Source organism: Acinetobacter sp. AOR01_HL (assembly GCF_027855455.1).
In the GTDB taxonomy this organism is placed as follows: Bacteria; Pseudomonadota; Gammaproteobacteria; order Pseudomonadales; family Moraxellaceae; genus Acinetobacter; species Acinetobacter baumannii.
Window position 1 is genome coordinate 57,672 of record NZ_JAKTIM010000051.1, and the last position, 57,671, is coordinate 115,342.

The following is a 57,671-nucleotide window of genomic DNA, read 5'->3' on the forward strand; positions in this document are numbered from 1 at the left end:
TGGAATTACTGGGTACTCAATGTACTTGTGTGTATGGCGGAGTTAAGTGCAATTGGTCTTTATATTCAATATTGGTGGCCGCAAATCCCAACGTGGGCATCTGCTCTAACGTTCTTTATTCTCATTAATGGTATCAATTTACTGCATGTTAAGTTTTTTGGCGAAATGGAATTTTGGTTTTCCATTGTCAAAATTTTAGCAATTTTAGCCATGATCGGTTTCGGTTCATATTTACTTGCAACCGGCACAGCAGGGCCTCAGGCCAGTATTTCTAACCTTTGGGCATTAGGTGGTTTCTTCCCATTTGGTATTGAAGGCTTGGTTATGGCTATGGCTGTGATTATTTTTGCTTTTGGCGGTATTGAGCTTTTCGGTATTACTGCTGCTGAAGCGCGTGATCCAGACAAAACTTTACCTAAAGCTGTAAACCAGATTATCTATCGTATTTTGATTTTCTATATTGCGACACTTTTTGTTTTATTCTCATTATTTCCGTGGAATCAAATGGCAGAAGGTGGCAGTCCTTTTGTGATGGTCTTTGCTTCTTTAGATAGCCAAGGTGTTGCGACATTATTAAATTTCGTTATTTTGACAGCTGCAGTTTCCGTCTATAACGGAACCAGCTATTGCAGCAGCCGTATGCTTTTAGGTCTTGCCCAACAAGGTAATGCCCCGAAAGCTCTTGCCCGTATTAATAAACGAGGTATTCCAACCAATGCGGTTCTAGTCTCTGCATTTGTGACGGTATTGTGTGTTTTACTCAATTATATATTCCCTGAAAAAGCATTCGGTTTACTCATGATGCTTGTCGTAGCAGCGATTGTGATTAACTGGGTTGTGATTTCATGGACACATTTAAAATTCCGTAAATTTATGCAACGCCAAGGTCAAACGACTAAATTCCCAAGCTTCATGTATCCATTTAGCAACTATCTTTGCATGGCATTCATGCTTGGAATTTTAGTTGTGATGTCTTTAACGCCAGACATGCGTGTGGCAGTTATGATGATTCCAGGATGGATTTTGTGTTTGATGGTGGCTTATCAATTTAAACGCCGTAAATTAAAAGCTGAGCAGCCTGTTCATGCTTTAGAAGCAGATATGTAATCAGGTCGTAGTTAGAAGCTAAAGAGGACGTATAAATACGTCCTTTTTTATTTTTTAAAATTTACAACAGAAAATAAAGGATTTAATAATTGTTATATTATAACATTTCTGAAATTAAATGATTAAAGGCTTCCAGATGTTTAGGGAAGATAGAATATATTTATGAAGCGTTATTTAGGTTTACTCGTATTATCTCTGGCGGCTTGTACTACTCAAACACCCCAGCCGACGATTACTCATCGCTCTCCCTCTTTGCCTCAACCATCTAAAACTGTAGTTAAAATCAAACAACAGCCTGAAGATTATGTCGTTTGGATTGCAACTGCAGATCACAGACAGTCTGTACAAGCTTATAAGCAATTTCTTAAGCAAAAAGGACTTGCCGATTTAGTTCCAGACCACGAGTTATTACGTTCAGCCCGAGACTGGCAAAAATGTGGAGTTGAGCCTTACGCAGTTCCACCACGCGAGATTTGGTCCAATATTGTTCCGACGCTCAATATATTAAAAGCATTGGTTGATGATGGCGTGATTAACGATTTTGAAGTGACTTCGGTCTATCGAGCTTTAGCTTTAAACCGCTGTGCAGGTGGTGCTGATGCTTCTCGACATGTCTTTAATGCAGCACTTGATTTTAGGATTGGGCCAGAACAGCCTAGCGACTTAGACCAGTTCAATATTCAACAAACTAAAACCAAGCTTTGTCAGTTCTGGGCGACTAAAGGCCAAGCGTTTAATATGGGACTGGGTGTTTATGCTTCAGGACAAATCCATATTGATAGTCAAGGTTTTAGAGCATGGGGGCCAGACCATCACTATAGAACCTCAATTTGTCAGGGGCTATAAAAGCAACTTTTTCAAAGACTAAGTGATTTGGCTTAGATAAAACTGGAATAAAAACTTGATCAATGGTTATGTTATAACATAACATAACATTATTGTGGTTTAGAAATAGATTACGCCTGTGATCTGGCCATATTTAAATGGCCAGCCATGATCAGTTTAAATATTATTCAAAGAGATCAAGCCATGCACACTGCAATCGCCAACTCATTTGCCAAGCTTCCCGTCACTGTTTTCTCGGGCTTTTTGGGTGCAGGAAAGACCACATTACTCAACCATATTTTAAATAATCGCGAAGGCCGCCGTATTGCCGTGATTGTTAATGATATGTCTGAGGTGAATATTGATGCGGCATTAGTACGTGAAGGTGGGGCAGAGCTTTCAAGAACAGATGAAAAACTGGTTGAAATGAGTAATGGCTGTATCTGCTGTACGTTACGAGAAGACTTATTGGTTGAAGTGAGACGTTTAGCCGATGAAGGACGCTTTGACCAATTGGTGATTGAGTCAACAGGCATTTCAGAACCTTTACCTGTGGCAGAAACTTTTACTTTTGAAGATGAAGATGGAAACTCACTCAATGAGTTTGCTCGACTCGACACTATGGTTACGGTAGTCGATGCTTTTAACTTTCTTAAAGACTACAGTTCAGTTGACTCCCTACAACAACGCGGCGAATCATTAGGTGAGCAAGATGAGAGAACTGTGGTTGACCTTCTTATCGATCAGATTGAGTTTTGTGATGTGATTATACTGAATAAAATTGATTTGATTGATCAGGCTCAGCAAGACCAGCTTATCGCCATTTTAAAAACGTTAAATCCGCGTGCCCGAATTGAAATTGCTCAATTTGGAAAGGTCGCTTTAGATAAAATCTTAAATACACAGTTATTTGATTTTGATGAAGCCGCGCAAGCACCGGGCTGGTTAAAAGAGTTACGCGGTGAGCATACACCTGAAACTGAAGAATATGGAATAAGTAGCTTTGTTTATCGTGCCCGCCGACCTTTCCATCCAGAGCGTTTTTATGATTTGGTACAGGCTGAATGGCCGGGAGTCGTGCGTTCCAAAGGCTTTTTCTGGCTGGCTGCCGAACCGACATTGGCTTACTCATGGTCGCAAGCGGGTGCAATGGCTCGACACGGTTTAGCTGGTTATTGGTGGGCAGCCGTTGCGGAAGAAGACTGGCCGAGTGACCTAGCCAGCATTGAACAAATTAAGAAAAATTGGGATGCCCGCACAGGTGATGCGCGTCAGGAGCTGGTTTTAATTGGTATGCAAATGGATGAGCAAGCTTTAATACAACGCTTGGATAGCTGCTTGTTAAGCGATGAAGAAATGGCTTTAGGTCCACAAGTTTGGCAGAGCTGGTCTAATCCTTTTAAGCAAGATGATGAAACGATGTTGATCGCTTAATAAAAAAGCCCCTATTTTCAAGGGGCTTATTTTTTATGATTTATCTTTAATAAAAACCTTTCGAATGTAGCTGTTAAGTGGTGTGGAATAATATTTTTCAATTGCTGCGCTAATGATGAAAGTTAGAATCAGATAGCCAATTAAAAGCATAATTTTAATGCTAGAGTCGGTTTGAGCCGGAACAAAAGCAACTTTCATAAGGCCCAGCACAACCAGATGAAACAAATAAGTTTCGTAACTTCTTTGCCCCAACCAGACCATCACTTTGGTAAATAGATTATGTGCTTGTGTTTCGGAAGGATGTTGGAAACACAAAATGAGTAAACCTGTGACAAGAGCAAATAAGCTAATACCCCATGTACTGACTTCTTTAATGGGCGCATATAAATATAGAGCGGTCATACTCAAAATAATTAACCACGAAAGAGGTTTTTTATAGGTCCAATTTGGCTGATATTTATGAGAAAAAATGGCAGTTAAACAGCCCACCGCTATACCATCAAAACTTGAAAAATAATGATATAAATAAGCGCCGCTTTCTTCTCCAAAATGGAGAGACCTAAAATAAGGGCCATATAAAATCACTCCAACAAGTACAGCAATAAAGACCTTATTACTACGCGTAAGTAGACATAATAATGGAAAAACAAAGTAAAAAACTTCTTCTACAGAGAGCGACCACAACACGCCCAAAGCGTAGTTTACCCAACCAAATTTAATAATCAGGATATTCATCCAGAAGGTTAAGGCTGCAAATATGGTTAAAGGATAAGAGACCTCAATGCCATTCGGTGCTTGGTTCATAAAGGGTTTTAAGTCAAATGAACCAAGTATGCTTACACCTAAAATGAGTAATACCAGACACGGTAAAATACGTGCTGCCCGTCGGATATAAAAATGCTTGAGGTTAATTGCAGAAAATTGTTTGTCTCGTTTTAAAGTGTGATGGGTAATTAAAAAACCCGAAATCACAAAAAACATGGTGACGCCATAATTTCCGTTTCTTGCGATGACTGTGCTAAATGCTTCACCTAAGAAATCAAAACCTAACCATGTATCTTTAAGTTTATAGGGAATATTAAAATGATGTAAAAGAACCAAAAGGATAGAAATTCCTCGAAGAATATCTATTTTATAATTACGCATTCGATGTGCTTCCAGTTTTATTAATATACTGTGTGGCAGAAGAATACTATCGATCAGTTATTTTAAATAAAAATTTTAAGCATCATTTCGTAAACCAGAAAAAATGATATTTTTGTTTTCTAGGATGGGGTACTGGCTTAGCAGAAATAACTATTAAATAAATATTGATAAAGCCTTTATATATTTGAATTTCTCTACATAAAACTTTAAATTAGCTCTTGTCGAGCTATGTTTATTTTTTAAACTTTTTAAAATATATTTAATTCATAAATTAACATGTTGTATGTGGTTGTATATACATAGCATGTCAACTAAAATACCTTTTTGCCTGCTGCCTTTTTGAGTATTTGTTATGCCCAGAACATCAAAACAAGAACATACTGAGCTTTCGATTGAAGCTGATAGTCCAGTTCCTTTATATCAGCGCGTAAAACAGCTGATTTCACAAAAGATTTATGAAGGCTCTTGGGCTGTAAATAAAAAAATTCCTTCGGAAAGTGAACTCGTTAATCAACTCGGCTGTAGCCGTATGACGGTAAACCGTGCGCTACGTGAGTTAACAACAGAAGGCTTACTTGTTCGAATTCAGGGTGTTGGTTCTTTCGTTGCTGAAGGGCAAGGCCGAACTGCACTTTTCCAAATTAACAATATTGCCGATGAGATTATTGCACGAAACCATAAGCACCATGCTGAAGTTTTAGTCTTAGAACAAATTTATGCAAATGCAGAGCAAAGCGTGTTAATGCAGACTCGCGAAGGGCAAAAATTATTTCACTCGATTATTGTGCATTATGAAAATGATGTGCCTGTTCAGGTCGAAGATCGTTTAGTTGACGCAGCACTGATTCCAGATTATTTAGAACAAGATTTTAAAACTATTACCTCAAATGCTTACCTCATGGCAAAAGCACCCGTGACAGAAGGTGAACACATTGTTGAGGCCGTTTTAGCATCACCTCAAGAATGTAAGTGGTTAAAGATTACTAAAGCTGAACCATGCTTACTGATTCGCCGCCGTACATGGTCAAACAAACAACTCATTTCAAGTGCGCGTCTGATTTATCCAGGCAGTCGCTATTATCTCGAAGGGAAATTTAACCCATGATTGAATTGATCAGGGCCGATCAATATACAAAAATGCTTTGGAAAAACGGTGCGGGCTTTACTTTAGAGATTGCGCGAAGCCAAGGTGAGGCTGACTTTGAGTGGCGCATTTCGATGGCAGATGTGAGCACTTCTGGACCGTTTTCGTTATTTCCCAATAAGCAGCGTATTATTAGCGTACTCGATGGACAAGGCATGGTATTGCATGTCGATGATCTTCCTGCCAAAACGCTGAAACAGGGCGATATTTTTGCTTTTCATGGTGAAAGTCAGGTCCAAAGTGAACTGGTAGACGGTGCAATTCGGGATTTAAATTTAATTTATGATCCTGCAAAGTTTCATGCCCGTTTTCAGTGGTTGAATGAGGCAGCGGAGCAGGCATTTATAAGCTCGGCAGACCTGATTTTTATTTTTAATCAGGGTGGTGAAACGGAAGTAAACGTTGATGATGATTTTGTTCAGCTTGCTGCTCATGAGACGCTAAAAATTGAGAAAAATGCTAGTGTCACATCAATCAATTTTCCAAAAAAACAGCTCAAAAGTTGCTATATCATTGAGTTAATTCAACGTTAAAAAGATATAATTTACTGATTAAAAAGCACATGTCTTGTTAGAAGATATGTGCTTTTTTTATGTCAACTATAAAAATAAATTAATTTAATTCATAAGCTTATTCAATTTCTTTAAAAAAATACGAGCAAGCCTCTTCACGCCGAAAAATATTTGTGTAGTATATGGATGTATATACAAGTTAATACATTACTATACAAATGCAGAAACAAGTGATGTTCTGCTGATGTAAGCTCAAAGGAAGGAGTCCGACTGTGACAACAACGACAACAAAATTTCGTGATGTAGAAATTCGTGCACCTCGTGGCACTGAATTAACGGCTAAGAGTTGGTTAACTGAAGCCCCATTGCGTATGTTGATGAATAACCTTGATCCGGACGTTGCAGAAAACCCGAAAGAGTTGGTGGTATACGGTGGTATTGGCCGTGCAGCACGAAACTGGGAATGTTTCGACAAAATTGTAGATACGCTAAAAAATCTTGAAACTGACGAAACTTTATTAGTTCAATCAGGCAAACCAGTAGGTGTATTTAAAACTCATAAAGATGCGCCACGCGTTTTAATTGCAAACTCAAACCTTGTACCGCACTGGGCGAACTGGGAACACTTTAACGAATTAGACGCTAAAGCTTTGGCAATGTACGGTCAAATGACAGCGGGTTCGTGGATCTACATTGGTAGCCAAGGTATTGTACAAGGTACTTATGAAACTTTCGTTGAAGCAGGTCGCCAACACTACAACGGTGACTTAAAAGGCCGTTGGGTTCTTACTGCTGGTTTAGGCGGTATGGGTGGTGCTCAGCCTTTAGCTGCAACACTTGCAGGTGCGTGTTCTTTAAACATTGAATGCCAACAAGCAAGTATCGATTTCCGTTTACGTACCCGTTATGTAGATGAACAAGCAACTGATTTAGACGACGCTTTAGCGCGTATTGATCGTTATACAAAAGAAGGTAAAGCAATTTCAATCGCACTTCATGGTAATGCTGCTGAAATTTTACCTGAGCTTGTACGCCGTGGTGTACGTCCAGACATGGTGACTGACCAAACAAGTGCACACGATCCACTTAATGGCTACTTACCAGTAGGCTGGACTTGGGATGAATACCGTGAACGCGCGAAAAAAGAACCGGAAGCTGTTGTAAAAGCTGCAAAACAGTCGATGGCAAAACACGTACAAGCCATGCTTGATTTCCAAAAAATGGGTGTTCCAACATTTGACTATGGTAATAACATCCGTCAAATGGCGAAAGAAGAAGGCGTAGCAAACGCTTTTGATTTCCCAGGCTTCGTACCTGCATACATCCGTCCATTGTTCTGCCGTGGTATTGGTCCATTCCGTTGGGCAGCGCTTTCTGGAGACCCGGAAGATATTTATAAAACAGATGCCAAAGTTAAAGAGTTAATTCCTGATGATGAGCATTTACATCACTGGTTAGACATGGCTCGTGAACGTATTAGTTTCCAAGGCTTACCAGCGCGTATTTGCTGGGTAGGTTTGGGCTTACGTGCAAAACTTGGTTTGGCATTTAACGAAATGGTTCGTAGCGGTGAATTGTCTGCACCGATCGTGATTGGTCGTGACCACTTAGACTCAGGTTCGGTTGCAAGTCCTAACCGTGAAACTGAAGCAATGCAAGACGGATCAGATGCAGTATCAGACTGGCCTTTATTAAATGCATTGTTAAATACAGCAGGCGGCGCAACTTGGGTGTCTCTACATCATGGTGGTGGTGTAGGTATGGGCTTCTCTCAACACTCAGGCGTTGTGATTGTGTGTGACGGTACAGATGAAGCTGCTGCACGTATTGCTCGCGTACTAACCAATGACCCTGCAACAGGTGTTATGCGTCATGCCGATGCAGGTTATGAAATTGCGATTAACTGTGCCAAAGAGCAAGGCCTACACTTGCCAATGATCACGCAATAAAAATACATGGAAGAACTGGCGGTGCTTTTTGCAATTGTGAAAAGCACCGTCTCAGCAGAATATAGTGCAAAAAATTAGGAAGCCAACATGGAATTACTGATCCAACCGGGAAAACTGACCTTAGCCGATTTACGTCAAGCTTACCTCAACCCAATTAAAGTTAAATTAGATGAAAGTGCTTCATCTGCAATTAATGCAAGCGTGGCTTGTGTAGAGCAAATTGTAAATGAAGGACGTACAGCTTACGGTATTAATACAGGTTTTGGTTTACTTGCTTCAACTAAAATTGCGCCTGAAGATTTAGAAAAATTACAGCGTTCATTAGTTCTTTCGCATGCGGCAGGTGTAGGCGAAGCACTTGATGATGCAATGGTTCGTTTAATTATTCTATTGAAAGCAAATAGCTTGGCACGTGGTTTCTCTGGTATTCGTCGTAAAGTCATTGATGCTTTGTTGGCCTTAATTAATGCTGAAGTTTACCCACATATTCCACTTAAAGGTTCAGTAGGGGCTTCTGGTGACTTGGCACCACTTGCACACATGTCTTTAGTTTTACTTGGTGAAAGTAAGGCACGTTATAAAGGTGAATGGTTACCAGCAGTTGAAGCTTTAAAAATTGCAGGTTTAGAACCAATTTCTTTAGCGGCTAAAGAAGGTTTGGCACTTTTAAATGGTACACAGGTTTCAACAGCTTACGCTTTACGCGGCTTATTTGAAGCAGAAGATTTATTTGCTGCCGCGACAGTTTGTGGTGGCTTAAGTGTTGAAGCAATGCTTGGTTCACGTGCACCTTTCGATGCGCGTATTCACGAAGTACGTGGCCAACGTGGTCAAATTGATGTGGCTGCGGCTTATCGCGATTTATTGACTGATTCGAGTGAAATCTCTCGTTCACATGAAGAATGTGGCAAAGTTCAAGACCCATATTCTTTACGTTGTCAACCACAGGTGATGGGTGCATGTTTAACTCAAATCCGTCAGGCTGCTGAAGTATTAGAAATTGAAGCAAATGCTGTATCGGATAACCCGCTTGTATTTGCTGAACAAGGTGACGTGATTTCTGGTGGTAACTTCCATGCAGAACCTGTTGCAATGGCGGCCGACAATTTAGCATTGGCAATTGCAGAAATTGGTTCACTATCTGAACGTCGTATTTCGATGATGATGGACCGTCATATGTCACAGCTTCCACCGTTCTTGGTGGCAAATGGTGGTGTTAACTCGGGCTTTATGATTGCTCAGGTAACCGCTGCTGCTCTTGCAAGTGACAACAAGGCGCTTGCACATCCTGCAAGTGTGGATAGCCTACCGACTTCAGCCAACCAAGAAGACCATGTATCGATGGCTCCAAATGCTGGTAAACGTCTTTGGTATATGGCTGATAACGTTCGCGGCATTTTAGCTGTTGAATGGTTAGGCGCTTGTCAGGGTCTAGACTTCCGTGAAGGTTTAAAAAGCTCGCCTAAACTTGAACAAGCTCGTAAAATCTTGCGCGACCAAGTTCCTTACTACAGTGAAGACCGTTTCTTTGCTCCTGATATCGAACAGGCTAGTGAATTGCTTGCGAGTGGTTGCCTAAACGAGTTACTCATTCCAAAACTACTCCCTAGTTTATCTGAAGTGTGATTGATAAAACGGTCACATGGAGTGGCCGAATCCAACTAAATTTCCTCAAGGATTGGAGATTATAATGTCACAAAACTCCACACTACAGCGGGGCTTAAACACCCGCCACATTCGTTTCTTGGCATTGGGCTCAGCAATTGGAACTGGGCTTTTCTATGGTTCGGCAACTGCTATTAAAATGGCAGGGCCTTCAGTATTACTTGCGTACATCGTTGCAGGGATTGCAATTTATATTGTGATGCGCGCACTGGGTGAAATGGCAGTCCATAACCCTGTCTCTGGCTCATTTAGCCACTATGCTTCTCAATACATTGGTCCTTTGGCCGGCTTTACGACAGGCTGGACTTATGTTTTTGAGATGGTGATTGTTGCAATTGCCGATGTCACTGCGTTTGGTATTTATATGGGGTTCTGGTATCCCGATGTCCCACGGTGGATCTGGATTTTGTCTCTCATCATGTTCTTGGGCGCAATTAACCTCATTCATGTGAAAGTCTTTGGTGAACTCGAATTTTGGCTCTCAATTGTCAAGGTGAGTGCCATTGTTGCCATGATTTTAGGTGGCTTAGGTTTGATGTTCTATGGCTTCCATGCTGACCATAGTAGTGTAGTGCCGGGGATTCAAAACTTATGGATCTATGAAGGCTTTATGCCACATGGCATTGCAGGCTTGGTTGCATGTTTATCTGTAGTGGTATTTGCTTTCGGTGGTATCGAAATTATTGGTATTACAGCAGGTGAATCACAAGATCCGAAAACCACTTTACCGAAAGCAATTAATGCTGTTCCAGTACGTATTTTACTTTTCTATGTACTAACCATCTTTGTACTCATGTCGATTTTCCCATGGAACCAGATTGGTAGCCAAGGCAGTCCGTTTGTACAAATTTTTGAAAACTTAGGCATTAAATCTGCTGCAAATATTTTAAATATTGTAGTGGTAACTGCTGCAATTTCGGCAATTAATAGTGATGTGTTTGGTGCAGGCCGTATGTTGTACGGTATGGCAAATCGTGGTCAAGCACCTCGAATTTTCCAAAAATTATCGCGTAATGGCGTGCCTTGGATGACTGTTGTGGTTATGGCTGGTGTGTTGTTAATTGGTGTGGTGCTGAACTACCTGATTCCTGAAAATGTGTTTGTCATCATTGCATCAATTGCAACGTTTGCAACTGTTTGGGTATGGCTCATGATCTTGCTTTCGCAAGTCGCGATGCGCCGTAAATTATCTACTGCTGAAATTAAGGCACTTGATTTCCCTGTATTTGGCTGGCCATATGCCCCTGCTTTTGCAATCGGTTTTATGGTGTTCATTTTAGTGATGATGGGCTACTTCCCAGACTCGCGTCCTGCAATTTATGTAGGAATCACTTGGCTTGCTCTCTTAACTATTGCTTATCGTATTTGGGTAAAACCAGAGCAAAGCTTGGGAAAGGAAAGTGAGCCTGTCCAGCAAAACATAGAAATGGAAAGCTAACAAATCAGCTGCCCAATAGTTTTACTGTTGGGCAGTTTCGAGGATAGGCTAATGAAAAAACTTTGGCAAAACTGCCATATTGCCACCATGCAAAATGGGCAATATTCCTACATTGAAGATGCTGCAATTATCACAGAAGGGCATCTCATCCACTGGATTGGAAAACAACAACAACTTCCTGCCGACACTTATTCCGAAACAGTTGACTTAAATGGCGCTTGGGTAACCCCGGGGTTCATCGACTGTCATACGCATAGCGTATTTGGTGGTAACCGTAGTGTTGAGTTTGAAAAGCGCTTACAGGGCGTGAGTTATGCTGAAATTGCTGCAAGTGGTGGCGGTATTGCCAGTACTGTTCGTGCAACCCGAGAAGCCAGTGAAGAACAATTACTGAACTCAACCCTTAAGCGTATTCGCTGCATGCAACAAGACGGTGTAACCACCATTGAAATTAAGTCTGGCTACGGACTCAACTACGAAAACGAGCGCAAAATGCTGCGTGTGATCCGTCAAATTGGTGAAAAATTACCGATGACGGTAAAAAGTACGTGTTTAGCTGCACATGCTTTACCGCCAGAGTACAAAGAACAAAGCGACGCTTATATCGAGCATATCTGTACAGAAATGCTGCCTAAACTGCATGCTGAAGGCTTAGTCGATGCAGTTGATGCGTTCTGTGAGCATTTAGCATTTTCACCTGCTCAAGTTGAACGTGTGTTTAAAACAGCACAATCTTTAAACTTACCCGTCAAACTGCATGCTGAGCAGCTTTCATCGTTAGGTGGTTCAAGCTTGGCAGCACGTTATCATGCTTTGTCGGCCGACCATTTAGAATACATGACTGAAGATGACGTCAAAGCAATGGCAGCGTCAGGCACAATTGCAGTGTTATTACCGGGTGCCTTTTATTTATTGCGTGAAACCCAATACCCACCGATTGAAAGTCTGATTAAGCATGGCGTGCGTATTGCGCTATCGAGCGATTTAAACCCCGGCACATCTCCGGCACTTTCTTTGCGTTTAATGCTGAACATGGGTAGTACGCTATTCCGTCTGACACCTGAGCAAGCATTAGCAGGTGTCACTATTCATGCTGCACAAGCGCTCGGTTTAGAGCAAACACACGGTAGTTTGGAGCAGGGTAAAGTCGCTGACTTTGTCGCTTGGGATATTGAGCATCCATCTGAAATTGTTTACTGGCTGGGCGGAGATTTGCCTAAGCGAGTCGTTCAGCATGGACAAGAAGTTATTTTTTAAACGGTGTCACATGAATCACACATTTAAATGGCAAGGCCGACATGATGGCGAGGGTGAGGCACATCAACGTATTCACCATATTGTGAATACCACCCAACATGCTGAATTTGCCCTGATTGGTTTTAGCTCTGATGAAGGCGTGAAACGTAATAAAGGCCGAGTTGGTGCTGCCGACGCACCAGATGCGATTCGTACCCAACTTGCTAACTTACCGATTCATCGTCCAGTCAGTATTGTCGATTTGGGGACGGTGACCTGTGAATATGGCAATTTAGAGCAAGCACAAAGCGAATTAGCTGAACAAGTCGCAAATAGCCTAGAACATGGCTTAAAACCTGTTGTATTGGGCGGTGGACATGAAGTTGCATTTGGCAGCTTTAGCGGTCTGTTCCAATATGTACAAGCCCACGCGCCAGATAAAAAAATCGGCATTATTAATTTCGATGCCCATTTTGATTTGCGTGAAGCTGAGCATGCCACCTCTGGAACACCTTTTTTACAGGCAGCTCGACTTTCAGAACAGCATCAAAAACAATTTAATTATTTATGTATTGGGGTTGCCAACCATGCCAATACTAAAATTTTGTTTGATACTGCCGATGCGCTGAATTGTTCATATTTACGTGATCATGAGGTTAATATTTTTAACCTAAACAACGTGCTTGCAGCGGTTGATGCTTTTATTGAAAAAGTAGACTGTTTGTACGTTACGATTGATCTAGATGTATTCGCGGCTGCGGTTGCACCGGGAGTCAGTGCACCTGCTGTAAAAGGAATTGATTTAGCGACTTTTGAAGCGATTTTTAAGCATATTCAAGAGTCTGGCAAAATCAAACTTCTAGATATTGCTGAGTGCAATCCAAAATTTGATTTAGATAATCGAACAGCAAAACTGGCTGCCTATATTGTTTATCAATATTTGTTTTCTTGAGAAACAATTTTTAATGTAGAAATGAAAAAGTGCACTGAGATCGCTCATGTGCGCTTTTTTTTTTGACTTTCTGGTAAATTAAAGTCAGATACGGAATATAGATAGCAACTATAATTAATTTAATTAAAAAGAAAATTAATTTATAAAATCATTTAGTTAAAAAAATACTCGATTTTTACACTATTTTATATGTTGCTTGGCACGTAATTTGTTTTGTCTTTATTTTAACTTCGTTAAATATGTTTGGATAATTAAATGAAAAACAGAACCTTACATTTTGCTTGTATCAGTGTTTTATTTTGGATGTCTCATTCTTCTGGTGCTGCAAACCCCGAAATTAATACGAATACCATCGAAAAATCACAATCTAAACAAAAGAGTGATGTGTCTGTTCGGGTGAAAGCTTTAAACCAACTTTTACAGGAACAGTGGGAATACGCTTTAAAAAATAGTCCTGAAACTGCAACCGTTTTAGGAGACTTACGCTATAACGATCGATGGACCGAGTTTTCAAAAACTCAGATCGAGAAAGATAAAAAAACTACGCAAAATTTTTTAAAACGTTTTGAAGCAATTGATAGCACAGGGTTTTCAGCAACTGATCAATTAAATAAAGATTTAATGATTTATCAGTTGAAAGAAACACTTAAAAATTATGATTTGAAATTGTATGAAATGCCTTTTAATCAAATGTGGGGGCTACATTTACAATTTCCGGGATTTATTAGTTCGATTCCATTTAATAATGCTAAGCAATATCAAGACTATATTGCTCGTTTAAAACAAATTCCTCTTATTCTTGATCAAGGTATTCAGTTAGCGAAACAAGGACAAAAAGACGGATTGATGCCACCCAAATATTTAATTGAAAAGGTGGCAAAGCAGATTACTAGCATTGCAGCTCCCGCAAGGAAGGTCAGTGTTTTTGCTTCTCCATTAAAGCAATTTCCAAACAACATTTCGAAAGCAGAACAAGAACGTTTAAGCCGTGAAATACTACAGGCCATAGATCAGAATGTTCGGCCTGCCTATCAAAAACTCGGTACGTTTATTCAGAAAGATTACTTACCCTATGGACGACAGCACGAGGGTATATGGAGCTTGCCAAACGGTGACGAGCTCTATCGCTTTTATGTAGAAAATAATACGACAACCTCGGAAAGCCCTGAAAATATTCATCAGCTCGGGTTAAAAGAAGTTGCTCGTATAGAAGCGGAAATGCTGAAAATTGCCAAAGCACAAGGTTTCAACGATTTAAAAAGTTTCCAACAATCCTTAAAAACAAATCCAGCCGTTTTCCCAAAATCTCGTGAAGAAATTTTAGAGATTTATCGAGGATATATTGCCCAAATGCAACCAGAGTTGCCAAAGCTGTTTGGTTTATTACCCAAAAATAAAGTCGAAGTTTTACCTGTAGAGCAATATCGAGAAAAAGAAGCGGCAGGTGCGGAGTATCACCAAGGCACACCTGATGGTTCACGCCCCGGACAGGTATATGTAAATACTGGCGACTTCTCTGAACGTTCAAAAATATCAATGGAAGCGACTGCTTACCATGAGGCGATTCCTGGGCACCATATGCAGATTGATATTGCCCAAAACCTGCCAAATTTGCCGATGTTCCGAAAGCAACCTAACCATACCGCTTATATTGAAGGATGGGCACTTTACGCAGAGCAACTGGGCAAGGACGTTGGTTTCTATAAAGACCCGCTTTCAGACTATGGAAGACTCTCGAGTGAATTGTTCCGCGCTTGTCGCTTAGTGGTGGACACTGGCGTGCATTATAAAAAGTGGACGCGTCAGCAAATGATTGATTTTATGCGTGAACACTCTGCTTTAGATGAACCTGATATTCAGGCAGAGACGGATCGCTATATCGCTATTCCTGCCCAAGCATTAGCATATAAGATGGGCCAACTCAAAATTTTAGAGCTACGGGAACTCGCGAAACATGAGCTTGGAGACCGTTTTGATATCAAAGCATTCCATGACATGGTTTTAAATGCAGGAACCTTGCCTTTAAATATACTCGATGCCCGTATTAAAAATTGGATAAAGGAACAAAAAGCGGCAGCTTAAAACAAAAATCGAAATTTAGGTCAGGTCCTCGTTGGGCCTGATTTAAAAACCGATAGAAAACAGAATATAATAATAAAAAATATATTTTCGAAACTAGAAATGGAAAAAAACCTAAAAGAATATCAGGCTATTATTTTTGATTTAGATGGCACCTTAGCCGACTCCTTTCATTTTTTTCTAAGCGTTTTAAATCAACTTTCCGCAAAGTATAAGTTTAAATCGGTAAGCCTTCACGAAGTCGATTACTACAAACAACTTACGCCTAGAGAAATTATGAAAGAGATGAACGTTTCTCGGTGGAAACTGCCTTGGATTGCGAAAGACTTTATTCGGTTAATGAAAGAAAGAGATGAAGAAATTCATTTGTTTGAGGGTATGCGGGACCACTTAATTGAACTGCATAAGCGGGGTTATACGCTCGCAATTATTACTTCAAACTCTAAAGAAAACTGTCAAAATGTACTGGGTAAAGAACTATGTGAACTTTTTAGCCATATTGATGGTGGCTCGTCTATATTTGGCAAAGCTAAACGAATTAAGCGTGTTCTCAATATTTTGAATTTAAATAAAGAGCAGGCCATTTATGTCGGAGACCAAACGACTGATGGCGAAGCTGCACATAAAGCAGGCATTGATTTTGCTGCGGTAGGTTGGGGTTATACATCGGCTGAAAAATTAAAAACCATTCAGCCCAAAGTCGTGCTCAATGACTTGGCAACCATGAAAGAATTTTTCTAAATATATGAAATACAGGACAAACAATGAATAACAATAACAACCCGATTGGAATGATTGATTCTGGTTTAGGTGGGTTGTCTCTCTTTAAGCATATTCGGGAGGCGCTACCGAATGAAGATATTATCTATTTCGCCGACTCGAAATATGTCCCTTATGGAGACAGAGAAAGCGACTGGATTGTTTCAAGGACCACGCATTTAATTTCAAACCTAGTTGCTCAGGGCAAATGCAAAGCGATCGTGATTGCTTGTAATACCATGACGGCTGTTGCGGTTGAAACGATTAGAGCGCAAATTAATGTGCCACTTATTGCGATTGAACCAGCGGTAAAACCCGCGGTGGCAATGACTGTGAGCAAGCATATTGCGGTTTTGGCAACTGCTACCACGGTGAAGGGCAAAAACTTAAAGAGTTTAATTGAAACGTATGCGCAAGATATTAAAGTGTCTTTAGTGCCGTGTATTGGCTTAGCCGAAAAAATTGAAACGGGCAAAGCACATACCGCGGAAGTTAAAGATTATTTAAAAAATATTTTGGCGCCGTTGGTCGAACAAAAAGTCGATACGATTATTTTGGGATGCACACACTATCCATTTGTTTCAGACACGATTCAGGAAATTGTAGGTTGTGATATTCAAATTATTGAGCCTTCAGAAGCTGTAACAGCGCAATTAATACGGCAGCTCAATCAATATGATTTAAGTTCTGAAAGTCCAAATGAGGGCAATCATATTATTTGGACCAGTTCAGACCCGTTGGAAGTTGCGGACGTGACTTTTTCTTTGTTAGGTACGCGATTACCCGTAAAAGCTATAGAAAAGTAAACTCTAGAAAAGATGATAAGAGGTATATGCTTATCATCTTATATATATAAACTATTAAATTAGAATTAACGATCAATCTATTTTATTAACTAAATATATATAACTCATGTTTATATTTTAAATTTAATTAAAAGTCATAAATATAATAAGAAGGATAATATTATTTAAATATGAATAAAATGATTATATTTAAATTTTTTCATTAAAATAAATTGATGTAATTAAAATCACCGATTATTATCTCGTTGCTGGCCTACATTGCCAGACGGTTTTGACAGACCGTAAATCTATGGCGGATTATAGTTCTACTATAAGACGTTAGACCCTTGCGTCCCCTTTCTTTGCGGTAGGACGGAAGGGGGACGCCCCGTGCGTGCTGGGTCCCATAGATCCCAGTCTGTCAACCCTCTTTCGTTCTGCCACCCTAATCAATTGACGGTGATTTGGTGGTAGGACTCCATTTTTAAGGAGTTGGCCATGCCATTATTCAAACTCATTTTCTCTCTCAATTAATTATTTTATTTATTTAAAATTTGGGTTTTTTTATGAACTTTTTTTAAATTTATAAATTATTTTTATTTTAAAATTTTAATTATTTTATTTTCCTATATTTTTGCGAGGGTTAATTATTATTTAAAAAATATTTTAATATTTAGATGAATTGTATTTTTATTTTATTTAAAGATATAAATAATTATGAGAATAATATGAAACTTCATAAATTTATATTGGTTTTAAACCTTGTGTTCGGTGTTTACAGTATTACAAATGATGATGCCAATGCTCAGCGGGAATTTAAAAGAATTTGTTTGTCAGGTGAACACATGCAAGCCAGTTGTAATTGTGTTTGCCAACAGCTTGCACAGGTGTATTCACCTCAAACCGTACAACGTTTAAAACGCACCAGTTTGCAAAGTCCTGTTCTCCCACAGGACTTTGCTCCTAACTTGTTTAGCAGCATTCAACGCTGCGACAAAAATGAAATGGGCTAAGTTCGCTTAGCTTCTTTATCTCTGTGTCTCAATGATCTCTCAAACTTTAAATCAGCGCAAAAGTAAAAAGTCCGTTGTGACACGGGGACCTAAGCAGAGTTCTCTATTTTCTTTTGTAGGAAAGCTTCTGTGTAGCGGTATGAAGGCAATAAAAACCCGATATGCAGTTATACATATCGGGCTTAATCAATCAATTATTAAAGCAGGTGATGCCTTTGTATGAAAGTAAAAAAGTTTCATACTGATCAAGCCGTATCTCATTGATATTTTGACTTACCGATCAAAGGAAGAAAAAATAAAGTTTCATACTCAGCTATATCTTTTCTTCCATTTTTATTTCTTATGGAGTAATAAAGTTTCATACTGAAATGAAACTTTAGGTTCCTTTAAACTATTTTCATATCAATGATGTTAGAAAGTTAGTGTAAGCTTTCAGTTTTTCGATATCTTGAAGTAATTGGTTTTTTCTTCGTAGTATTTCATTTTTTAATTCTGGAAAGTCCATAAGTGCTAGTTCAGAAGCATCAATTTGGCTTTCGCAAATCTTTTGTTTTTCTTTTAATTCTTTAGTTTTTAATTCAAGTTTTTCTAAATCATGTATCACGGTATGATTTTCAAATTGTTTTCTAAAGTCGTTCATACTTTCTGTCTCGACAAATGTTGAAAGTCTTGAGTTGTCATGATGAATATTTTTGGCCAAGTAACCTTGTTTCACTAGTTTTCTTAAAAGTCTATAAAGTTGCTGTTGGTTGATACGTTGCTTTTCATCTTTTGAAAGATTCAAGTTGTTCCAAATTTTGTTTGATGTCCATCCATCAATTTGGTTGTGGGAGAGAAGTAAAAGAAAAGATTGAAAGATAGGGGAAGCAATTTGTTTCATGATGAAAAACTAGAAAACATAAAAAGAGGATTATAGTCCGTGGATATATAGTCCTCAAATAGTGATAGTTCTGTTTTTTAAGCATTTGAATGTTTATGTCAGAACTTACTATTCAATTTGGGCAATTGGTTCGTAAATACAGAAAAGAAAGAAACATGTCACAAGAGCAACTGGCATTACTCTGTAACATGGATCGGAGTTATTTAGGAAGAATTGAAAGAGGAGAAGTTAATCCTACTTTGGAAAAAATCTATGAAATAGCATCGGCTTTAAATATATCAGCCAATTCTTTATTACCTTAAGTTGATGGGCGTGTATCTGTTTTTAATAGTTGCTCTACATAACTTTCCTCATGATGCAAATCAGGCTGTCCTTGACGAGCATAATAACTAGAAAAGCGACCTAAAATATCACTAATAAAGTATGGAGATATTTGAATTTTAACTTCACTAAAAATTCGTATTAGATCATCTTTAGAGTAGCTTTGAACAGATGTGAAGTCGATGAACCCACCTTCGAAAGGGCTTAATTTAGGTAAATAGTGATATTCTTGTTTCTTGTTATGTAACATTGGTTCGAGTTTCTGCTTTCTTGAATTAGTTGCTTCATTTCCAGGGAAATTATTACGAATATAAGCTAATGGTGGAATAATTTCAGCCAATAATATACATCTAGCTTTTGATTGAGCAAAATCGCAAGCTGGTGTTAATACGATATGATATTGATTAGCTGAAAGGCTTTTAATAATACTCCCAGTTTTGATTTCTTTATTAATTGGAGGAAAAATATACATTTCTTCTAGGAAATATTTATCATCTGTCTCGTCGATATGTTGAGTAAGATGATTCAATGTATGACGTAAAATTGCTTTTTTAACTAAATCTTTGTTCTGGTATCCAATCCATTGTTTCTTCTGATGGTATATATTTTTATAAAAAACCTCTTTTAAAAAATCTTGAATTTGACCTTTAGCATTGAATAAATCATTGAATCCAAAATCTTTGGTTCTTTTTAAATCAATTAGTATGTTATCAATAATATTTTCTTGTTCACCTTTTCTATAAACCTCGATAAAACTATATTCAGCAAGTTCATCTGGGGTACCCGTATATACGACAATAGGAACTATTAACTTTTCATCTAAAATGTAATTAACAATTTCTTTCCCACCTTCCACCCCTCCATGCAATGAAAGGTCTAGAATGATTCCATCAAAAGAATTACTTGAGATGATTTTTATCGCATCTTCATATGTTTTTGCTATTTCAAGAGACGTCTCAATTGAATGTTCATCATCAAATAGTTCGATAGATGATTTAAAAACATCAATATCAGATTGATTATCTTCTACTAATAAAATATTTAAATTATTCATTATTTTCACCTTTAAGCGTCATCTTAAAAAGAGCCCCTCCATTATTTTCAATAGATTGTAGCTTTAAATTATTTCTTATTGCTGCTTCACCAGCTATAGCTAAACCTAATCCACTGCCACCTTCTGGTTTACCTGAGAACTCGGGATTAAATATTATTTCACTTTCAATATCCTCAGCTTTGATTCCTGGTCCTGAGTCTTTAAAAATAATATCAGTCAATATTCCATTATTTTCATTTACAATGATTTCAAGAGTTTTAGTAGAAGAGTTTGTACTTGTCATCCAATAAATACTATTTTCTATTAAATTAAAAAATATTGCTGCTATATCCTGATCCCAACATAAAATTTCGATTGTATCTGAGCAAGTAAACTTGACTTGTATATCATTCGATATAAGGTCTGATTCGAAGATATTTAAAGTCCCTTTAATAATTTTTTTTAAATTTTCATTCTTTCTATTTGGGCGTCTAGCTGTAGCTAAAGGATCTATTTTTTTAAATAATAAGACAAAGCTTTTTGAATTTTTTAGTACGCCATCTACACGTTCAAGAACTTTAGCATAATGAAGTTCATTACCACTTTCATTGTATTTATCTTTCCATTTTTTTAAATTAGGGATTTCATTTTGAAAATAATTTAAAGGCCTTCTACCTTCATGAATAAGTCTATTTACAATTTTACCTAATGTTGCTTGACCCTGATATGTTGCAATAGCTTTTTTAATAAATTGAAGTTCAATATTTTTCTTTTGATTATCCTCATTGACCAAGCCAATAATGTCATTGGAAATTTTTTCTTTAATTGAAGACTCTAAATTTGAATTGTTAAGAGTTTTTTGAATTTTTTCAGATAAGTTTTCACTTGAAAGAATATTATCTAATTTTTCTTCTATTGTTTCTTTTTTCCGAGATTTACCCGAAGATTCACGATATTTAAAGCGATAAATTTCTAAATGACGGAGTACTTGCTGAGAGATATCGACTAGATTTTTATAAGCATCATTTTCTCTTAGACCATCACGAGCACTTTTTTCAAACAAATTAGAAAGCTCTTCTGACTGGATCCTTACATATCCAATAACTTGATTCTCACTAAGTCTCATGGAAGGATTATTTACACGTTGTAAGTTCATCTCCAACCAATCGTAACCATTATCTCCCAAAGGTCTTATTCTAAATCCGTTTCTAAATACTCCGACACCGTGGTATTTTCTTAATAATCCTTTGATATCTTGTCGACTCAATTCTGAGTTGCTTCCAGACTTTTGTGTTCTTATTAGTAAGTCCTTTAATGCATCAGTTTCTAGATCATAAACCCTATAATCAAACTTTAGTGATCCACATTTTGTTGGTTGATAGTAGTCAAATGATATTTTAATATCAGGTAGGTTTTCTTCTTTTTGACAAGAGTATACTAGTTCACCTTTGCCATTTTCAAAAACTTCTCCGCTGATTCTGTAGTCAAAGAAATCTACTATTGGAAAAGGTTTTATTTCAGTGTAAGACGCTTCATCATGAGAAAGCTTCAGGAAAATTTGAAAGTCATTTTTTTTGGAGTCTAAAGGTGAAATAAGTTTCTTTAATTCAAAAATCAATATATCAATATTGTCACGATCCCAAACCTTAAAATATTCTTCGTTACCGTGGATAACAAGTTTAGTCCCAGGTTCACCATATTCAAGTACGCGATCATCAATCTCTATTTTGATCTCATCTAAGTATCTAACTTTATTAAATTCATCCCAATCTATATCAGCTTGTACTTGATTTAAATCTTTAGTAATAGTGGTAATAGAGAGCTTATTTCCTAACAACGCCACAGCATATCTACCAATTCCTTTGCGACCTTGCATCATCCGATTTTTACTAGGACTTTGTTTTCTTATAAATTTATCATCTGTAGAAGGTACCATCCATTTATGCAAGAATGTATCTAGGTCCATACCATGACCATTATCTATTATAATAATTTCAACATTTTTCTTATTTTCATCTAAATTTATTTGAATTTTTATTTGATCAGCATCAGCATCATATGCATTTTTTACTAACTCAATAATTGCTGCGGCTTCATTTTGTATTAATTCTTTGCCAATAGTTGTTAAGTGCCTTCCTGAAGGTCGAATTCTTCTAACGGGATTTAATCTATGCAATAAATTAATTCGTTTACTTAGAGGGAGAGTATTACAGCTGAAAACTTCAAGACTTGGATTTTTTAGGTGAATATAATTAAGTTTTAGAGGGCTCATTACCAATCCTTTAATAATTTTTCTGCAATTTTTTGTGCAAGTAATACAGGTACTGCATTTCCAATCTGTTTAAAGGCACTTGTACGTGCTGGTTTTCCTGAAACATTTTCAAAATAATAATCATCAGGAAAACTTTGAATTCTTGCTGCTTCTCTAGGCGTCAATGAACGATTTTGATTTATATCAGGATGGATATAATGATGTCCATCTTTAGAGATATGTGCAACAATAGTATGGCAGGCGGTTAAATCTCCAGCAACTACTTTAAAACGATCAACAAAAGAATTACGCCCTTTATGACTTTTTAGGTGTTCAGGTAAGTCGTCATAATGAAGACGTCTTTTTTCAGTATTCCATAAATTAACAGCATGCTTATAAATTTCTAAATCTTGCTCAGAGTGTGGACGTGCCTCATGCCAAGTTAAAGGAAGATCAGTTGATATTTGAGCATCTTTCAGCCATTGCGATGGTTCAGAGATTGGTTCTAATGGGGAAGATTTACCTCCACCAGCATTTATTTTAGGAAGATCTTTAAGTAGATCCAAAACGGTTGCTTCTGGAGCCAATTTTTCAATTTCAGGGTAAAAAGATTTTTTACCACGATGTCCTCGTTTACCTACCAAAATTATTCGTTTTCGGTTCTGAAGAACACCGTATTCATTTGCAGATAAAACTCTATACTCAATTGAATAACCTATTTCGATAAATAGACTTTTCATTTTATCGAAATAAAACTCACCATTTGGATCTTTAGCGGTCAACAGTCCTAGTACATTTTCGAAAACAAAATATTTAGGCTTATATCTTTTTAGAAATTCTGCATAGTATTTATATAGATGATTACGAGGATCATCATCCATATTCCCTCGAGCTCGACCAATGAGTGAATAAGCTTGGCAAGGTGGACCACCAATAATTAGATCTAATTTTGAGGTATTTAATTGGCTATCAACTTTCTTAAAAATTGTTTTTAGAGTATCTGGGCCAATGAATTCATTGATCACTGAATCTATTTCGTTGGAAGGAACAGCATCATAGAGTTCTTGACGTGTTACTTCATTTTTTAAATATTTTGAATAGATGTCTAAAGCATTATTATTTTTTAGCCAATGAAATGCTTGTCGTGTTTTAAGCGTATAGCAGGCTGAAGCATCCGCTTCGACATGAGCAATTGGTTTAAATCCAGCGCGGATAAAACCCTCAGACAAGCCTCCAGCACCAGCAAATAAATCGAGAAATTTTAAAGGGCTAGACATACAACATCAAAAGCAAATAAATAATAGCCAAGATACCAGGAAATTCTAGATTTAGCAAAATTAACTCACTTACTTTGTCAACAAAGATTCTAATCTTTTCATCCATCCTTCTAATTCTTGTTCGGATATTTCTTGATTCTTTGAATTCATCCTAGGGTGATTTAATGTACTATTTTTATAGCAAATATTTTTAAAAATTCCTTTTGGCCAACGCAAACATTGAGTGACGACAAGCTCAAGAACTTTGGCACGATCAGTTTGGTTCCATTGATTCATGTCTTTAAGTGATAAGACACGAGTTGAAAGAGGCTTTTTATTATCAGAAGTATCTACCTCTAAGATCACAATATTTTGACCATTAAATTGGAAGCTGACTTCTGCCACACATCTAGGATTACCATCAGTCTTTATATGTTTGGAATGTCCTTGAATGTTAGGTAGTTTATGGAGTTGAAAGCTAAAATTTTTAACAGAGTTTTCTTTGCAAAATAAATCAATCATTTGTTGAAATGCAGAGAAACGATCAAGATACAGATGAAGGTCTTCAGTTCGATCCTCAACGCCATTAAATTCAGCGGAGGGGACAGTGCCTTCAAAAATAGGCTCGTTGGTGCTAACTTCCGAAGTCGCATTGTTAGATGGTAAATCTTGATCTTTTGTACCATGGTTTCTATGTCTAGATTTTTTTGAAGTTTTACGTGTTTCAATTGCTTCTAGGAAGTCGAAGTGTGTCGGTTCAACATCAATAATTTCAACATCATCGCTATTGCCATCTTCATCATCTTTGATGGTCGGTTCTTTTCCATTATTTTTAGTTCCTGAAGAGTTTTCACCTTTACCACCTGATTTAGACTCAGTGAATTTATCGCTATAGAACTCAACTTCTTTAGAAATTCGGCTTGAGATTCTTTCGAAACCTGATATTTCATTGACAAAAAACTCAGAAGTTTCAGCCTTGTAATAGCCATATGAATCAAAGATCACTCCATTGAGTTGAGGGGGATTAAAACAAAAACTCCATATACGATATTGGTCAACGTCATAGCCATATTTGGTACAAAACTGACTGATACTTTCAAAGGATTTTCGAATATCAGAATCAAGAAGGATCCAAGATAATACGCGTCGAATACCTGAATCATTGAAATGAGAAATAGGGTATGAGCAAGCTGGTAAAATATTGATAAGATAATGATCTCGATTTGAAACGATATCGAAATCGATACTCAAACTATTCTCTATAATTGCTGATCTTGCTAAATATGGCGTGTAGAAAAACAGAGATCTAGCGAGCTCAAATTGAGGAAGCTTAATTTTAATGGTTTCGGACATTGGCTGACCGAATTGATCTACACGGACTGCATCGAATAAGAAATAATGCTCTACAAACTTTCCTTTGGATAAGTTTGAATTATTGACAGAAGATAGCCAATCTTGAGTTGAACGAATTTTAAAGCGTAAATTGTAGCCTTTGGGATATTCTTGAGTGGGGTTGATGTGACTATTTTTTCTTAATAATTTTGCATTAGAAAAATTAGTGAAAGTCGTCTCAGGTATTTTATTTTCATTTTCCAAAGCTAGATTTATTGCCCAACTGCCTGAGGTATGTTTTTTAAACAAAGAACCAATCTTTTTTATTTTCATGTTCTTAGCGATATGACTTATCTTAGCCATGATTCATCCTTTTCATTTGATTTAGGAATTTGAGTGCTTCATCTGTTAATCGTTCTTCACTTAATCCTGAATGTCGTAATAATTGCCAACTCGCTGGGTACTGATTAATTTTTTGAAATTGAATAATGGTTCTAGTGATCCTTCGGATTTGATAACTGCTAATATCTTCTGAAAAGGTGCTCAGAAATTTATGTGTTAAGGGGAGCTGATATAGGTTTTTTTCTACGGTGGAGTGTTGTGGTAGTTGCTTGAGATACCAGTTTCTAGATTGCCTAGGTAAACTCAAATCGTCTAATGATTCATAGAGTATTTTGAATAATCGCTTCACCATTTGCCAATCCCTCAGAGGCCAATGTACTTTCTTGGGAATGCTTGTGGGCAAAGCGTGAAAGCTTCTATTTTTTGTGAGTAACCAAGTTTTATCATTGCGATAAAGCCATGCATATAAAGCAGCATTTTTGACTCTAGACGGTTTTATTCCAAAATTTTGAATCAAACACAGCCATTCATTACGTTTTTCTTTGAGTATCAATATGTCTTTGTACTTAGTTCTTTGAATAGGTGTATCAGTATTAGTGGGCTTAGCAGGCAATTGATGAATTTCATCTAGAATGGCTACCCATGTCCAGCCTTTAGGGGAAAACGTCTCTAAGACAATAATATGTTCAAGATAACTGAATGACTTACGATGCTTTCTAAAGAGAGCTCTAAGCCAACATGTTTCAGATTTCAGTTCATCTAGGTGATGTTGCTGTAACCATTTTAGCCCCCATGTTTTTATAACTGCTACATGAATTTTTGAATGATCAATGTGTTTAAAACCTCTGTTGAAACCTAATCGTTTTGCAGTACGCTGATAGAATTGACTCCATTGATGAAAGGTAGGTGATATTGTTGGAGGAAGGTTTAACAGCTCATCAACACGCCTACTCACGATTAGATCTAATTCATGAGCAGGGTTATGAGGTTGCTTGCGATCCAGGATAAAACTTGCAGGAATAAATTGATGTCGTCCATTCAAATGGGCTGGTGGTAAAAATTCTGACAATTTAACTTTATGTTTGCTACAGCAATTTGCTCCTTGAATGTACCAAAGTCTTGACCAAAAAAATTCTCCATATTGGTGATATTGTTCTTCTAAGCAATGGTAACAATAGCGATGCGTTGTTATCTGCTTAACTTTGGATGCCGCAACTCCTAATGCTAAATGGATAGAACCTTTTGATTGACTCCCCATCCAGTGAAGGCATTTTAACCGTGTATTTTCAGGAGAAAATAGAGCGTGGATTGGAAAAAGAGTATGTTCATAAACAATCTTTTCAAGTGTGTAGTTCGGTGATAAATGCGTTAACAGGCACATGAGATGGCTAGGTAAATCAATCGTGGCAATAACCTTACGATTAGCAAATACTTCTTCAAGTAATTGCTTAGGGCTTGTAATAGCATGATGAATTCCAGCTCTAGCTATCGTGCTATAAATTAATTCATTGGGATATGGTGTAGGAAAATTCAACATGCCAATTCCACTATTACATTGATTGCACCCAAGTTTGAGAATCAAAAATTAAATCGCTCGATTGAAGAACGTCATAAAAATTTTGGGATTTTTGCTTTTGAGAAAACTTAAACCTTAAATCATCTGACGGTAAGCTTATCCATTCACTTTGTTTTATTTTTCTGAGATTCATTTTTTCTGGTTTTGTTTCTTTATTCGCCTCAACTTCAGTGATCCAATTCGAAACGATAGGCATGAGCTCTTGCATATTGAGATGAGGGAAATCGACAAAGGCTTTTTTGATTACAGAAATTACTTTAGATTCTGGATATCCAGTGGCAATTAGTAGATTATGCAATCTTTGTGCATGTACATTTCCATTATATTGTTCAACTTTTTCTTGTTCTTCTTCTATTTTTTTCTGAAGTAGAAGTAATGTTTTGTCCACATATGGAATAGTTAAGTCAGAATAAAGTGCAATGCGATTAGGATCCCCAGACTTAAGCGCTTCTATCATTGGATGGACAAATTTAAGTTCATCCTCATAGACTTGTCTAAGCAAACTCGGCGTTATTCTTTCTAGTCCTGTCATGATCGCTCGGCATTGAGCCAAAACAAAAAGTTTAACGACTATATCCAGTACGCCCTGAGACAGTTCATACCAACAGTCTCGAATTTCTTCACTGAGTTGTGCTTTATTGGTTAGCCATTGGTATTTCCATAGGGCATTGGTGAAAGCCATCCATTCTGTTCTAGTTGCGGTATTTGATAATGGGGGATTGTTCTTCATAGGTTCCCATATAACAGCTCCGAAACCAGCCCCACGACGCGCTGAACGCAGATCTCCATCAAATATAAATTTGGCTTTGGGTGTGCCGACCATAACCACTGGCAAACCTACAACATTGATTAAGGTGACAAAGAAGTTCAGCATTTTTTCAGCACCACCTGAATTTTTAACACTCAGGTGTTGGATTTCATCAATGACGAGTACACCAATAGCATAGGTATTGGTAATTTGACGCATGTAGTTTAGTAGAGCTTCGATTCCTAATCTTTTTAAGGCAACTTTTCTTTCAAAATCTGTTCCTAATGCAACATCAATTGCCTTAAAGAAATGCAAACATAGATTTTTTAATGAGCCATCATGAGGGCAGTCTATTTTGAGATAAACGAGTTGAGTGAAGTTATATTTTTCATGATAAATCACTTGAGGATACAGGTTCAGAATTCGCTGTAGAGTTGTACTTTTGCCACTTCCTGAACAACCGATCAGTGAATAGCTTAAAGCTGTAGATTTTGGCGCATCAAAACGAAAGGCATTAATATCTCCCGACATAATACGCTCATAACCGTTTTGCAAATGTTGGTGCAATTTCCCATCAGCAATATTGCGCCCGACATAGCCTTGACGAATTAATATTGCAATTTTTTGTTCTAATGAAATATGCCGAGTAATCGGTTGAAAAAATTGATGAAGAAGTTGAGATGAAAGATGAATTCTTTCGTTCTTAGATCTCAGAATATCCTCAGGGTTAAAGTCCACCTTACCAATCAGATTAGCTTTGATATCTGCAATTTCTTGCATGATTGGTGGTAGAGCTTCAATAAATGGATTGTCTTTATATTCACCAAAACTAGGCGTGTAACGTGCTTGAATAAAATTTAATGGCAAAGTCATTTAGTCATCCTCACCAAATAATTCGTCTGTTAAGTCTGGATAATGAACCGCTTCAGCATCTTGAGGCTTAATTGAGGTTTTCAGTTTAGGCATTGGAATAATATTTGTATCCACTATTTCTTGCTGTTGTACCTTAGCTTTGCGTTCAATATTTTTTTCTTTTGCTTTATTTTCAGTGATTTCAGCGATTCGTTGAGATGGTTTAATTGGGCTCTTCGGATGCTTAGTATTAAGTTTCTCACTGATAAATACTTCAAGCTCTCTTCGTTTTTTTGAAGCCTCTAGTTCGTGCTGTACAAGGTGCTCTTTTTGGGCTTTTTGCCTTTCTTTAACTTCCCACAAAGTACAATCCATAAATTCTCTCGATCGATCGGAGAGAGACCCTATCCAGTATTCAAGACTACTATCTTTTGGAAAAATATAAATTTTATTCATTGAGTAGGGATCATAGGCAGCTTCAAAATTTTGAGGACGAGAACTTTGTGTCTTACGGTGTAACCAACCAAGATCGAGTACTTCTTTGGCTAGGTAGTAAAGACCAAATGCTTTGATGCCTAAGTCTGATATTGTGATTTTAGTACGTGGCAATAATGCAATTCTTAGTGCTTCCTCTGGAACACTTCTCAATTTTCCAGTTCTGTTTTGAATACCCCAATTCCATAAATGTAAGGGAATGGTTGGTAAGTCATTAGGCATGTCTGGCTCACGATCATACGTCTTTAGCACATGAAATTGATTATGCGAGATGATGCAGGCAAGAATGATTTCAGTAAATTGGTGAATATTTAATGTGGCATCTTGACGGTAATCATTACCACCAGTCTTTTTTACAGTGGTGCCTTCAACAACACCTTTTCCCTTACCTTCTTTTTTAAAATAAGCCTGATATGTATTGAAAGCTTGTTCCACGATGCCTTTAGCATCACCACGTCTTGCTGGCGCATTTTCGAGTCTTACAGCGAAAGTTTTTTCTAAAGCTTCAATTTGATAACCGAGTAGTTCTCCTCGATCCGCGAGTAAAGCATCAGGTAGACCAACAGCTGGCCAATCCTCTGGCTGAATTAAGATCCCATACTCAGCACAATACTGAACCTTATCGGTCATCGCTATATTCAATGCTTGTATTGCAGCTAAATATGAAGGTGATTCAAAACCTATATAAAAGCCTGCGACTAATCTACTGAAGACGTCAATCACAAAGTAAATGGTGGGTCTACCAACGATACTTTCTGGATTTGAATTTGAAACAAGATAAATATCAGCGATCGTGGCATCAATTTCATAACGTGCACCAGGGCCTAAGGCTTGAGCGTTAGATGTTGATTGCAAAGGACGATAGTCTTTGCGGTAGTTGGATGTACTAATACGAGCTTTTATGTTTTCAATTTTTTTGAATTCTTTTTCGTAGTAATACTTAAACTGCCATATTGTTGGGATATCTGATTCGGCTGTATCAGGATAGAGATTTTTATATGTGGTTTGAAATTTTCGATATACAAATGGAAGTGAATGTTTATTGTCTTTTAAAAAGAATAATTTAATGGTGCGATAAAAAAGTTTTTCAATGTCTTCATTAACATTAATGCCTTGTTCACTATTATAGATACGAGGTCGACCTAATTTTTTATCTTTAGCTGTTCTTTTTTGACCTTTAGCTCCACTATTTCTGTAATCAGGAAGTAATGCATTAGGAGTTTGTCCTCTTTGCCAATATCTACGAGCTAAGCGATAAATAGTTTGTTTGGTGACTTCATGTTGATCCATGATTTCACTAATTATTTTGCCTCTTTGAGCTGGAATATAAAATAATTCATGAGAAATTAGAGGGTGAATAAGAGCATAATTTTGGTCACGTTTTATTTCTTGTGTAGATCCTTTTTCGGGCTGAAAGAAGACAAGTGGCTCATGTGGGTCTACTGTTCTTTGGATACTGCTATCTTCTAAACCATTTAATATTTCTGTTTTAGTTATTTCGATGGGAAAAGCATTTTGAACGTCGAGATTAATCCAAACCACAGAGTGAGGCAGGATAGTTAGAATCCTAAATAAAGAACTTTCAAAACTTAATACTTCATTGATTTTCAGCATGAAGTACCTCATTCCAAATATTAAGTTGACCCAATTGAATATGATCTGTTCTTAGATCTTTAAATGAAATATTGAGATCAAATATGAAATACCGCTGAGCAAGTAAGTCTCTGATTTCTCTTAAAGATTGTCCTATTTCAAAATGATATTTTTGATCAATGATTCTCGTTAATTCATTAATCTTTTTAGACTTATTTTTACTAAAAATTTCTGCATAAAAGTTTAGTTTATCTAACGTATCTTGTTCACTCAGTTTCATAGTATTTATTGAGCTGTACATCCATTGAATATTTTGACTGACAATTCTAGGAACTTGATGTTCAGTAAAAATATAAAAAGGAATGTTTTGCTGTTTCCAATATTGTCGTTCGATTTCTATTTTTTCTATTGTACGTGGGTCATTGAGAGCATTTGAATATTTAACTTGGATTGCAAATTTAGGAGATATTGAATTATTTGTATCCACTAAAAAATCGCTTGTCATGATTTGATAGTGTTTCCCAAATCTAGGGTGAGCGATTCCAATTGTCTCCGCAATTTTTAGAGTTTGTTCGAGATCTAAGGGATATTGTTCTCGAATATCGATAGTAGTGGAATGCCATTCCAGTAATAAAAAAGCAGAAAGTTCTAGATCAGATAGAAGATGATGGGTTCTTTGGCTTTTATGACCAAAAACTCGGTGAGATCGACCTTCTGAACTCACATCTCGAATTGTAATCCAAGGCTTATAGTTATTTCCAAAACCCTGTCCTCGTCCTTCTTTAATCCACTTTTGAATTTTGAGTTCATGATTTTGTGTGTTCTTAAAATTAGCCATAAAAAAATCCACACAACATGCTTTTTAGAGCATAGCTTGTGTGGATTTTTTGAGCAATCTAGTATTACACTTTATTACTCAGTATGAGACTTTATTACTCAGTATGAAACTTTATTACTCTCATACAGCCTTAATAATGATCTTTTTTGAATTACTCTACAGTTACTGACTTCGCCAAGTTACGTGGCTGGTCAACGTCTGTACCACGTAATACAGCAACGTGATAAGACAATAACTGAACTGGTACGCTATAAATGATTGGTGCAAGCCATTCATTTACTGCTGGAATTTGTACAACGTGTTGACGATCTTTTTCGACTACACCGCTATTTTCATCAGCAAAAACGAATAACTCACCGCCACGCGCCTGAACTTCCTCCATATTCGACTTAAGCTTATCAAGCATTTCATCATTTGGAGCAAGAATCACGATTGGCATTTCAGTATCAACAAGTGCCAATGGGCCATGTTTTAACTCACCAGCCGCATAACCTTCTGCGTGAATATATGAAATTTCTTTAAGCTTTAAAGCACCTTCCAATGCGATTGGATAATGTGTGCCACGGCCTAAGAATAAACAGTGTTGTTTTTCAACGAACAATTCTGATAAACGTAAAATTTCAGCATCTTGCTTAAGCGTATCAAGAATGACTTTCGGGCTGTGCCACAATTCACGAGCAAGCTCTTCAATCATCACATTGCTAATACGTTGTTTAACTTGACCAATTTTCAAGATTAACAACATTAATGCAGCAAGCTGAGTCGTGAACGCTTTTGTTGATGCAACACCAATTTCAGGCCCAGCAAGGGTCAATAAGTGGTGATCAGTTTCACGTACCATTGAAGAAGTTGCGACGTTACAGATCGTTAAAGTCTGAATATCGATATTATTTGCTTTAGCACGTTTTTGAGTTTCACGTAGTGCAGCTAAGGTATCCGCTGTTTCGCCTGATTGTGAAATACAGATGTAAAGTGTATTTTCCACAATCACTGGTGAGCGATAACGGAATTCACTCGCAATCTCAACTTGGCAAGGCACACCAATCAATTGCTCAAACCAATATTTAGCGATCATTCCTGAGTGATAACTTGTACCACACGCAATAATTTGAACACTTTGAAGTTTACTGAAATCTGCATCAGCATCTTTCAAGAAATCATCACGTAAATTGTTGCCATCAAGTGCTTGAGAAATTGTTTGTTTGATTGCTTCAGGCTGCTCATAAATTTCTTTGAGCATGTAGTGTTTATATTCACCTTTTGAAGCGCTGCTTACAGTTGCATCAAGTTCTTTAACTGGACGTTCAACACGTTCACCTTTTACAAATACTTCAATTGAAGTACGAGTAAGACGAGCAATATCGCCTTCTTCTAAGTAAATAAAACGGTTCGTTACTGGTAAAAGGGCCAATTGGTCTGAACTGATAAAGTTTTCGCCAATACCCACACCGATTACAAGTGGTGAACCTTCACGTACAGTAATGAGTTCATCTGGGTAATCGCTGTGAATAATACCTAACGCATAGGCACCTTTAAGCTGAGGAACTACAGATTCTACTGCTTCAAGTAAACTATCAGTATTTTTTAGAGCTTCTGCAACTAAATGGGCTACCACTTCAGTATCTGTTTGAGAAGTAAATACATATCCTAAAGCTTGAAGGTCATCTTTAAGCTCTTGATAGTTCTCGATAATACCGTTGTGGACGACTGCTACCTTGCCTGACATGTGCGGGTGAGCATTATTTTCGGTTGGTTTACCATGTGTTGCCCAACGGGTATGAGCAATACCGATTGTCCCCGTGAGTTGTTGATCAGCAACGGCATCTTCAAGATTGATTACCTTACCAACACGACGTTCACGTAAAATCTGTTGCTTGTTCAGTAAAGCAACACCAGCCGAATCATAACCACGATATTCAAGACGTTTTAAACCTTCAATTAAAATCTCGGTTACACAACGTTCTGCAACGCCTCCGACGATACCACACATACTTCAATCCTCTTATTTTTTAAGCTTTTGGGGACGTTGATAATTTGCTTTAGAAATTTGTTGAGCACGCTCAAAGGAGAGACTTTGTTCAGCCACATCTTTCGTAATCACAGAACCCGCACCGACTGTTGCTCCATTACCAATAGTCACAGGCGCAACCAGCGAGCTATTAGAACCGATAAAAACTGCATCGCCAATAGTGGTTTTGTGTTTATTTGCACCATCATAATTGCAGGTGATTGTACCTGCCCCAATATTTGATTCAGCGCCGATCTCGGCATCACCTAAATAGGTGAAATGGTTAGCTTTACTGCCTAGACCGATCGTTGTATTTTTGACTTCAACAAAGTTGCCGATATGTACTTCGTTTGCCAATTTAGCACCTGGACGTAAGCGTGCGAAAGGACCAATTTGGGTATTTTCCCCAACAACTGCTCCATCAAAAACGCTGTATGCTTGGACTTTAGTGCCCGCTGCAATGGTTGTATTTTTTAAGATACAGCCAGCACCGATTTCGACAAAGTCACCGAGTTCACAGTCGCCTTCAATAATGACATTCACATCAATACGGACATCATGACCAACTTTTACTGTACCACGTAAATCAAAACGTGCAGGATCAGCAAAAGTTACGCCTTGCTGCATAAGTTCTTTGGCTTGTTGCTTCTGAAATTCACGCTCAAGTGCTGCAAGTTGCAGGCGGTCATTTACACCTTCAACTTCAAATGCGAGCTCTGGTTGAATTGAGGCGATTTCTAAACCATCAGCAACAGCCATCGCAACGATATCAGTTAAATAGTATTCGCCTTGTGCATTTTCATTTGAAAGCTTAGGCAACCACTCATGCAGTTTTGCATTGCTGACACAGTAAATACCTGTGTTGATTTCTTGAATTTGACGCTGAGCTTCGGTTGCGTCTTTATGTTCAACAATCGCTTGGATTTTACCGTCTTGGCGGACAATACGGCCATAACCTGTTGGGTTATCGACATGTAAAGTAATCATGCCAATACCGGTTTTATTTGATGCTTCAATCAGTTGTTCAAGTGTTGTTTGACGGACTAAAGGAACATCACCGTATAAAATTAATGAAATGCCGTCTTTAGGAAGTACCGGTAAAGTCATCTGTACAGCATGACCGGTCCCTAACTGTTCTGCTTGTTCAACCCACTGAATATTTTCTTGTGCGAATGTCTTTTTTACGTGATCGCCACCATGTCCATAAATGGTAATGATGTTTTCTGCTAATAGTTGTTTTGCTGTTTTAATAACATGTCCTAGTAGCGGGCGACCAGCTAAAGGTTGTAGTACTTTAGGGAGCTGAGAACGCATTCGCGTTCCTTTGCCTGCAGCAAGAATAATGACAGTAGTTGACATGAATAACTCGAATGATTTAACTCAAATGGATAATAATTAGTGTACAAAGAGCAGCCCATACACCGGCAATAATATCGTCAAGCATAATACCAAAACCACCGTGTACTTGGCGATCAATGACGCGTATAGGCCAAGGTTTCCAAACATCGAAAATTCGAAATAATATAAATCCTGTAATTACCCAAATCCAATTTATTTGTTGTAAATAGAGCAGGGGAATAAAGGTAATAGATTGACCTGCAAATTCATCCCACACAATTCGACCATCATCGTGTACGTTGATTACTTTTGCAGTTTGACCGCAAATATAAATACCCACCACTGACATGATGAGAATAGCGATTAAACTTAAAGTAAATCCGAGAGATAACCAGATGGGAACAAAAAGTAAGGCAAAAGCAGAGCCAAAAGTACCAGGTGCTTTAGGAGCAAGACCAGATCCAAAACCAACCCCACAGAAAACGATGCAGCGGTTGAACCAAGACATGTCTTTAAAATGAATCGGCGGTTTATGCAAAGTGTTGGTATCCATGAATTTGCAATGGGTAATCTGAACCCAAATGCTCAAAAGTTAGTTTTGTTTGCTCAACGATCTGTCCAATCATTGTAATCTTAACGTCTAGTTGTTTTTGCAAAAGTTTTTCATAATTTTGCGGTGTTATTGTAAAACATAATTCGTAGTCATCACCACCTGCCAAGGCATATTGCCAACGTTGTTGTTCTTCTAGTTGTTGCAGTACAGGATCAACAGGTAATTTTTCCAGGATGAGTCGTGCTCCAACCTTGGACGCTTTTAAAATATGTCCTAAATCTTGAGCTAAACCATCTGACACATCGATCATGCTAGAGGCGAGCCCTTTTAGCTCTTCTCCAAGCTTACAACGTGGCGTCGGATAGTCCAGTCTTTGTTGTAGGGAATGTCCTAAATGCTGAAGCCCATAAGCAGCATCACCAATCTGCCCACTTACACAAACATAATCACCGACCTTAGCGCCTGAACGTAATACAGCTTTTCCTGTTTCAATCCAGCCCATGGCCGTGACGGTAATGGTGAGGTGTGGACCTTGAGTGGTATCTCCGCCAATTAAGGCAACTCCAAATTGATTACAACAGTCATAGATTCCCTGACTAAATCCTTCAAGCCATTCATGGTCAACTTGAGGCAAGCTGATCGCAAGTAAAATACTATGTGGTTTGGCGCCCATTGCAGCAATATCAGACAGATTTACGGCAACACTTTTCCAGCCAATCGCATGGGGCGAGGTTTCAAGAGGGAAGTGACGTCCAGCAACAAGTGTATCGGCACAGATCACCAGTTGTTGATTTGGAGGGGGAGTAATTAAGGCTGAGTCATCACCAATACCAAGCGCAACGTCAGGATGTGACTGACGATTAAAGTATTGATCAATAATTGAGAACTCAGCCATAGAACATCAAGCCTATTATTTTGCTTGTTGTTTTTCTGCGCTACGCAGTGTCGAACTTAAACGGTCTAATACACCATTGATGTATTTATGACTGTCTGCTCCGCCAAAATGCTTCGCAAGTTCGATTGCTTCATCAAGTACCACACGATATGGAATTTCTAGATGATCACGTAACTCGTAAGCACCTAAACGCAAAGTTGCGAGCTCTACACCATCTAGCGCGTCAATTTCACGGTCAAGTACCGGAATAAGTAACGCATCAAGGTCTTCGTGCTGAGCGATAACTTGAGTAAGTAGTTCGTGATAATAGTTCAAGTCTACCTTGTGCATTGCATTTTCAGCACGTGTACGCGCTTCAATTTCATGTACAGGGTTGTGACTCATTTGCCACTCATAAATACCTTGTACAGCAAAACGACGTGCTTTACGTTTTGCTGCATAAGCGGCTTGCAGTGTTTGAGACATGCTTTAAATTGCCTTTAATAAATTAACCATTTCAATTGCAGTTAAAGCAGCTTCGCTACCTTTGTTTCCTGCTTTTGTACCTGAGCGTTCGATTGCTTGCTCGATGCTGTCAGTAGTTAATACACCATTGATAACAGGCAAGCTGCTTTCTAACGCAACTACACCTAAACCTTTCGCACATTCACCAGCAACAAAGTCAAAGTGAGGTGTGCTACCACGAATGACTGCACCGAGTGCAATGATGGCATCAAACTGGTTTGATGTAGCTAATTTTTTAGCAACGATCGGTAGTTCCCATGCGCCTGGAGCGTGAATAACAGTAATGTTATCTTCATTTACGCCATGACGTTTTAACGTGTCGATCGCGCCTTCTAATAAGTGTTCAACAACAAAACTGTTGAAACGACCCACTAAAATCGCATAACGACCTTCGCTTGCGAGATGTAATAAACCTTCAATACGGCGAATTGCCATAGCAACCTCGATTATTTCGTTGTGATTTGATCAGCAGTGACATATTCCACTACTTCTAAATTAAAGCCAGATAAGGCATTGAAACGCAATGGTGAGCTCAGAAGCTTCATTTTTTCAACACCTAAATCACGCAAAATTTGAGCACCAACACCAATAGTTTGATATTGATGTGAAAGTGCTGCATTGGATTTCACCGGTTTTGGCTTAGTTAAATCATCCAACGCTGGTCCCAAGTCTTGCAAATGATCTTGTCCGATCCAGACTAAAACGCCGCGGTCACTTGCTGCAATCGTTTGTAGCGCACGGTCTAGATTCCAAGCCGGTTCACCGTCAGCTTTATTTAGCTTAAGCAAATCGCGAACAGGACTAAAACCATGTACACGTACCGTTGTAACACCTTCTTTTGGCTCACCTTTGACTAAAGCCAAGTGAATGTCAGGGTTACCTATCTCACGATAGCGATAGAGCTCAAATGAACCATATTCTGTTTGAATCGTTCTTTGATCCAAACGTTCTACAGTTTGCTCATTGGTCATACGGTAGTGGATTAGGTCGGCAATTGTACCAATTTTTAAGCCATGCTTCTCAGCAAAAATTTCTAAATCTGCGCGGCGTGCCATTGTGCCATCTTCTTTGATGATTTCACAAATGACAGATGCAGGCTCAAGACCTGCCAGTCGTGCTAAATCACAACCTGCTTCGGTATGACCTGCACGGTGTAATACACCACCTGGCTGTGCCATGAGTGGGAAAATATGGCCCGGTTGTACAATATCGGTTGGTTTGGCATGTGCTGCCACAGCAGCTTGAATCGTGTGAGCACGTTCTGCTGCCGAAATACCTGTGGTAATACCTTCAGCTGCTTCGATAGATAACGTAAAGTTAGTACCATGCTGGGCACCGTTCTGGTCAACCATCAGCGGGAGGTTTAATTGTTTACAACGTTCACGGCTTAAAGTTAAGCAAACTAAACCGCGTGCATGTGTAATCATGAAGTTAATATCTTCAGGGCGTACATGCGTTGCTGCGATGACAAGGTCACCTTCATTTTCACGGTCTTCGTCATCCATTAAGATGACCATTTTGCCTGCACGAATATCGGCGACAAGTTCTTCAACACGACTCAGCGGCATTCGCTTTCACCTTTTTTTGTCGTAAGACAATTTCTATTGAATAAATTTCGCATAGTTTACGCTGTTTATAGAATTTTGCCTATGATTCTGATTTATCCAAATTTACGACTCAACATCATAGAACCGGATTTATTTAGATAAATAAATCATAAGGAAATAAAATTATTTAAAATAAATACCATAAATTTAGATAAAAAAACCTAGCCGGATGGCTAGGTTTAAATGCGCACAATAAATTTTTAAGATGCTGCACTACTCGGGCTGTCATTTTGAGGAATTGATTTTTTACCCATCAAAATTTCAGTTCGAATATTTTGTGCAAGCTCTGCACATTCAGCATTCATACCATTGATCATAAATGCATGACGAGTCATGACATTACTTGGGTTAGGCATTGCAACAAGCTGATAGCTGTCTTGAATTGCTTTAAGCTGTTCATTATCAAGGTAGAGTGCAGATTCTTTCGCATGAAGATGTTGCGCTAAACGTTGAGCAGCTTCTTTGGCATCAATTTGCATTGCTTCTACGGCATTACACACGGCACTGCGAGTTTGTAGTGCAAAGCGTTTATCTTCACGGTAACGCTTATATAAAACGTCTGAAAGCAATTGGAAAACCGTACCTACCATAAGTAGACATTCTACAGCGTGTGGATGTGAAGTCGAAATGGCAAGTGTTGCGCCCTCTGCATGAAACTCGTCTACAACATCAATATCAGTCGCTTTCAAATGATAATGCTTTGTACATAGCTCAATACTCTTATTTAAAAAGAGCTGACAAAGTTTAAAGTACGGTACAGAAACAGACTGGTTAACACTACTTAATAACTGTTTAGGATCATAAAATTGAATATTAAGTGCCAAGGTATTTTGGTCTGTAGACTCTAAGCTTTTTTCTGGTTGCGAGCGAACAATTGGTTTAGCTTTAGCTTGCTGCTGAGCTTGAGCAACCAAGGTCACTGTATTTTGTTTTTCAAGCGCGAGAGCTTGAGTTAACTCTTGAATTTCATGTTTTAAACGGTTTTCTTCGTTAATACGGGCTAAGTATTCGCTACGCGTTGGGCGAGCAATGGCGCGGTAAGCCAGCCATAATAAAACATGTAAAAACAGTGAGGCTAAAATCGCAAGCCATTGGGTACGAAGAATTTCCCCAATACTTGGTTGAATTAGTGTGATTTCAATAGAACCGACTTTTTTCTCGTTTTGAAGCGCAGCACGAACAAAAATTTCACCTTGGCGAGTTTTTGACATGCCGCTTGTTGCCAAAACTTGTTTATTGGCGTCAAGAATACGGATAGATGCCACACTTGGATTGGTCGCATAGCGATTGGCAATCAGAGCTAAAGAGACCGTATTGGCAGGTTCAAGCTCAGATAAGCTATCTGCAACGAGTTGACTGGTCATGAGCTGACCTTGACTCGCACGGTTTTCATTGAGCTGGTGTGTCGTTGCAATCACCAATAAAAAGGTATGCAATGCAAAACTAATGATCAGTAGGCTAGCAAATAGCCCTTGTCTAGGCGCAATCAAGTTAAACTTCCAAGGCAATTATATTGAAATTCGATTATGATTCTTACAATAGTTGTCACTCAGACTAGAGTCAATTCATGCGAGAAATCATTCTTATATCCTTTTTAGGACCGGACCAACCAAACCAGTTTACCCGATTAATGCAAGTACTATCCGTACATTCATTGCAAATACTGGATGTAGGTCAGGCTGTTATTCATAATCAACTGACATTGGGCATTGTGGTCGCCTCTGAAAATGAAACCGCGACCGCGTTGGCAATGAAAGAGATTTTGATTTTAGCACATGATATTGGCTTAACAGTGCGCTTTAAACCTATCTCGGGCGCAGAATACGATCAATGGGTCAGCGAAGGTGGACGAACTCGTTATATCGTCACGGCTTTAGCACCGGAACTCACTGCTGCACATTTACAAGCCGTTACACAAATTGTGTCTAGCCAAGGCTTTAACATCGAAACTGTAACTCGTTTATCAGGCCGTGTAGATCTTGAAAAAGATAGCACATTGCCTCGCCGTGCTTGTGTACAGTTTGGTTTAAGCAGTGGTCCGACTTTAGATGCTCAAGCTATGCGTGCGGCTTGTTTACTTCTTTCAAGCGAATTAAATATTGATGTAGCTGTACAGGAAGATAACGCTTATCGACGTAACCGCCGTTTAGTCTGCTTCGATATGGATTCAACTTTAATTGAACAAGAAGTGATTGATGAATTGGCGCTTGAAGCAGGGGTGGGTGAGCAAGTTGCTGAAATCACTGAAAGAGCGATGCAAGGTGAGTTGGACTTCCAGCAAAGTTTCCGTGCGCGGGTTGCTTTACTCAAAGGTCTTGATGCATCAGTTTTACCTAAAATTGCAGAGCGATTGACGATCACCGAAGGTGCTGAGCGCCTCATTTCGACTTTAAAAGCACTTGGATATAAAACGGCAATTTTATCTGGTGGCTTCCAATATTTTGCTGAATATTTACAAGCTAAATTAGGCATTGATGAAGTTCACGCTAACGTTTTAGATGTACAAGATGGCGTTGTGACTGGTGAAGTAAAAGGTGTAATTGTTGATGGTGCTCGTAAAGCAGAGTTGCTGCGTGAGCTGGCGAACAAACTCGGTATTTCACTAGAGCAAGCGATGGCTGTTGGCGATGGCGCAAATGATTTACCGATGCTTGCGATTGCAGGACTTGGCGTGGCATATCGTGCTAAACCACTGGTGCGTCAAAATGCAAATCAGGCGATTTCAAGCGTTGGTTTGGATGGAGTACTGTATTTACTCGGTATGCATGACAAAGATTTAAGCCGTGCTTAAATAATAGTGAACAATCATTAAGCGCTGCTCAAGAGTAGCGCTTTTTTTATGCAGAATAGTCATAAAAACAAGCAAGTTATGACAAAATTATGCACAGAAAAAAGGCAATAAAAAAAACTGAAAAAAACTTATTTTGAGGCAAAAAAACAGCATAGTTTTTTGTAATGACACGCCAGAATTGATGCCATATAGGAAGTAGAACTTTTTTAAATTTACAAAAATGTAATGACAAAAGAATGTTGCGACAAAGTATGTCGCATCGACAAATAACAGGTCTTTTTTTCTAAAAAAAAACATCCATAATGCTTTCTAAGCTTCAACACAAATCATGAATTAAAGTTGTTTTTGGAATGAGGTCTGGTGTTCAGACCGAATGTTTTTAGACGTTTTCATTAAGACGGAGGTTTCTATGGTAACAGCGAATTTTGCCGCTATCGCCGGACTCAGCTTAATTGCTGTCGCGCTTGTTGCTGTGTTCTTTTCTCCTTACCGTCGTTGGCTTGGTTTTATGCTTGCAGGGATGTTTTTTTGGGGGCTATTGGAAGTGGTCCGTTTTGGAGTTCAAGTCACTTTTGAAATGCCAGTCACATATAGTTATTTAACTGCACTAAGTCTAGCGATGGTAATGGTTACATTTGTTTTATTACGTGAGGATAAACAGGCACAGAAGGCTTTGGCAAATCGCCAATATATAGAACACACGCCAGTATATGAAGATGATCAGCAGCAATGTTCGAGCCGATAATTCAATTGTTATCTAACGGTAAAAAGGTATGCACAGCATGCCTTTTTTATTTACGAAAACATGATTTTTATTATACAAAGCATTTATTAAAAAATAGCCAGTTATGCTACGATAGACTGGTCTGTTGACGTTTCATATATAGATTGCGTTGCCAATTAGAATATCATCAGTCGATGCACGAAACAGGCAATGGTGAGTCCTTGCTGAGTTTTGCCCCAAGGTTTTCATAAAAATACAATAGGCGTGAATGTTCATGAAACTTTCTTCTATACCTGTAGTCAAGTTACCACTTGTTGATGTCAGTACAGACCCGTTAGATTTATTGGTAGCAGGTTTGGCGCTGCGTATGAAACAGTTGGCACGTACAAGTCCTAAGTTTATTGAGCTAGTGCATGACCGCGCATTCCGCATTCAAATTGGTACTGATTTAGGTGTGGCTCGCCAAATTATTATTAATCATGGTCACATCGATACAGTTGCTGGATCACCTGAAAAAGCTGACTTTATTTTGCAGTTTGCAGATAGCGAACAAGGCGTAAAAACTTTACTCAAAGGTGACCCAACAGCATTTATGACGGGTATGCAAGACGGCAGCATTAAAATGGAAGGTGATTTCAGCTTGCTCGTTTGGTTTAACCAAGCAGCTAAATTGATTCCACCAAAATTACCAAAACCAGTAAAAGATAAAGTACGTCAAGCACGTGCTTTTATTAAAGAAAAAACTGGTCGTTAAGATCTAACAAAAAACTCCCGATTGGGAGTTTTTTTATATCTATGCTTCAACTTCCAGATTGAAAGTGACTGGTCCATCATTAATCAAATGAACTTTCATGTCCGCAGCAAAAATACCTGTTTGAACATTTTCAAACTGTGAACGAGTATATTCTACCAACTGTTCATATAGTGCTTTTGCGTCGCTCGGTGGCATGGCTGGACCAAAGTCTGGACGTAAGCCTTTTTGGGTTTGTGCCATGAGCGTGAACTGAGAGACAAGCAGGACTCCGCCATTTGCTTGAGATACATTCCAGCCCATTTTGCCTTGCTCATCATCAAAAATACGATATTTCAAAATCTTATCGATAAGCTTCTGACCTATGGCTAAAGTATCGTCTCGGCCAATTCCTAAAAAAACCAATAAGCCATTCTGGATTTCACCGGTCGTTTCACCGTCTACCACCACTTTAGCTTCAAGAACTCGTTGTATTAAAGCGCGCATTGTTAGAGAGAGTTTCTGCAATTATTTGAATTGATGCAGTTTAGCAGAAATTAATTTAAATGATTTTTAAAAGGAAATTTCATGGAGTTGCAACAATGGTATAAAAGCTCATAATTCATCTATAAAAATATGCTTTAATGCTAAGAAGCAAGCGAATAATCATTGACTATGTCTCCAATTATCCATTCTTTACTTGATACAGACTTGTACAAATTTACGATGCTACAAGTGGTTTTGCATAAATTCCCGCAAACACATAGTGTCTACCATTTTCGTTGCAGAAATTTAGAAGATACTGTTTATCCATTAGTGGATATTTTGGATGACTTAAACGAGCAACTCGACCATTTATGTAATCTCAAATATAAAGAAGACGAATTACAATATTTAAGAAAATTACGCTTTATTAAAAGCGACTTTGTCGATTATTTAGAATTATTCCAACTTAAACGACGTTTTATTCAGGCCAGTATTGATAATGAAGGTCGACTAGATATTCGGATTGAAGGGCCAATGGTTCAGGCCATGATGTTTGAGATTTTTGTTTTAGCAATTGTAAATGAATTATATTTTAGCCGCATTAAAACAGACGAAGTTTGGGCGGAAGGCGAACGACGTTTACAAGCAAAGCTTGAATTGATTCAGCAGTACGAAAAATCTCAACAGCCGAATGATCCTCCATTTTTAGTTTCTGATTTTGGTACACGCCGTCGGTATAGTTTTGAATGGCAAAAACATGTAGTTGCTGCATTTCATAAAACTGTGCCAAATGTATTCCGTGGAACGAGTAATGTTTTGCTGGCTAAAGAATTAAGTATCACGCCAATTGGAACCATGGCACATGAATTCTTGCAGGCGTTTCAGGCGCTTGATGTCCGTTTACGTGATTTTCAAAAAGCTGCTTTAGAAACATGGGTACAGGAGTACCGTGGAGACTTAGGAATTGCTTTGACCGACGTTGTTGGTATGGACGCTTTCTTAAGAGATTTTGACCTGTATTTTGCCAAACTATTTGATGGCTTACGTCATGACAGTGGTGACCCATATGAATGGGGTGATAAGGCTTATGCGCACTACCGTAAATTAAAAATTGACACTAAAACCAAAATGTTGACCTTTAGTGATGGCCTTAATTTGCCAAAGGCTTGGGAGCTACATCAATATTTCAAAGACCGTTTTCAGGTGAGTTTCGGTATTGGTACTAATTTGACCAATGACATGGGCCAAACACCGCTCAATATTGTATTGAAACTGGTTGAGTGTAATGGTCAGTCGGTTGCCAAAATTTCGGATAGCCCTGGCAAAACCATGACTGATAACGATACGTTCTTGGCTTATTTACGTCAGGTTTTCCAAATTGAAGAACTTGATGAAGCTGTTTAATCACAATGTAGTCTGACAGTTTGGCAGCTACTTAACGCTTGTGAATGTTTATATCTGATTTTCTGCTAAACGGTAGCAGAAAATCAGAGTTTGATAGATATAAGCTTATGCTAAGATGAAATTAAGCTGGTATAAAAAGTAACCATGACGATGACACTCCCTGATTTTAAACTCGATTTATTAATAGAAGCAGAAGAGTTAGTGCCTTATTTAGGCAATGAATATATCCGTATTGTAGATTTGAGCCGTGCATCAGTTTATGAGCAACTCCATGTTCCGCATGCTATTCACTTACAGCCTAAATGGTTAGTTGCTCAACATGAAGAAGCAACAGGTGTTTTACCGGATGAAGCAGGTTTACAAGCGCTTATTGAAAAATTGAATATTTCACCAAATCACCATGTGGTGGTCTATGATGATGAAGGTGGAGCATGGGCAGGGCGTTTAATCTGGAATTTGCATTGCTTAGGTTTTACACGTACAAGTTTAATTAATGGCGGAATTCATGCATGGCTTGGTGCAGGTTTACCCACCACAGCCGAGGTTGAAGAATTACCTCGAGTTGATAACTTAATTCAGATCGATTTATCACATGCTGCTCAGTTCCGAGTGAACTATGAAGAACTACGCAAACAAGTTGAGCAAGAAAGTGTGCAATTGTGGGATTGCAGAACCAGTGATGAATATAGTGGCGTCCGTTTAGCAGCGCGACGCGGCGGTCACATTCCAAATGCCCTCCATTTTGAATGGAGTACTGCACTTAATCGTCAAAATCATCTAAAATTGCATCCGCTTGAACGCACGCGGCAGCGTCTTGAACAACTTGGGTTCGATTTAAAGCAACCTGTAGTCGTATACTGCCAGTCACATCACCGTTCTGGTTTGGCTTATATTCTGGCTAGACTTTTAGGTTGGGAAGCAAAAGCCTATGATGGTGCGTGGAGTGAATGGGGCAATCGCCTCGATAGTCCTATCATTACTGGAGAATCGCCGTCTTGAGTTTTACATCTCGCTTAAAAAAAGAATTATTTATTAAGGCACAAAATCTTGTTCCTCAGCATCAGTTAAGTCGTGTAGTGGGCAAAGTTGCTGCAAGTGAAAATCCAATTTTAAAAGCTGCTGTTATTCATGCATTTAAAACCAAGTATGGCATTGATTTATCGATTGCTGAACAAGGCAATGCACTGAAATATAAATCTTTTAATGATTTCTTTACCCGTGCCTTGAAAGATGGCGTACGTTTAGTTGATGAAAATCCGGATAGTATTGTTTCACCAGCGGATGGCGCGATTTCTCAAATTGGTAAAATCACTGCGGGCGAAGTATTTCAAGCAAAAGGCCAAAGTTTCTCTGTAGAAAAGTTAATTGGCGATCCACAACTTGCTCAGCCTTTCCAAGAAGGTGAGTTTGCAACGGTTTATCTTTCTCCACGTGATTATCACCGTGTTCATATGCCATTTTCAGGCACATTAACTGAAACGTTATATGTACCAGGTGAGTTATTTTCAGTAAATCAGGTGACTGCTGAAAATGTACCGGGATTATTTGCCCGTAATGAGCGTATGGTATGTTTATTTGATACTGAGCTTGGTCGTATGGCCGTTGTTTTGGTCGGCGCTATGATTGTGGCAGGTATTGAAACTGTGGCAACAGGTAAAGTAAAACCATCGGGTCGTATCGAATTACAGCATCATGAGTTGAAGTTAGAGAAAGGTGCTGAGCTTGGCCGTTTTTATTTAGGTTCTACCGCAATTATTTTATTTGAAAAAGATAAAATCGAGTGGGAAAAGCGTTTTAAAGCCGAGTCCGTTGTTGTTATGGGCGAACGTATGGGCCATACGCTTTAACCCATCAATAGATTTAAAAAGAGAGCATTTGCTCTCTTTTTTATTTTCTATGAATTGGCATTTCTATGCTTAAAGTCTAGATTTAGTGAGAATAGTCCTCTATTTTGATATGTGAGTTCTTTCATTTGCCTCTTGTTAGGTTCTTTATATGCAATAGGGGGCATATTTTTTTATAAAACTAATTTGAAATGATGATTAGAAAATAGAGGAGTAATCCCTTGATTAGAAAAAGTAATTCTTTATTAAAAATTTTATTTAGCAGTATTTGTTTGATATCTGGTTCTGCTATGGCTGCTCCAATTACAGATTTGAGTAAGCAAATTGTGAGTGAAAAACCGGGCTCAATACTTTCTATAGCGCAACAAGATGTGACGGATTTATTTCCTCATGCAAATCAGCGCTTATTAGTAAATTATCGTAGTCGAGGTGTGAATGGCGAGCCTATCGTTGCCTCAGCATTTATTTTATTACCGAAAGGAACACCACCAAAAAATGGCTGGCCGATACTGGCTTGGGCGCATGGTACGACAGGAGTAGCCGATACTTGTGCACCTTCGGGTGATTATGCCAGTGGACCAGTTCATTCATATCAGGAAGTTGCTTCAAAAGCGTTAGATGGTTGGCTTGCACGAGGCTATGCAGTAGTCGCACCTGATTATCAAGGTCTGGGCACTTTAGGCGCACATCCCTATATGAATGCAAAGAGCCAACTGCATACAGTAGTAGATGCAGTGCGGGCGTTACATATGCTTAAGCCAAAAGATTTTAATCAACAGTGGTTGGTGATGGGACATAGCCAAGGCGGTGCTGCTGCTATTACCGTGGCGGCTTATGGTCAAAAAGATGCTCCTGAACTCGATCTAAAAGGAGCGATTGCTCTTGCGCCAGGCGGCTATCAATATGAAGGCATTGCAGAATATGTGCAGAGTAATCCAAACCCAGAACCAAGTGTGGCAGCATTTTTCCCAATTGTGTTATTGGGAGCGCAAGCAGCAGAACCAAGCATTGTTCCTGAAAACTTAGTCAGTGCAGAAATGAACACAGTGCTGACTCAAGCACGTAGCCGCTGTTTATCTGAACTTCAATCTGATTTGAAGAAATCTCCTTCTAGCATATTTCGACCTAATGCAGATTTAAAACCTCTTTTGTCTTATTTAAAACAGCAGTCTATTGAAAATATGGTGCCGACTGTACCGTTAACGATTGTTCAGGGTTCTAAAGATCATTTAGTTGACCCTAGAGGAACATATGCTTATTACCAACAGCTATGTAAATTAAAAAAACCAACAATTTATCAAACGATTGATGGTGGAGATCATCGCGATGCACTACGTCAGAGTAATACTTTTGCCACTGACTTTTTAAATGCAATAGAGAAAAAACAGGCGAAATCTTATTGTTCAAATTTTAAATAAATAGGTTTAAATGCTACAAAAAAGCCGACTTTTCATAAGTCGGCTTTTTATATTTGAAGAAAGATGATTTTAAGTCATGTTATAGAGTCTTTCTTTTGGAAACACTGCGGTAAAGGTTGATCCTTCATTTTCTTTAGATTGCACGTCTAAATAGGCGCCGTGTTGCATGAGTACGTGTTTTACAATCGCCAAGCCTAAACCTGTTCCACCAGTTTGACGACTACGGTCGCTGTCTACACGGTAGAAGCGTTCAGTCAGACGTGGTAAATGTTTAGGGTTAATGCCGATACCGGTATCTTGTACGCTAAAGTAAGCATGCTCACCGTCATCGTGCCAGCCAATGGTAATGGTTCCGCCTTTTGGTGTGTACTTAATGGCATTAGTAATTAAATTACTAAATGCGCTGGCAATTTCCATGTCTGAACCGATGAGGTCACAGTGGCTATCAATATGTAAATTGAGTGTATGCCCATAATCGGCATTGTAGGCCTGAGCATCATCAAATAATTGATTCATTAAGCTCGGCATTTCAATAATCTGATTTTTTGCGATTTTCTTATTATTTTCTAAATTTGATAACAGTAGTAAATCATTAACCAACGCATTCATACGTTTGGTTTGAGATTGCATCTGATCAAATGCACGTTTCCAGCGCGGGTTAATATCTTCTTGGTCGGTAAATGTTTCGATATAGCCACTGAGTACAGTTAAGGGCGTACGAAGTTCATGCGAAATATTATCGACGAAGTCTTTACGCATTTGCTCAAGGTTGTGCATACGCGTTACGTCGTAAGCTACGAGTAAGCGACTTTCTCCACCGAACCGTGTGAGTTTGACCTGCACATAACGGTCATCATCAAAATTGGAATGCAGCTTAATCCCATCAGGTGCCTGATCAATATTGTTAAAATATTCAATAAAAGTTGGCTGGCGCAAAATGGTTAATAAGTTACGACCACGGTCAAGTGGACTAATTCCTAGTAAACGCTCTGCGGCTGGGTTCCACCATTCAATTTGATGTTGATCATCAATCAAGACTACCGCTTCGGCAAGTGCAACTAATGAAGATTGAGCGCGGTCAATAAGTCCTACCATTTCCGCTTGAACAATACGTTCTTGGCGCTGGGCACGATAAACGTTAAATAATAATGCCCCCCAAATTCCGTTGAGGTTCGGAGGGACATCGTATGGATTATTGGCAATCCAGTCATTGACCAAATATAAAGAACGCAACTGAAGTGTAAAAAACACCACAAAGGCAATAAAAATACAGCTCCAGAAATACCCAATTCCTAAACCGACTAAACCTGCAATAATCAGGAAAAATAATAAAAGTCGTAAATCTTGTTTAGCAAACGTCCATAAACTACTGTAGCGGGAAAGCTTTTGTTCACGTACCTGTTCGGGGACGGGGTAGGGTTCATACATAAATTTTGGTTAACCTGCGGCTAAATCTGCACGTGTTGAGAAACGATAACCTGTACCACGTACAGTCTGAACAAATCGATCTACACCAAAAGGTTCTAAGACTTTACGCAAACGACGGATATGCACATCGATAGTACGGTCTTCGATGTATACATTACCGCCCCACACTTGATCGAGCAACTGCGCACGTGTATAGGCACGTTCCGGATGGGTCATAAAAAATGCAAGCAGACGGTATTCTGTTGGTCCCATATCTAAAATACTGTTACCAAAGCTTACGCGTTGGCTTACAGGATCAAGAATTAAACCATTGGCATCAATTGTTTTTTCACCGCTTAATGCATTTGCACGGCGTAAAACAGCTTTAATACGAGAAACCAGTTCACGTGTTGAAAATGGTTTGGTCATATAGTCATCTGCACCAGCATCTAGACCTTGTACTTTGTGGTCTTCTTCACCGCGAGCGGTCAACATAATGACAGGAATTTCTGCTAGATTTTCATCACGTTTTAAACGGCGACATAAGTCGACCCCACTTACGCCCCCGGGTAACATCCAATCGAGCAAGATAAGCGCCGGACGTTGGTCGACGATAATTTGATGAGCCTGTTTGGCATCTTCTGCCTGTAAACACTGAAAGCCTGCCATGTCCAAAGAGGTATGGATCATTTCGCGGATAGGAAGCTCATCATCGACAATTAAAATATAGTCATCTTTCACAGCGTAATACCTTGTAGATTTTAACGGTGAACCGTTTTGTAGTTATGACAGGCTTATTACAAAGATTAATTATGACAATTTCATTGCAGAAAAGTCTATAAAATCGAATTTAGCAATAATTTGTGACAAAAATACGGCAAGCACATGACCAAATGATGACAGGGCGGTATAAATTTTCTTAAAACCATTCAGTGTGTTACAAGCTTATCTCAAACGAGGTTTTTAAAATAAAAACAGTGTCAAAAAACTTTAATATTATTTTGAAACTTTCGCGAGCAAAGCTAAAAAAACGATACGGCAGGCCGCTAAAACTTGCTCTAGAGACTGCTTAAACCCGCCCATCACCCATCGAACGGCAATTTGCGTCACGTATCCATTTAAACCAGTAGCGATTAATGAGAGTTCATTTTCGTTATGCTGGATTTGCGGCATGGTTAGCATCACAAAAGCTTGAATCATACGATCAAACTGGGCGAGAGTTTCCTGAATGGTGGCTTGATTATGTAATTCTTGGACCAAAATTGCATCGACATACACAATACGAGCCAAACGAGGGTCGTCTTTTAAAGTACTCAGTAGAGCACGTAAACCAGCATCGACCATTTGCTCAGGGTCTGGAGCCGCTTTAATGACGGCTTGCATCAAGTTTTGCTGTAATTCTTCAATCATTTTTAAAAAGATAGTCTGGAATAAATCTTCACTCTTTTTAAATGATTCATAAAAATAACGTTCGGTGAGTTTTGCTTCTTGGCAGACATCTTTTACCGTCACGGAAAAAAAGCCAAGGGTTCCATAAGTTGCAATACCGGCTTCAATGAGTTTTTCGCGGCGTGCCTCTTTGCGCTCAGACAGAGATAACCCTTTGAACTGACGTTCTTTACTCACAGTTTTTGTTTTCTTTTTACTGGTTGAGTCGTTTGTCGCCATAAATAAATGGTTTCCTAATTTATCGGTTTTTCGGCAAATATGAGCCCTATGATAAAGCCGTCAGCAGAATTGTGCCAATCTATCTGAAATTACAGTGTACTATATTGACAATGTGTATTGTCAAAATTATATTGAAAGAGTCTAAATTGCACATGCAATGAACCAGTTGTGCAAATCGAAAAACAAAGGATGGACAATGAAAAATTTTAAAAACAAAGTCGCTGCAATTACGGGTGCGGGTTCTGGCATTGGGCAACAATTAGCAATTCTTCTGGCAAAGCAGGGCTGCCATCTTTCATTAAGTGACATTAATGAAAAGGGCTTAGAGAAAACTGTTGAGCTATTAAAACCGTACAGTAACATTACTGTAACAACCAAGAAGTTAGACGTTTCTGACCGCGAGGCAGTAAAGCAGTGGGCACAGGAAACTGTTCAAGATCATGGCTGTGTTAACCTGATTTTTAACAATGCTGGTGTAGCTTTAGGCTCAACTGTAGAAGGCGCGACTTACGAAGATTTAGAGTGGATTGTGGGAATTAACTTCTGGGGCGTGGTTTACGGTACTAAAGAATTCTTACCGTTCATTAAGCAAACACAAGATGGCCATATTATTAATATTTCCAGCTTATTTGGTTTAACGGCTCAGCCAACCCAGTCTGGCTATAATGCAACTAAATTTGCGGTACGCGGTTTTACTGAGTCATTGCGTCAAGAATTAGATATTGAAAAATGCGGCGTAAGTTCGCTATGTGTACATCCGGGTGGTATTCGTACTAATATCGCTAAAGCTGCAAAAATGAGTGATAGCTTGAGTAGCTTGGGTATGGACCCAACTAAATCGATTCAAAACTTTGACAAGTTATTGCGTACCCCACCAGAGGAAGCAGCTCGTCAAATTTTGGATGCAGTTTTGAAAAATAAACGCCGTTTACTCATCGGTAGCGATGCAAAAATTCTGGATGCATTCCAGCGTTTATTCCCAACGGGATATCAACGTGCTTCAACCATTGTAACCAAATGGATGAAATAAGGTTTAAAAGAAAAAAGCCATCAATTGATGGCTTTTTTATAAGGTTTAATGCATTCTAAATAAGAACTTTGATCTTCTTTTTCTTCCAGATAAATTGATAATACAAGCCTTGAATAATACATAAACTGACAAATGCCAAGGCATAGGCGACCCAAATGCCTTTAAGTCCCCACATCGAACTAAACCAGTAAGCACATGGCATTTCAATAAATAAAATGGCAGAGATGTTAATCAGCATCGGTACGGTTACAGTCCCACTGGCACGCATAATTGATGCAAAAATGGCACCTGCACCAAAGAATAAAATTGCCCAAAGTACAATAAATAAAAGCTGTTGCCCTAACACCACCACAGTTGGATCTGTGATGAATAAAGCCATCAAATATTTTGAAAATAGATAGCCGAGTGCAATTAAGGCACCTGTAAACAAAAAGTTCATACCTAAAGCGGTGCGTGTAACACGTGCAAGTAGGTCCGACTTACCTGCACCAATCGCTTGTGCTGCAAAGATTGAGGCCGCGATAGAGATCGAAATCGCTGGAAATTGAATATAGTTGAGTACCTGATTCACGGCACCATACGCAGCTGTGGCATGAGCTCCGAAACGGTTCACTAAACCCACAATGACTAAACCGGCCATTGAAGTGGTAATCATTTGAATACCGGTTGGAACACCTAGGCGTAAAATGATTTTACTTAATTCCGAATTATGACGAATATGTTGCAAAAGCTGACGGTTCGGCCGAAGTGGATGCTTTTTCTTGTTTAGATAAATTGCAAGAAAAATGAGAATAGCTACATAGCCAGTAATGGTCGCAATTGCCGGAGCAATAATTCCTAAAGCGGGTAAACCAAAATAACCTTTAAGCAATATCGGGGTAATGACCAAACCAATCACACTGGTTAAAGCCAGTGCAAGTAAAGGAGTAGTACTGTCTCCTACACCGCGTAAAATTGAGGTATAGATAATATAAACAAAGAGAAGAGGACTACCTGCCAACATCCATTGCACATAAGGCAAAGAGAGGTGCATCACCTTCGGATCCGTACCTAAAAGTTCTAAAATATCATGGGCAAAAAACACACCAATGATTGCGGTAATGATACCGCCAATGATGGTCATAAACAGAGTAGAGCCCACCACACTTTGAACTTTTTCAATATTCTGCGCGCCCCATGCCTGCCCCACTAAAACAGTAGTACCCGTTGAAATGCCGATAATAAACGCAAGCAGTAAAAACAAAATGGGGAAAAAAACCGAGACGGCAGCAATCGCATCGACCCCCATCATTTGTCCAACAAAGATGGTGTTAATGGTACCGGACAGGTTTTGCAAGATATTGGTTGCAATCAGGGGCAATAAGAAAACAAAAAATGTTTTCCAAAGATTTTGCTGATGAATTAAAGACTGTCTTGGTGGCATGTATTCTCCATCGCCCATCTCTTTGATGAGCGGGTCGGATATTCAACTTAGCATAGTTGTGTGGAATTTCTTGTAGTATTTTTACTATGCTAAGTGACTAAATTTATTAACATTGATTCAGAATTTCTCCTGCTTTTTGCAGTGTTTCATCATTTTTTGCAAAGCAGAACCGTATTAGGCGTAAAGACTCTGGGGCTTGTTGGTAAAACACCGAAACAGGAATAGCCACAATCTTATGTTGCTCGGCAAGAAACTGGCACATTTCCACATCGTTTAAGTCAGGTCTAATCTGGCTGTAATCAAGGTTTTGGAAATAAGTTCCTTGCGATGGTTTAAGCAAAAAACGGCTATTGTGAATCGCCTGATTAAATCGGTCTCGTTTAGTCTGATAAAACTGTGAAAGTTCCTGAATATGTTCTGGGTGTTGCTGCATATATTGTGCAAGCGCAATCTGACAAGGTGTTGTGCCACAGAAATTAACATATTGATAAATCTGGCGGAACAAACGCATTAAATCAGGTGAAGCAACGCAGTAACCGGTTTTCCAGCCTGTGACATGGAAGGTTTTTCCAAAAGAACCAATCACAAAACTACGTTCTCTAAGCTCAGGGAAATGCAATGCGCTAAAGTGCTGTTGACCATCAAAAACTAAGTGTTCGTAGACTTCATCAGATAGAACTACAATATTTTTATCCTGAATTAGTGCGATCAGTTCTAACCAGTCTTGTTTGGACCAGATTGTACCTGTTGGATTGTGGGGAGTATTTACCACAATCATACGGGTTTTATCGTTAATTCGATCTTTAACTTGTTGCCAGTTCACCTTAAAGTCAGGTGCTTGCAAGGCAATATGTACTGCTTTACCACCTGCTAACTCGACAGAAGGTCCATAGCTGTCATAACTCGGGTCAAAAATAATGACTTCATCACCTGTGTTGATGCAGGCTTGTATGGCACAGAAAATTGCTATGGTTGCACCCGGCGTAATCGTGATTTGAGTTACAGGATCAAGTTGAAGTTGGTCACGCTGTTGAAATTGTAAAGCGAGCTGTTCACGCAGTGCGAGAATGCCATCACCAGGTGGATACTGATTGTGTCCAGCCAAAGTTGCCTGAGATAGGGCTTCGAGCAAAGCAGGGGGTGCAGGAAAATCCGGGAAACCCTGTGAAAGGTTAAGTGCACCCAAGCGCTGTGCCATTGCCGTCATCGTACTAAAAATAGTCACCCCTTGTGCGGGAAATTTGGACTGAAGCTGTAGCATATTGTTCTCTTAAAGAAATTATTAACGTTATAAAATTGATTCAATCGCTGCTCGTATTACACCTAGAGTTAAGCCGATAAATGCACCTACTACAACGCCATTCACACGAATCATGTGTAGGTCGCCACCGACTTCGTTTTCAATTTTTCCAATCATTTCACGTGAGTCCCACTCATGAATGCGCTCACTCACATAGCGTATGATTTTATGGCTATATTGGTCCGTAAAGTTCATCGCAAGTCCTGTCATTTCTTTGTTGAGAACTTCACGTACTTTTACATTTTGGACAAGGTTTTCACCCAACTGCTGAATGGCAGCTCTGAGGTTCATTGCAATACCAGAGTCTTCTTTCATTAAATCTTCTTTAATGGCATCACATAAAATAGTGACAGCACCACTAATGAAATTTAGTACTTGAGGACTATCTAGCAACGCATCTTTGCCACTATTTAGACGTTGGCTGGCAATACTCTCAGGGTTTGCCAACTCCAGCATGAGCGAGTGGGCAATAGTTTCAATTTCCTGTCGCCATGGGTGTTCATGGTCAGCCAGCATTGATTCTACTTTTTCAACCAGTGAATCAATGGTGCGCTGCTGAACATCAATACCGATCCAGCTTGCACCTTTTGCAAGAGACCAGACACCCAGCGCTTTAAACATTTTTCTTGTCAATTCGCGAGTTTTATCTGGATTTTGTACCACCCACTCATGCGCGATATCGAGGCCACGTTGCAGTACATCTTGGTGGAAGTCATTTTCCAATACTGCACGCAGCATTTCACTCGCAAGTTTATTGACTTGAGTGTTACGCACCCATTGCACACTGTTGTTTTGCACGAAATTGGCAATTTGTTCTTGGCTAACAAATTCAAAAACTTTAGGTACAGTTTGCTGAATGAGTTGTACCACTTGCGTATTGTTTTGTGGACTGGCAAGCCATTGGCCAATGGCAAGACTTAAATCGGTTTTTTCTAGGCTTCGTTCGACCACCTGAGGCGACAGGAAGTTTTCCTGCACAAATCGACCCATTGATTCAGCAATACGTGCCTTATTACGTGGAATAATTTCGGTATGATCACGTAAAAACTTAGGGATAGGAAGCTTACCAAATGGGTTTCGAAACAGAACGGTAATCGCATACCAATCTGCTAGTCCACCCACTACACCAGCTTCCGCACCTAGCATTAAAATATGAATTAAGTCTGTGTACTCTGGCAGAAAGCGATTGGCGATCAATAACCCAATCCACAGCACCACCACAATAATAAGTGCCATCGTAGCGAAATATTTGCTGCGCTTCAGATTGGGTGCATGGTGTACTTCTTCTGCCATATTCATACGGTCATCCTATTCATTTTTGTTTTACTGGCGGCTCAGGTGGCGGCAACAATTCTCCTGTCGGGCTTAAACCATATTTTTGTCCGATAGATTTGAGAATTAACGTTGCATCAAAGGCATCTTGAGGAGCCTGCTTTTGATCCCGATAACATTCAATAGTATACGACACTTGAACAGGGTCGATATTGACCACTTGTGGGAAATCATAGAACGGATCATGCCAGAAACCCGGATAGCGGCGGTAGTAACCATACGGGTAAAAGCTTGGTGCAGATGGGTAAACTACAGCTTGACGCGGTGGCTTTTGGCTTTGATTACTTGGGTCGTTCAGCACTTTAAAAAAGCGGAAACCTTTTTGTACTGTAGTCTGTGCTGATTTCACCAAAGTGATTTCTTCGGCTGCTCCATAGCTCATGTTTGGATCAGCCTGAAAGCTGATTCGAAACGTTTGAGCATTTAAGGGATAGGCCGAAAACTGGCCAAGCTGATCGAAAGTTTTTGGTTTGCTGGGTACAGTTGAACAAGCACTTAAAGTTATGGCAGTGCCTAAAGCTAAACAAAGAGAGAGATATTTCATGGTGAACTCCCAGCTGAGCATAAAAGAATGGATGCGTCAGCATTAAAAATAGAGAAGTCTTAAAAACTACTGTTCGGTTCTAATAAAAATTCGGTTTCCTCTGGTGTTGAGACACGTCCAAGGATGGCATTGCGATGAGGATAACGTCCAAAGCGATCTATAATCACTTTATGTTTTTTCTCAAAGCTTAAATTAATTTCATTGCCGAGGCGTTGAAATAATTTTAAAGCAAACTCATGAATCAACTTTGATTCACTATGCATAAATGGCATGTACAAAAACGAGCGCTGTTCTGGGTTAAGTTGTGCATCGAGTTGCAAGCTAATTGCTTCTTGTGACAAGGCTAAAGCAAGGCCGTCATAAGCAAAAGATTCGGGTTGATCACGATAAATGTTGCGAGAAAACTGATCTAGCACAATAATCTCTGCAAGACGACCTTCTGGTGTTTTCCGCCAAGACCAAAGTTCTGCTCGAGTTGCCTGTCGATGAACGTCTGCAAATTGATCACGAATTTTTGCGTCAAAATCCTCACTTTTTGCAAACCAGAGTGAACGGTGTTCAGGTGAAAACCAGAAGTTTAAAATGTCTTGATCGTTCATGATATTGACAACTCTTTAGCAATTATTCTTCAATAAAATCACAATTCTTTCGTGTCTTAAATAACAAGATTGTGATAAAAATTGCCAAACTGAAATGATGTGATCATATCAATAGCCGTATCATGTCACGATTTTGTATATAGTGATCTTTTATAAGCGAGCAAATGCATGAGTCAACCCACTACACCATCTCAATCAGTTATTCCTGCTTGGGTGGATTCGTCGCTACTACAAGGCATGTTACGTGGAATAGAACGTGAAAGCCTACGTATGCAAAGTAATGGGTTCTTATCACAAGAGTTACATCCAAAGGCATTAGGTTCAGCCTTAACACATCCGAAAATCACCACAGATTATTCTGAAGCGTTGATGGAGTTTATTACTTCACCACAGCCAACCATTGGTGATGCCTTGCATGAGCTCACCGATATTCATGCGGTTGTGCACCGTCATTTAGAAAATGGTGAAAAACTCTGGCCGTTGTCTATGCCATGTATGCTAGATG

At 38.8% G+C, this 57,671-nt stretch carries 50 protein-coding genes and 1 pseudogene (2 of these 51 cut by a window edge); 24 read left to right on the forward strand and 27 right to left on the reverse strand.

Going from position 1 to position 57,671, the window contains the following annotated elements:
- The 3 genes from MKL62_RS15700 to zigA all read left to right on the forward strand — a co-directional run.
- Window positions 1-1,107, forward strand: the 3' portion of a protein-coding gene (locus tag MKL62_RS15700; protein WP_000107090.1) for an amino acid permease. It extends 282 nt beyond the left edge of the window; the window shows 1,107 of its 1,389 coding nt (coding positions 283-1,389); the start codon falls outside the window, past its left edge; the stop codon is at window positions 1,105-1,107.
- A gap of 162 nt (window positions 1,108-1,269) precedes the next feature.
- The gene (gene zrlA, locus MKL62_RS15705) at window positions 1,270-1,953 is read left to right on the forward strand and encodes a D-Ala-D-Ala carboxypeptidase ZrlA (protein ID WP_005127822.1); all 684 of its coding nucleotides are present in this window, start codon (window positions 1,270-1,272) and stop codon (window positions 1,951-1,953) included.
- A gap of 147 nt (window positions 1,954-2,100) precedes the next feature.
- Window positions 2,101-3,366, forward strand: coding sequence for a zinc metallochaperone GTPase ZigA (zigA, locus tag MKL62_RS15710; RefSeq protein WP_188200016.1), 1,266 nt, complete (start codon window positions 2,101-2,103; stop codon window positions 3,364-3,366).
- 33 nt (window positions 3,367-3,399) lie between these two features.
- Here zigA and MKL62_RS15715 read toward each other — a convergent pair whose 3' ends face one another.
- Window positions 3,400-4,512, reverse strand: coding sequence for an acyltransferase family protein (locus tag MKL62_RS15715; RefSeq protein WP_005127824.1), 1,113 nt, complete (start codon window positions 4,510-4,512; stop codon window positions 3,400-3,402).
- 352 nt (window positions 4,513-4,864) lie between these two features.
- Between MKL62_RS15715 and hutC the strand changes: the two genes are divergently transcribed.
- The 11 genes and pseudogenes from hutC to MKL62_RS15770 all read left to right on the forward strand — a co-directional run bounded on the left by hutC (window position 4,865) and on the right by MKL62_RS15770 (window position 18,054).
- A complete protein-coding gene (gene hutC, locus MKL62_RS15720; RefSeq protein ID WP_005127825.1) occupies window positions 4,865-5,617 on the forward strand; it encodes a histidine utilization transcriptional repressor HutC in 753 nt (250 codons plus the stop codon).
- A complete protein-coding gene (locus MKL62_RS15725; RefSeq protein WP_005127826.1) occupies window positions 5,614-6,189 on the forward strand; it encodes a HutD/Ves family protein in 576 nt (191 codons plus the stop codon). Before hutC ends, MKL62_RS15725 begins: the two co-directional genes overlap by 4 nt.
- 251 nt (window positions 6,190-6,440) lie before the next feature.
- On the forward strand, window positions 6,441-8,117 hold the full coding sequence (hutU, locus tag MKL62_RS15730) for a urocanate hydratase (protein ID WP_000214181.1): 1,677 nt from the start codon (window positions 6,441-6,443) through the stop codon (window positions 8,115-8,117).
- 87 nt (window positions 8,118-8,204) lie between these two features.
- Entirely contained in the window at window positions 8,205-9,743 is a 1,539-nt protein-coding gene (gene hutH / locus MKL62_RS15735; protein ID WP_000421600.1) for a histidine ammonia-lyase, read from the forward strand.
- A 64-nt stretch (window positions 9,744-9,807) separates the two neighbouring features.
- Window positions 9,808-11,220 carry an amino acid permease gene (locus tag MKL62_RS15740; RefSeq protein ID WP_000081464.1) on the forward strand — a complete coding sequence of 471 codons (1,413 nt, stop codon included), beginning with the start codon at window positions 9,808-9,810 and terminating at the stop codon, window positions 11,218-11,220.
- A gap of 51 nt (window positions 11,221-11,271) precedes the next feature.
- Window positions 11,272-12,477 (forward strand): imidazolonepropionase, encoded by a 1,206-nt coding sequence (gene hutI, locus MKL62_RS15745; RefSeq protein ID WP_005127827.1) that lies wholly within the window; start codon window positions 11,272-11,274, stop codon window positions 12,475-12,477.
- A gap of 10 nt (window positions 12,478-12,487) precedes the next feature.
- The gene (hutG, locus tag MKL62_RS15750) at window positions 12,488-13,408 is read left to right on the forward strand and encodes a formimidoylglutamase (RefSeq protein WP_001016880.1); all 921 of its coding nucleotides are present in this window, start codon (window positions 12,488-12,490) and stop codon (window positions 13,406-13,408) included.
- 255 nt (window positions 13,409-13,663) lie between these two features.
- On the forward strand, window positions 13,664-15,490 hold the full coding sequence (locus MKL62_RS15755) for a DUF885 domain-containing protein (RefSeq protein ID WP_005127830.1): 1,827 nt from the start codon (window positions 13,664-13,666) through the stop codon (window positions 15,488-15,490).
- A gap of 99 nt (window positions 15,491-15,589) precedes the next feature.
- A complete protein-coding gene (locus MKL62_RS15760; protein WP_000414391.1) occupies window positions 15,590-16,228 on the forward strand; it encodes an HAD family hydrolase in 639 nt (212 codons plus the stop codon).
- A gap of 23 nt (window positions 16,229-16,251) precedes the next feature.
- Window positions 16,252-17,052, forward strand: a complete 801-nt coding sequence (gene murI / locus MKL62_RS15765; protein ID WP_005127832.1) for a glutamate racemase — start codon at window positions 16,252-16,254, stop codon at window positions 17,050-17,052.
- Window positions 17,053-17,759: 707 nt separating this feature from the next.
- Window positions 17,760-18,054 (forward strand): annotated as a pseudogene (locus MKL62_RS15770) (hypothetical protein).
- A 387-nt stretch (window positions 18,055-18,441) separates the two neighbouring features.
- Here MKL62_RS15770 and MKL62_RS15775 read toward each other — a convergent pair.
- On the reverse strand, window positions 18,442-18,924 hold the full coding sequence (locus tag MKL62_RS15775) for a hypothetical protein (RefSeq protein ID WP_004741978.1): 483 nt from the start codon (window positions 18,922-18,924) through the stop codon (window positions 18,442-18,444).
- A gap of 89 nt (window positions 18,925-19,013) precedes the next feature.
- Here MKL62_RS15775 and MKL62_RS15780 point away from each other — a divergent pair, with 89 nt between their 5' ends.
- Window positions 19,014-19,226 carry a helix-turn-helix domain-containing protein gene (locus MKL62_RS15780; protein ID WP_002132310.1) on the forward strand — a complete coding sequence of 71 codons (213 nt, stop codon included), beginning with the start codon at window positions 19,014-19,016 and terminating at the stop codon, window positions 19,224-19,226.
- Here the strand turns inward: MKL62_RS15780 and MKL62_RS15785 are convergent.
- From MKL62_RS15785 to MKL62_RS15860, 16 genes are all read right to left on the reverse strand, one after another.
- Window positions 19,223-20,299: a response regulator gene (locus MKL62_RS15785; RefSeq protein ID WP_002132345.1), complete on the reverse strand. Its 1,077-nt coding sequence runs from the start codon at window positions 20,297-20,299 to the stop codon at window positions 19,223-19,225. The two genes, MKL62_RS15780 and MKL62_RS15785, sit on opposite strands and share 4 nt — an antisense overlap.
- Complete coding sequence (locus MKL62_RS15790; RefSeq protein WP_002132328.1) at window positions 20,292-22,550, reverse strand: sensor histidine kinase; 2,259 nt, start codon at window positions 22,548-22,550, stop codon at window positions 20,292-20,294. The genes MKL62_RS15785 and MKL62_RS15790 overlap by 8 nt, the downstream gene beginning before the upstream one ends.
- Window positions 22,550-23,806 (reverse strand): DNA cytosine methyltransferase, encoded by a 1,257-nt coding sequence (locus MKL62_RS15795; protein WP_002132284.1) that lies wholly within the window; start codon window positions 23,804-23,806, stop codon window positions 22,550-22,552. Before MKL62_RS15795 ends, MKL62_RS15790 begins: the two co-directional genes overlap by 1 nt.
- Before the next feature lie 69 nt (window positions 23,807-23,875).
- Entirely contained in the window at window positions 23,876-25,480 is a 1,605-nt protein-coding gene (locus MKL62_RS15800; RefSeq protein ID WP_002132452.1) for a Tn7-like element transposition protein TnsE, read from the reverse strand.
- Window positions 25,473-26,996, reverse strand: coding sequence for a TnsD family Tn7-like transposition protein (locus tag MKL62_RS15805; protein WP_002132297.1), 1,524 nt, complete (start codon window positions 26,994-26,996; stop codon window positions 25,473-25,475). The genes MKL62_RS15800 and MKL62_RS15805 overlap by 8 nt, the downstream gene beginning before the upstream one ends.
- A gap of 13 nt (window positions 26,997-27,009) precedes the next feature.
- Window positions 27,010-28,656, reverse strand: a complete 1,647-nt coding sequence (locus tag MKL62_RS15810) for an AAA family ATPase (RefSeq protein ID WP_002132421.1) — start codon at window positions 28,654-28,656, stop codon at window positions 27,010-27,012.
- Window positions 28,657-30,744: a TnsB C-terminal domain-containing protein gene (locus MKL62_RS15815; RefSeq protein ID WP_002132379.1), complete on the reverse strand. Its 2,088-nt coding sequence runs from the start codon at window positions 30,742-30,744 to the stop codon at window positions 28,657-28,659. It abuts the gene before it with no gap.
- Window positions 30,728-31,561, reverse strand: a complete 834-nt coding sequence (locus MKL62_RS15820) for a heteromeric transposase endonuclease subunit TnsA (protein WP_002132325.1) — start codon at window positions 31,559-31,561, stop codon at window positions 30,728-30,730. Before MKL62_RS15820 ends, MKL62_RS15815 begins: the two co-directional genes overlap by 17 nt.
- A gap of 151 nt (window positions 31,562-31,712) precedes the next feature.
- Entirely contained in the window at window positions 31,713-33,551 is a 1,839-nt protein-coding gene (gene glmS, locus MKL62_RS15825; RefSeq protein WP_000334178.1) for a glutamine--fructose-6-phosphate transaminase (isomerizing), read from the reverse strand.
- A 12-nt stretch (window positions 33,552-33,563) separates the two neighbouring features.
- A complete protein-coding gene (glmU, locus tag MKL62_RS15830) occupies window positions 33,564-34,928 on the reverse strand; it encodes a bifunctional UDP-N-acetylglucosamine diphosphorylase/glucosamine-1-phosphate N-acetyltransferase GlmU (RefSeq protein WP_000108581.1) in 1,365 nt (454 codons plus the stop codon).
- Window positions 34,929-34,944: 16 nt separating this feature from the next.
- Window positions 34,945-35,460, reverse strand: a complete 516-nt coding sequence (locus MKL62_RS15835) for a phosphatidylglycerophosphatase A family protein (protein WP_000380675.1) — start codon at window positions 35,458-35,460, stop codon at window positions 34,945-34,947.
- The gene (gene thiL, locus MKL62_RS15840; RefSeq protein ID WP_000807404.1) at window positions 35,438-36,355 is read right to left on the reverse strand and encodes a thiamine-phosphate kinase; all 918 of its coding nucleotides are present in this window, start codon (window positions 36,353-36,355) and stop codon (window positions 35,438-35,440) included. Before thiL ends, MKL62_RS15835 begins: the two co-directional genes overlap by 23 nt.
- A 15-nt stretch (window positions 36,356-36,370) precedes the next feature.
- Window positions 36,371-36,820 (reverse strand): transcription antitermination factor NusB, encoded by a 450-nt coding sequence (gene nusB, locus MKL62_RS15845; protein WP_000084188.1) that lies wholly within the window; start codon window positions 36,818-36,820, stop codon window positions 36,371-36,373.
- Window positions 36,821-36,823: 3 nt separating this feature from the next.
- Window positions 36,824-37,294, reverse strand: coding sequence for a 6,7-dimethyl-8-ribityllumazine synthase (gene ribH / locus MKL62_RS15850; RefSeq protein ID WP_001007829.1), 471 nt, complete (start codon window positions 37,292-37,294; stop codon window positions 36,824-36,826).
- A gap of 11 nt (window positions 37,295-37,305) precedes the next feature.
- Window positions 37,306-38,427 carry a bifunctional 3,4-dihydroxy-2-butanone-4-phosphate synthase/GTP cyclohydrolase II gene (gene ribBA / locus MKL62_RS15855; protein ID WP_001131392.1) on the reverse strand — a complete coding sequence of 374 codons (1,122 nt, stop codon included), beginning with the start codon at window positions 38,425-38,427 and terminating at the stop codon, window positions 37,306-37,308.
- Between the two features lie 239 nt (window positions 38,428-38,666).
- Complete coding sequence (locus tag MKL62_RS15860; protein ID WP_099977779.1) at window positions 38,667-39,974, reverse strand: hypothetical protein; 1,308 nt, start codon at window positions 39,972-39,974, stop codon at window positions 38,667-38,669.
- Between the two features lie 59 nt (window positions 39,975-40,033).
- Between MKL62_RS15860 and serB the strand changes: the two genes are divergently transcribed.
- From serB to MKL62_RS15875, 3 genes are all read left to right on the forward strand, one after another.
- Window positions 40,034-41,257, forward strand: coding sequence for a phosphoserine phosphatase SerB (gene serB, locus MKL62_RS15865; protein WP_001206799.1), 1,224 nt, complete (start codon window positions 40,034-40,036; stop codon window positions 41,255-41,257).
- 409 nt (window positions 41,258-41,666) lie between these two features.
- The gene (gene aciT, locus MKL62_RS15870) at window positions 41,667-42,002 is read left to right on the forward strand and encodes a ciprofloxacin tolerance protein AciT (protein WP_000255593.1); all 336 of its coding nucleotides are present in this window, start codon (window positions 41,667-41,669) and stop codon (window positions 42,000-42,002) included.
- A 253-nt stretch (window positions 42,003-42,255) separates the two neighbouring features.
- The gene (locus MKL62_RS15875) at window positions 42,256-42,735 is read left to right on the forward strand and encodes a hypothetical protein (protein WP_000778126.1); all 480 of its coding nucleotides are present in this window, start codon (window positions 42,256-42,258) and stop codon (window positions 42,733-42,735) included.
- 39 nt (window positions 42,736-42,774) lie between these two features.
- Here the strand turns inward: MKL62_RS15875 and dtd are convergent, their stop codons facing one another.
- Window positions 42,775-43,218 (reverse strand): D-aminoacyl-tRNA deacylase, encoded by a 444-nt coding sequence (gene dtd / locus MKL62_RS15880; RefSeq protein ID WP_001202028.1) that lies wholly within the window; start codon window positions 43,216-43,218, stop codon window positions 42,775-42,777.
- A 168-nt stretch (window positions 43,219-43,386) separates the two neighbouring features.
- Here dtd and pncB point away from each other — a divergent pair, with 168 nt between their 5' ends.
- The 4 genes from pncB to MKL62_RS15900 all read left to right on the forward strand — a co-directional run bounded on the left by pncB (window position 43,387) and on the right by MKL62_RS15900 (window position 47,863).
- Complete coding sequence (gene pncB / locus MKL62_RS15885; protein WP_000074562.1) at window positions 43,387-44,601, forward strand: nicotinate phosphoribosyltransferase; 1,215 nt, start codon at window positions 43,387-43,389, stop codon at window positions 44,599-44,601.
- Between the two features lie 150 nt (window positions 44,602-44,751).
- A complete protein-coding gene (locus tag MKL62_RS15890) occupies window positions 44,752-45,600 on the forward strand; it encodes a sulfurtransferase (protein WP_000174475.1) in 849 nt (282 codons plus the stop codon).
- A complete protein-coding gene (gene asd / locus MKL62_RS15895; protein WP_000011219.1) occupies window positions 45,597-46,448 on the forward strand; it encodes an archaetidylserine decarboxylase in 852 nt (283 codons plus the stop codon). Before MKL62_RS15890 ends, asd begins: the two co-directional genes overlap by 4 nt.
- Before the next feature lie 218 nt (window positions 46,449-46,666).
- Window positions 46,667-47,863 (forward strand): alpha/beta fold hydrolase, encoded by a 1,197-nt coding sequence (locus tag MKL62_RS15900; RefSeq protein ID WP_005127834.1) that lies wholly within the window; start codon window positions 46,667-46,669, stop codon window positions 47,861-47,863.
- Between the two features lie 69 nt (window positions 47,864-47,932).
- On the opposite strand, the gene phoR is transcribed toward MKL62_RS15900, so the two are convergent.
- From phoR to MKL62_RS15915, 3 genes are all read right to left on the reverse strand, one after another.
- On the reverse strand, window positions 47,933-49,291 hold the full coding sequence (gene phoR / locus MKL62_RS15905) for a phosphate regulon sensor histidine kinase PhoR (protein ID WP_000273188.1): 1,359 nt from the start codon (window positions 49,289-49,291) through the stop codon (window positions 47,933-47,935).
- Between the two features lie 9 nt (window positions 49,292-49,300).
- Window positions 49,301-50,011, reverse strand: coding sequence for a phosphate regulon transcriptional regulator PhoB (gene phoB / locus MKL62_RS15910; protein WP_000650776.1), 711 nt, complete (start codon window positions 50,009-50,011; stop codon window positions 49,301-49,303).
- 255 nt (window positions 50,012-50,266) lie between these two features.
- Entirely contained in the window at window positions 50,267-50,938 is a 672-nt protein-coding gene (locus MKL62_RS15915; RefSeq protein WP_000224581.1) for a TetR/AcrR family transcriptional regulator, read from the reverse strand.
- 196 nt (window positions 50,939-51,134) lie between these two features.
- Between MKL62_RS15915 and MKL62_RS15920 the strand changes: the two genes are divergently transcribed.
- A complete protein-coding gene (locus MKL62_RS15920) occupies window positions 51,135-51,968 on the forward strand; it encodes an SDR family NAD(P)-dependent oxidoreductase (protein ID WP_000787753.1) in 834 nt (277 codons plus the stop codon).
- 55 nt (window positions 51,969-52,023) lie between these two features.
- Here MKL62_RS15920 and MKL62_RS15925 read toward each other — a convergent pair whose 3' ends face one another.
- The 5 genes from MKL62_RS15925 to MKL62_RS15945 all read right to left on the reverse strand — a co-directional run bounded on the left by MKL62_RS15925 (window position 52,024) and on the right by MKL62_RS15945 (window position 57,166).
- Window positions 52,024-53,391: an MATE family efflux transporter gene (locus MKL62_RS15925; RefSeq protein ID WP_001135114.1), complete on the reverse strand. Its 1,368-nt coding sequence runs from the start codon at window positions 53,389-53,391 to the stop codon at window positions 52,024-52,026.
- A 106-nt stretch (window positions 53,392-53,497) separates the two neighbouring features.
- On the reverse strand, window positions 53,498-54,652 hold the full coding sequence (locus MKL62_RS15930; RefSeq protein WP_000939853.1) for a pyridoxal phosphate-dependent aminotransferase: 1,155 nt from the start codon (window positions 54,650-54,652) through the stop codon (window positions 53,498-53,500).
- A gap of 27 nt (window positions 54,653-54,679) precedes the next feature.
- Entirely contained in the window at window positions 54,680-55,990 is a 1,311-nt protein-coding gene (locus tag MKL62_RS15935; protein ID WP_001055481.1) for a DUF445 domain-containing protein, read from the reverse strand.
- Window positions 55,991-56,003: 13 nt separating this feature from the next.
- Window positions 56,004-56,567: a CC0125/CC1285 family lipoprotein gene (locus MKL62_RS15940; RefSeq protein ID WP_000876371.1), complete on the reverse strand. Its 564-nt coding sequence runs from the start codon at window positions 56,565-56,567 to the stop codon at window positions 56,004-56,006.
- A gap of 59 nt (window positions 56,568-56,626) precedes the next feature.
- Window positions 56,627-57,166 carry a DUF924 family protein gene (locus MKL62_RS15945; protein WP_000999587.1) on the reverse strand — a complete coding sequence of 180 codons (540 nt, stop codon included), beginning with the start codon at window positions 57,164-57,166 and terminating at the stop codon, window positions 56,627-56,629.
- A 168-nt stretch (window positions 57,167-57,334) separates the two neighbouring features.
- Here MKL62_RS15945 and gshA point away from each other — a divergent pair, with 168 nt between their 5' ends.
- Window positions 57,335-57,671: the beginning of a glutamate--cysteine ligase gene (gshA, locus tag MKL62_RS15950; protein WP_000082281.1), read on the forward strand. Its footprint extends 1,241 nt past the window's final position; the window shows 337 of its 1,578 coding nt (coding positions 1-337); its start codon is at window positions 57,335-57,337; the stop codon falls past the right edge of the window.

What these genes read in the sequence shown, in the direction of transcription:
- zrlA (WP_005127822.1), top strand. Translation starts at nt 1,270, where the DNA reads ATGAAGCGTTATTTAGGTTTACTCGTATTATCTCTGGCGGCTTGTACT.
- zigA (WP_188200016.1), top strand. Translation starts at nt 2,101, where the DNA reads ATGATCAGTTTAAATATTATTCAAAGAGATCAAGCCATGCACACTGCA.
- MKL62_RS15715 (WP_005127824.1), bottom strand. Translation starts at nt 4,512, where the DNA reads ATGCGTAATTATAAAATAGATATTCTTCGAGGAATTTCTATCCTTTTG.
- hutC (WP_005127825.1), top strand. Translation starts at nt 4,865, where the DNA reads ATGCCCAGAACATCAAAACAAGAACATACTGAGCTTTCGATTGAAGCT.
- MKL62_RS15725 (WP_005127826.1), top strand. Translation starts at nt 5,614, where the DNA reads ATGATTGAATTGATCAGGGCCGATCAATATACAAAAATGCTTTGGAAA.
- hutH (WP_000421600.1), top strand. Translation starts at nt 8,205, where the DNA reads ATGGAATTACTGATCCAACCGGGAAAACTGACCTTAGCCGATTTACGT.
- MKL62_RS15740 (WP_000081464.1), top strand. Translation starts at nt 9,808, where the DNA reads ATGTCACAAAACTCCACACTACAGCGGGGCTTAAACACCCGCCACATT.
- hutI (WP_005127827.1), top strand. Translation starts at nt 11,272, where the DNA reads ATGAAAAAACTTTGGCAAAACTGCCATATTGCCACCATGCAAAATGGG.
- hutG (WP_001016880.1), top strand. Translation starts at nt 12,488, where the DNA reads ATGAATCACACATTTAAATGGCAAGGCCGACATGATGGCGAGGGTGAG.
- MKL62_RS15755 (WP_005127830.1), top strand. Translation starts at nt 13,664, where the DNA reads ATGAAAAACAGAACCTTACATTTTGCTTGTATCAGTGTTTTATTTTGG.
- MKL62_RS15760 (WP_000414391.1), top strand. Translation starts at nt 15,590, where the DNA reads ATGGAAAAAAACCTAAAAGAATATCAGGCTATTATTTTTGATTTAGAT.
- murI (WP_005127832.1), top strand. Translation starts at nt 16,252, where the DNA reads ATGAATAACAATAACAACCCGATTGGAATGATTGATTCTGGTTTAGGT.
- MKL62_RS15775 (WP_004741978.1), bottom strand. Translation starts at nt 18,924, where the DNA reads ATGAAACAAATTGCTTCCCCTATCTTTCAATCTTTTCTTTTACTTCTC.
- MKL62_RS15780 (WP_002132310.1), top strand. Translation starts at nt 19,014, where the DNA reads ATGTTTATGTCAGAACTTACTATTCAATTTGGGCAATTGGTTCGTAAA.
- MKL62_RS15785 (WP_002132345.1), bottom strand. Translation starts at nt 20,299, where the DNA reads ATGAATAATTTAAATATTTTATTAGTAGAAGATAATCAATCTGATATT.
- MKL62_RS15790 (WP_002132328.1), bottom strand. Translation starts at nt 22,550, where the DNA reads ATGAGCCCTCTAAAACTTAATTATATTCACCTAAAAAATCCAAGTCTT.
- MKL62_RS15795 (WP_002132284.1), bottom strand. Translation starts at nt 23,806, where the DNA reads ATGTCTAGCCCTTTAAAATTTCTCGATTTATTTGCTGGTGCTGGAGGC.
- MKL62_RS15800 (WP_002132452.1), bottom strand. Translation starts at nt 25,480, where the DNA reads ATGGCTAAGATAAGTCATATCGCTAAGAACATGAAAATAAAAAAGATT.
- MKL62_RS15805 (WP_002132297.1), bottom strand. Translation starts at nt 26,996, where the DNA reads ATGTTGAATTTTCCTACACCATATCCCAATGAATTAATTTATAGCACG.
- MKL62_RS15810 (WP_002132421.1), bottom strand. Translation starts at nt 28,656, where the DNA reads ATGACTTTGCCATTAAATTTTATTCAAGCACGTTACACGCCTAGTTTT.
- MKL62_RS15815 (WP_002132379.1), bottom strand. Translation starts at nt 30,744, where the DNA reads ATGCTGAAAATCAATGAAGTATTAAGTTTTGAAAGTTCTTTATTTAGG.
- MKL62_RS15820 (WP_002132325.1), bottom strand. Translation starts at nt 31,561, where the DNA reads ATGGCTAATTTTAAGAACACACAAAATCATGAACTCAAAATTCAAAAG.
- glmS (WP_000334178.1), bottom strand. Translation starts at nt 33,551, where the DNA reads ATGTGTGGTATCGTCGGAGGCGTTGCAGAACGTTGTGTAACCGAGATT.
- glmU (WP_000108581.1), bottom strand. Translation starts at nt 34,928, where the DNA reads ATGTCAACTACTGTCATTATTCTTGCTGCAGGCAAAGGAACGCGAATG.
- MKL62_RS15835 (WP_000380675.1), bottom strand. Translation starts at nt 35,460, where the DNA reads ATGGATACCAACACTTTGCATAAACCGCCGATTCATTTTAAAGACATG.
- thiL (WP_000807404.1), bottom strand. Translation starts at nt 36,355, where the DNA reads ATGGCTGAGTTCTCAATTATTGATCAATACTTTAATCGTCAGTCACAT.
- nusB (WP_000084188.1), bottom strand. Translation starts at nt 36,820, where the DNA reads ATGTCTCAAACACTGCAAGCCGCTTATGCAGCAAAACGTAAAGCACGT.
- ribH (WP_001007829.1), bottom strand. Translation starts at nt 37,294, where the DNA reads ATGGCAATTCGCCGTATTGAAGGTTTATTACATCTCGCAAGCGAAGGT.
- ribBA (WP_001131392.1), bottom strand. Translation starts at nt 38,427, where the DNA reads ATGCCGCTGAGTCGTGTTGAAGAACTTGTCGCCGATATTCGTGCAGGC.
- serB (WP_001206799.1), top strand. Translation starts at nt 40,034, where the DNA reads ATGCGAGAAATCATTCTTATATCCTTTTTAGGACCGGACCAACCAAAC.
- aciT (WP_000255593.1), top strand. Translation starts at nt 41,667, where the DNA reads ATGGTAACAGCGAATTTTGCCGCTATCGCCGGACTCAGCTTAATTGCT.
- MKL62_RS15875 (WP_000778126.1), top strand. Translation starts at nt 42,256, where the DNA reads ATGAAACTTTCTTCTATACCTGTAGTCAAGTTACCACTTGTTGATGTC.
- dtd (WP_001202028.1), bottom strand. Translation starts at nt 43,218, where the DNA reads ATGCGCGCTTTAATACAACGAGTTCTTGAAGCTAAAGTGGTGGTAGAC.
- pncB (WP_000074562.1), top strand. Translation starts at nt 43,387, where the DNA reads ATGTCTCCAATTATCCATTCTTTACTTGATACAGACTTGTACAAATTT.
- MKL62_RS15890 (WP_000174475.1), top strand. Translation starts at nt 44,752, where the DNA reads ATGACACTCCCTGATTTTAAACTCGATTTATTAATAGAAGCAGAAGAG.
- phoR (WP_000273188.1), bottom strand. Translation starts at nt 49,291, where the DNA reads ATGTATGAACCCTACCCCGTCCCCGAACAGGTACGTGAACAAAAGCTT.
- MKL62_RS15915 (WP_000224581.1), bottom strand. Translation starts at nt 50,938, where the DNA reads ATGGCGACAAACGACTCAACCAGTAAAAAGAAAACAAAAACTGTGAGT.
- MKL62_RS15920 (WP_000787753.1), top strand. Translation starts at nt 51,135, where the DNA reads ATGAAAAATTTTAAAAACAAAGTCGCTGCAATTACGGGTGCGGGTTCT.
- MKL62_RS15925 (WP_001135114.1), bottom strand. Translation starts at nt 53,391, where the DNA reads ATGCCACCAAGACAGTCTTTAATTCATCAGCAAAATCTTTGGAAAACA.
- MKL62_RS15930 (WP_000939853.1), bottom strand. Translation starts at nt 54,652, where the DNA reads ATGCTACAGCTTCAGTCCAAATTTCCCGCACAAGGGGTGACTATTTTT.
- MKL62_RS15935 (WP_001055481.1), bottom strand. Translation starts at nt 55,990, where the DNA reads ATGAATATGGCAGAAGAAGTACACCATGCACCCAATCTGAAGCGCAGC.
- MKL62_RS15940 (WP_000876371.1), bottom strand. Translation starts at nt 56,567, where the DNA reads ATGAAATATCTCTCTCTTTGTTTAGCTTTAGGCACTGCCATAACTTTA.
- MKL62_RS15945 (WP_000999587.1), bottom strand. Translation starts at nt 57,166, where the DNA reads ATGAACGATCAAGACATTTTAAACTTCTGGTTTTCACCTGAACACCGT.